The following is a 42730-nucleotide window of genomic DNA, read 5'->3' as shown; positions in this document are numbered from 1 at the left end:
CTTATACGTTAAGAAAGGAAAAGTTTCTTTGAAGCATACGAATTCTACTTGTTGACCAAAAAAATTAATCATCCACATGTGCACAAATTTTAATCAAACAGTATAATAATTGTTATCAACATGTGGATAAGTTAAAATGAATGAGATAAAACATAAATTGGATGATATATAAGAAATATTTTCGTTAATATAGTATAGAGATTGGTGCGACCGGGAGAGTATAATAAAATAGATTTAGTAAAAGGTGAGGAAAGCATGGATATAGATACAATTGCAGCGATATCGACTCCGCTTGGTGAGGGAGCGATTGGGATTGTTCGGATTTCGGGTCCGGAGGCAATAAATATTATTGATCAAATATTCCAAAGTCCATCAGAAAAAAAATTGCAAGAGGTAGCGTCTCATACGATCCATTATGGTCATATTTATGATCCTAAAGAACAAAAGACCATTGAGGAAGTAATGGTTTCGGTAATGCGAGCTCCGAAAACATTTACACGTGAGGATGTAGTTGAAATCAACTGCCATGGTGGTTTATTGTCCGTAAATCGCGTCCTGCAATTAGTATTAACCCACGGTGCCCGTATAGCTGAACCGGGTGAATTCACAAAAAGGGCATTTTTAAATGGGCGGATTGATTTATCACAAGCGGAAGCAATTATGGATTTAATCAGAGCAAAAACCGATAAAGCAATGACGAATGCGATTGGACAATTGGAAGGTCGGTTATCGAAAAAAATTAAGAGATTGCGGCAAGAGCTGTTGGAAGTTTTAGCCCAGGTTGAAGTAAATATTGATTATCCGGAATATGATGATGTAGAAGAAATGACACATAAACTTTTTAAAGAAAAGGCGTTATATGTCAAATCAGAAATTGAGAAGTTGCTTGAGACAGCGAAGCAGGGAAAAATTTTACGGGAGGGAATAAAAACCGTAATTATCGGGCGGCCAAATGTCGGCAAATCTTCGTTATTAAACAGCTTTGTCCATGAAAATAAAGCGATCGTTACAGATATACCGGGGACAACAAGAGATGTGATTGAAGAATATGTAAATATTCATGGCGTCCCATTAAAGTTAATTGACACAGCCGGAATTCGTGACACGGAGGATGTGGTTGAAAAAATCGGTGTCGAACGGTCCCGGCAAGTGTTGCGGGAAGCGGACTTAATTTTATTTTTGCTGAATAATAATGAACCGTTGACAGAGGAGGACATTCATTTATTTGACACAATCGAGGGAATGGATGCGATTATTGTTGTCAATAAAGTAGACTTGCCTCAAAAAATCGATTTTAATGAGATAAAGAGGATGGCTCGCGGTCGGAAAATTGTCAAAATCTCGGTCAAAGATGATAAAGGAATTGAAGAATTGGAAACAATGATTTCAAACATGTATATGGCCGGTAATCTGGAAGCGGATGACTTAACATATGTATCGAATGCACGCCACATTGGGTTACTGAATCAAGCGTTGCAATCAATAAATGATGCATTAGATGGAATTGGGATGGAAGTTCCAATTGATATTGTCCAAATTGATATGACAAAAACGTGGGAACTGTTGGGCGAAATTATTGGTGAAAGTGTCCACGATGAATTAATTAATAAATTATTTTCCCAATTTTGTTTAGGAAAGTAGGGGAATGGAGGTTAGAAAATGCAAACATATGAAGCGGGAGAATATGATGTCGTTGTTGTAGGAGCCGGACATGCCGGATGTGAAGCGGCTCTAGCAACAGCGAAAATGGGTGCAAAAACAGCTTTAATTACGATCAGCCTTGATATGATCGCTTTCATGTATTGTAATCCGTCCATCGGCGGTCCGGCAAAAGGTATTGTTGTTCGGGAAATTGATGCTTTAGGCGGAGCAATGGGAAAAGTCATTGATAAAACAGCCATTCAAATGCGCATGCTCAATACCGGGAAAGGTCCTGCAGTCCGGGCATTACGGGCTCAAGCAGATAAAGTATTGTATCAACAAGAAATGAAAAAAATGTTAGAAAATCAAGAGAATCTGGAATTAATCCAAGGAATGGTTGAACAATTAATTATTGAAGATGGTGAATGTCAAGGTGTTATAACAAAAACAGGAGCCATTTACCGTGCAAAAACGGTCGTTGTCACAACAGGAACGTTTTTACGCGGGGAAATAATTATTGGTGAATTAAAATATTCGAGCGGACCGAATAATCAACAACCTTCCATAAAACTTTCCGAGCATTTAGAACAACTCGGTTTTGATTTAGTTCGCTTTAAAACGGGTACACCGCCACGGGTAAATGGAAATACAATCGATTATTCAAAAACGGAAATCCAACCGGGTGATGAACATCCGCGAACATTCTCTTATGAAACAATGGAGGAGATTACCAATCAATTGCCTTGTTGGCTAACGTATACAACAGAAGAAAGTCATAAATTAATTGATGCTAATTTACACCGCAGCCCAATGTTTTCCGGGATGATTAAAGGCAGAGGACCAAGATATTGTCCATCCATTGAAGATAAAGTTGTTCGCTTCCACGATAAACCGCGTCATCAAATTTTTTTGGAACCTGAAGGGAGAAATACAGAAGAAGTCTATGTACAAGGCCTTTCTACAAGCCTTCCGGAAGAGGTGCAACACGAATTATTAAAAACAATACCGGGATTAGAAAATGCAAAAATGATGCGAACCGGTTATGCGATTGAATATGATGCAATCATTCCAACACAGTTATGGCCGACTTTGGAAACAAAAGCAGTTAAAAATCTGTATACAGCGGGACAAATTAATGGAACAAGCGGTTATGAAGAAGCGGCCGGACAAGGATTAATGGCAGGAATTAATGCAGGCTTACGTGCGCTCGGCAAAACAGAAGAAGTGATTTTAAAACGGTCGGAAGCCTATATCGGTGTATTAATCGATGACCTGGTGACAAAAGGTACGGTTGAGCCTTATCGTCTGTTAACGTCAAGAGCAGAATATCGATTATTACTACGTCACGATAACGCTGATTTACGTCTTACGGATCTTGGATATAAGCTTGGGTTAATTAGTGAAGAACGGTTCCAACGATTCCTTGAGAAAAAAGAAAAAATTGACCGGGAAATAAAAAGGTTACATGCAACCAGAATCAAACCAAATGCAAAAACGCAAGAATTAATCAAAAGTATCGGCGGAAGTGAATTGAAAGACGGGATTTTAGCCAGTGATTTATTAAAAAGACCGGAAATGAAGTATGATTATCTAAAAAAATTAATCCCGGCAGAAGAAGAATTATCACCTGAGATTGAAGAACAAGTCGAAATTCAAATCAAATATGAAGGTTATATTAGTAAAGCTTTACAACAAGTTGAGCGGCTCAAGAAAATGGAAGATAAAAAAATCCCACTCAATATTGATTACGATGCGATTCAAGGGTTGGCGAATGAAGCAAGAGAAAACTTAAAAAAAGTTCATCCATTAACGTTGGCTCAAGCATCAAGAATATCAGGAGTCAATCCGGCTGATATATCCATTTTACTCATATATTTGGAACAAGGAAAAATTGCCCGCGTCGCCAATGAGTAACAAAAATGTTGCTCATTGGCTAAAGTGAAAACAACTTCCTCGGAAAGAGTGAGCAAATTGAATAGAGAACAATTTCTATCACAATTAGAAAAGTTGCATATTCATTTAACGGATGAGCAGCTTCATCAATTTGAAATATATTATCAAACTTTAATTCATTGGAACGAAAAAATGAATTTAACAGCCATTACAGAAAAGGGAGAGGTTTTCTTAAAACATTTTTATGACTCTTTGACGATCGTCAGGGAATTTCCATGGTCATTGGCTGAAAATTTTACTGTTTGTGATGTAGGTGCAGGTGCCGGTTTTCCAAGTATTCCTTTGAAAATCGCCTTTCCTCATATTCAAGTTTCCATTGTAGACTCCTTAAATAAGCGAATTAATTTTTTAGAAGAATTAGTGACAACATTAAAATTAACAGATGTCCATTTATACCACGATCGAGCAGAAATATTCGGTCAAAATCCGCAACACCGGGAAAAGTATGACTTGGTAACCGCTCGGGCAGTGGCCAAAATGTCAATCCTAAGTGAATTTTGCTTACCTTTAGTAAAACCGGGCGGGTATTTCATTGCTTTAAAGGGAGCAAGTGGAGAAGAAGAATTGGAAGAGGGGAAAAAGGCAATTATGACGCTCGGAGGAAATATTTCCGGGGTACAATCTTTCATTTTGCCTTTTGAAAATAGTGAACGGACCATCATCCATATCCATAAAGCAAAATCAACACCAAAAAAATACCCGAGAAAACCGGGCGTTCCAACGAAAAATCCTTTATAATAAAAGAGACAAAACATGTTCTTTCATAAATTTACAAAATTTGATTCGAATAAGAAGGAACTTGGCGGGAAATAGAGAAATATGTATATAAGTATACTACGGTTATTTTATGGATGGAGATATCATTTTTTGATTGGATCAGTTCTGACTAATGATAAACACTCTAAAAAGGCTTTACACTAGGTACAAGATGAATAATCATTTGAATAGCACAAATGTTCGCTAGGGAGTAAGTTTTTGTAGAAACATGTCTTTTTGGGTGCTGACGATATATTAAACAAGTTTCTTCAAGGCCAGGGAGTTTTAAAAGGATGGTGAAGAATAATGAAACATCCATTATCACGTATATTTGGGGTTACTGAAAAGTTGGAGACAAATATGGATGAAGAAAAAGAAACTTTATTAGACGTTGACAGAGAGGAAATCGTTAAAGTTCCAGTCGAACAAATTATTCCTAATCGGTTTCAACCCCGAACGATTTTTGATGAAGAAAAAATTGATGAATTAGCACGGACGATTCATACACATGGGATGATCCAACCAATTGTCATTCGCCAACTGGACCATGATCAGTATGAAATTATTGCTGGAGAAAGACGCTATCGGGCCATAAAAAAATTAGGTTGGGAATATGTTCCTGCCATTATTAAAGATATGAACGATAAACAAACGGCTTCGATTGCTTTAATTGAGAACTTACAAAGAGAAGAACTGACACCGATTGAAGAAGCAATTGCCTACAATCAATTGATTGAAATTCATGAATTAACGCAAGAAGCTTTAGCCCAACGTCTTGGAAAAAGCCAATCGACGGTTGCGAATAAACTTCGGTTGCTCAAGCTCCCCCAACCAATTCAAGAAGCTTTATTGTCGAAAACGATTACTGAACGACATGCCCGGGCATTGATGCCACTAAAAGATGAAGAAAAACAGTTAAAGGTTTTTAACGAGGTAATCGAAAAAAATTTAAACGTAAAACAAACGGAAGAAAGAATTAATAAACTATTATCACAGGATGCGAAGCCGAAACCAAAGCGGATTTCTTTTAGTAAAGACGTCAGAATCGCGGTTAATACAATCAGACAATCTTTGCAAATGGTACATAAAAGTGGAATTAATGTTGACTCGGTTGAGGAAGAGCTCGATGATTTTTATCAAATCACCATTCGCATTCCTAAAAAGAAATCATAGATTAATAGAATTTGTTATGGAAGGAAAACGCGGGCGTCAGTGCAAAAAAAAAAGATACCATGTTTTCGGCTGCGATGCATTTATTGATAAAGTGATGGCTTTTTTTATAGGGAGTTTATGCTTTCGATGCTTTCCTTGTGTGCTAATCTGTAATTCTTAAAATTTCCAACTGGGCCGCATAGGGCATCTTTGTTGGAAATTTAAAACTTTCTTAACATATATGAAAAGACTGCTTGGTTCAGTCTTTTTTTTTATTGAAAATTTTTTTGTGAATCTTAAAAATATCAGTATTAGCCAATAAAACTACTAGAATGGTAAAATTTCATATGATTAAATGCCAATGATTATTTATAGAAATGAAAAGTTTTTTTCTCATTTTCATGGTAAAATAGAATAAGTTTTAAGTTTTAAGGTAGGTGAAACTGTGAGTAAGATTATTGCAATTGCTAACCAAAAAGGCGGAGTAGGAAAAACGACAACATCTGTTAATTTGTCTGCCTGTTTAGCTTATATTGGAAAAAAAGTATTGCTTGTCGATGTAGACCCACAAGGTAACGCAACAAGTGGGATAGGTATAGAAAAAGCTGATGTTTCAAAATGTATATATGATATTTTAATTGATGATGAAGATACGAAAAATGTTGTTCTTTCTACTCAAGTTGAAAATTTATTTGTCATCCCTGCAACGATTCAGTTAGCGGGAGCGGAAATTGAATTAGTACCAACGATTTCAAGGGAAATGAGATTGAAACATGCTCTATTACAAGTAAAGGATCAGTTTGATTATATTATTATCGACTGTCCTCCATCTTTAGGGCTATTAACCTTAAATGCATTGACGGCAGCAGATTCTGTCCTGATACCGGTGCAATGTGAATATTATGCCTTGGAAGGTCTGAGTCAGTTACTGAATACAGTTCGTCTCGTACAAAAACATTTAAACAGTGATTTAAAAATAGAGGGTGTTCTCTTAACGATGCTGGATGCCCGAACAAATTTAGGAATCCAAGTGATTGATGAAGTAAAGAAATACTTTCAAAATAAGGTTTTTAATACAATTATTCCAAGAAATGTCCGACTAAGTGAGGCACCGAGTTACGGTAAACCAATAATCATTTATGATCCAAGATCCAGGGGTGCAGAAGTGTACCTAGAATTAGCAAAGGAAGTGGTGGTGAATGGCTAAAGGTCTTGGCAAAGGGTTAGATTCTTTGTTTTCAAATGTAAAATTAGAAGAAGAAGAAACCGTTCAAGAAGTAAATATTAAAGAATTACGACCAAATCCGTATCAGCCACGAAAAATTTTCTCGGATGAAGCGATTGAAGAATTAAAGCAATCCATTCTTGAACATGGTATCCTTCAGCCTTTAATTGTTCGCAAAAGTATAAAAGGATATGAAATTGTTGTTGGTGAACGTCGCTACCGTGCTGCGAAAATGGCGGGGTTGGACATCGTTCCGGTTGTTGTAAGAGATTTAAATGACCAGCAAATGATGGAATTAGCTGTATTAGAAAATTTACAAAGAGAAGATTTAACCCCCATTGAAGAAGGGGCAGCTTACCAAATGCTGATGGATCAGCTGCACATCACTCAAGAACAATTGGCAAAAAGATTGGGAAAAAGTAGACCGCATATCGCAAATCATGTTCGCCTACTTTCTTTACCAAAGGAAATTCAGCAGTTGATTATTGATGGTAAATTGTCAATGGGCCATGGTCGTGCACTGCTCGGATTAAAGAAAAAGGATAAAATAAAACCTGTTGTAGACAAAGTAATAAAAGAACAATTAAATGTTCGGCAATTGGAACAACTTGTCAACAACTTGAATAAAAATGTTCCACGTGAAACAAAAAATCAAAAAGAAAAGAAAGATATCTTTTTAATCGAACAAGAAACATATTTACGTGAAAGATTTGGAACAACTGTTAATATTAAACAATCAAAAAACAAGGGGAAAATAGAAATCCAATTTTTTTCTAAAGACGATTTAAACCGTATTTTAGAAATTTTGAATTCGGACTCGTAGAATAAGTCATGTATAGTGACTTATTTTTTTACATTAGGAACGGAAGGATGCCGAGAAATACCCTGTCAACTTCGGTAATTCATACGTTTCTTCATTTGAGAATTTTTTTATTCTATTATGGAGCGGAAAAACTATTTTATTTTTACAGATGGTAGAGATACGAAAAGATATGATAGTATAAAAGATACATTTATTCTTTTAAAAAATTTGTGGGTGAAATTATGGCATTATGGGGATCAATTGTCAATGTACTATTTATAATAATTGGTTCACTGATCGGGCGGTTATTAGCAAATATCCCTGAATCGATGAAAAATACGATTATGAAAGGGATCGGTTTAACTGTTTCCGTTTTAGGAATTCAAATGGGAATTAAAAGCAGTAATTTTCTATATGTTATCATTAGTATTGTTTTAGGCGCTATTATTGGGGAATGGTTATGTTTAGAGGAAAAATTAAATCAGTTTGGAATCTGGATTGAAAAGAAAGTTGGAGGGAAATCAAAAGGAAATATCGCCCAAGGTTTTGTAACGGCCACACTCATTTTTGTGATCGGAGCAATGGCGGTTGTTGGTGCGTTGGACAGCGGTATTCGTGGTGATCATCAAGTGCTTTATACAAAGGCGGTTATTGATGGTTTTACAGCAATTATGTTGACAAGTACGCTTGGTTTAGGTGTCGTTTTTTCCAGTATACCGGTCTTTCTTTATCAAGGTTTCATCGCTTTATTCGCAAACCAAATTAATCGGTTGATTCCCGAACAGGTAATGGATATTTTCATTTTGGAGCTGACTGCAACAGGGGGAATTATGATTCTAGCCATAGGGTTAAATATTTTAGAAATAACGAAAATTAAAGTAGCAAATCTGTTACCCGGTTTGATCGTGATTGCTATATTGGTATCAATTGTAGGCTTTTTTAAATATTAGTCAGTGGGGAATCGGTATCCCCACTGATAGGTAGATGGATAATTTCATTCTCCCACCTAAGCTCCCCTTCTTACTAAATGCCGGAACTTCTCCATTCGCACATTTAAACAGTATCTTTGTTCAAAGATAGTGTTTGTGCTTTAGACATTTGTTCAAAATGGTAAAGTAAACCGGCTTTATAAATTCCTTCTGCCATCGTTTTTGCTAAATTCATAACAAGATGTAATCTAGTGTTTTGTAATACAAAATACTCCATGAATCCACTGATATTTACAATTCCGGTCATATGAATATCACCAACAGCCGGCAATGTTTTATTAACACCCGCACCCGGTTTTAATGAACCGTTTTTAATATGAATGGTTCCCACATTTTTACTATGGCCTAAACAGGCATCGATACCGATAATAAAAGGATTGTTAAAACGACTCTCAATCATATCCAGTTTTTCGGTCAAATTAATGGCATGAATAGGTTCATCCAAAGTTCCAAAAACATAAAAATTTCCTGGTAAATTTCTTTCCGTAACAAGACTGCCGACCAGTGGTCCCAGTGAATCTCCGGTTGATCGGTCCGTACCTATACAAATAAAAACAATTGGAACTGAAAAATCATTTGGTAAAAATGATAGTAATGCATTAGCGAGTTTGCCGGCTGCGAAACGATCCTGCCAATCTATTTTCAAATCATTTTTCCCTTTTATAAACCCGGTTCTAAACATATTTTCCCACCTTTACCGGTAATCATTTGTATTATAAGTTTAGTTAGATTTAAAGTTTTTTATACATGGAGGAACAAAATTGGGAAATTAATTTGTTTAAATTACTTATTGTAGAGAGGATTATGCTATAATTATTTAAATATGATGTAGCGTGTTTTTATGATTGAATATCCTTTCTTGGGGAAAGAGTAATAAAATGTGGAGGAGTTTGAAAATGGAAGAGAAGACATTTCAGTTGAATGATATTGTTGAAATGAAAAAACAACATCCTTGTGGTACAAACCGTTGGAAAATCATTCGGTTAGGCATGGATATTCGGATTAAATGTCTAGGCTGCTCTCACAGTGTCCTTTTACCAAGAAAAGAATTTGTAAGGAAAATGAAAAAAGTCATTGATCATGCTGATTAATTTTCATGATGTAAATGTTAATTACCACGGCAATTCTTGTCATTATGAAAAGGTAATTTTTGATTGTCACCCAAAAAGGTTTTACATGAAATCCAGTATTCATTATAATTTGTTCTGTTCGATACTTGATTTTTCTAACCATTAAGTTTTGATCAGATGAAATCATATATTAGGAGTGAAATAAATGGCTTTAACAGCAGGTATTGTCGGTTTACCGAATGTTGGGAAATCGACACTTTTTAATGCAATTACCCAAGCGGGTGCAGAGGCAGCAAACTATCCATTTGCAACAATCGATCCGAATGTAGGGGTCGTTGAAGTTCCGGATGCCCGTTTAGATAAGTTGACAGAAATGTATCAACCGAAAAAAACGATACCAACGACGTTCGAGTTCACCGATATTGCCGGTATTGTCAAAGGAGCAAGTAAAGGTGAAGGATTAGGGAATAAATTTTTGGCTAATATTCGCCAAGTGGATGCCATTTGTCATGTTGTTCGTTGTTTTGATGATGAAAACATTACCCATGTGTCAGGCCGGGTCGATCCGCTTGATGATATTCAAACCATCAATCTCGAATTAATTCTTGCTGATATGGAAACAGTGGAGAAAAGGATTGCCCGTGTTGAGAAATTGGCAAAGCAAAAAAATAAAGAGGCTCAAGCCGAATATGAAATTTTAACCATGTTAAAGGAAACGTTTGAAAATGAACTTCCCGCAAGAACGATTGAATTCAATGAAGAACAACAAAAAATAGTGAAAGGTTTTCAACTTCTAACGATGAAACCTGTTTTATATGTTGCAAATATCGGGGAAGATGATGTTGCAAATGCAAATAAAAATAAATATTTCCAAGTAGTACAGGACTTTGCCGAGAAAGACCATGCGGAAGTTGTTGTTATTTGTGCAAGAATTGAAGAAGAAATTGCCGAATTAGAACCGGAAGAAAAAGCAGCATTTCTTCAAGAATTAGGTATTCAAGAGTCCGGATTGGATCAAATGATTCGAAAAGCTTACCATCTTTTAGGATTAGCGACATTTTTTACTGCCGGGGTTCAAGAGGTTCGAGCCTGGACATTTAAAAAAGGAATGAAGGCGCCTCAATGTGCCGGAATCATTCATAGTGATTTTGAAAGAGGCTTTATTCGGGCGGAAACGGTATCCTACGATGATTTAGTCGCAAACGGATCATTTAATAAGGCAAAAGAAGCCGGCAAGGTTCGCTTAGAGGGAAAAGATTATATTGTCCAAGACGGAGACATTATGCATTTTCGGTTCAATGTATAAAATGGCAGGTTGAGAACGGTCTCGAAGCCAAATGAAGCAGTGAAAAAATGAAAAAAAGCAACGAGACCATCTCTCGGAGTTAAATAATGCATTGAAGAATGGAGAAAAGACCACGACACCCACTCTCAATGCCAAAAAAAGTATCGATTGACTTGAAAAAAGACCGGCTCTCGAGGACAAATGGAGTTGCGAAACAATGAAAAATGACATCGAGCCCCGGCCCTTTTTTTTGCCCAGTTCACTACCCGCATCCGTCGACCAAGACAGAAAAAGCAGAATAAAAGCAAGTTTGGAGAGAATATTCAAACTGGGATTTTTAATTACACTGGTGTGTTAATACACCAAGGAAAACTTATTACATCCCCAAATACCGTTTGGTTTAATTCAGGGATTTTTCTAGTGTATAATATAGTTAGGAATTAGGGGGGAGGTATATGAGTTGTATGGAAATGCAGCAAATTTGGGAGAAATATGTCCTTGAAAATTCACTTGATTCATTTATAATTGATAAAACAATTATCGATTCTTGGCAACTTAGTAAAAAATTCAAAGTCAATCCTAAAGATGGAATTGGCAAACGATTTCTTACGACGAGCGATTTTCAAAAAAGATTAAGAGATCATGAGACGATGGTTTCTTTAGCAAAGAAAAGTTTAAATCGATTCCAATTTCTTTTGAAAAATATTGATTTTATTCTTGTGTTGACAGATGCTGACGGCTATATTTTATGGCAGTCAGGCAATGAGCATTTGAAAGAACATGCACGTGAAATCCGGTTTTCACAAGGATATCAATGGACAGAATCGATGGTTGGAACGAATTCAATTGGAATCGCTTTACGAACAAAAGAGGCAAATTTTATTCACGGATACGAACATTTTGCCAGAGCCTCGCACAACTGGAGCTGTGTCGCATCTCCCGTTTTTGGAGAAAATCGAGAAGTTGTAGGGGTAGTCGATTTATCAATGCCTGCACATTATCCGAAGAAAGAGGATTTTTTATTTACCGTTCAATTGATTGCGGAATTTATTTCAGAAGCATTGCAAAGGAAAGTATTTGAAGAACAGAAGTATATGTTACAATATTTTTCTAGTAAAAAACAACCAGGAATACTTTGCAACTCCTCCATGACCATTTTACACATATCCCCTGAACTAGTAGATGAACCTGAAGCCTATATTGGAAAAAAGCTAAGTGCTCTTCCAAATGAAAAATGGGAGATTGTAAAACGTGATCCTATTCGAAAAGAAGATACTTGTATCGGCTATTTTGTTTACGTTAAACATAGAATATTTAATCATCCTTTTAAGTTTCATTATGTTTCAGGTCGAAGCAAAACTTTTCATCAATTATTGGAAGAAGTACAAATTGTTGCACCAACTTCAGCTCCCATTCATTTATACGGTGAAACAGGGAGCGGAAAAGAAGTGTTAGCCAAAACAATCCATGAAAACAGTCCTTTTGCAGAGGGAAAACTAGTTTCTGTCAATTGTGGCTCGATACCGGAAAACTTGATGGAAAGTGAATTATTTGGTTATGAAAAGGGTGCTTTTACAGGAGCAAACCCAAATGGATATATAGGAAAAATCGAGCAAGCGAATAATGGTACATTATTTTTAGATGAAATTGAAGATATGCCTGTATCAATGCAATCAGACTTATTACGTGTTCTTCAGGAAAAAAAGTTAACTCGAATTGGTGGGACTAAAGAAATTAATGTAAATTTTAGACTCATTACAGCGAGTAATCAGGATTTAAAGGCACTTGTTAAGGCAAAGAAATTTCGAACAGATCTCTTTTATCGAATATATGTATGTCCCCTTCAGATTCCACCGTTAAGAGATAGAAAGGAAGATATACGAGAGCTTATCAAGTATTTTGAAAGCGCTAATTCTTGGTATCCGTTTTGGGAAGAAATGTTGGTTGAAGTTGCGGAACAGTATCCGTGGAAGGGCAATGTTCGCGAACTGAATAATTTCTTGGAAAGATGTCTTATTTATTACAGAGATCGCATCCCAACGAAGGAGCAGTTGATTCAGTTGATTCAGAAAGGGGGGTTAATCGAGTTTCAAGAGACAAGTGATACATTAAGTTTTAAGGAACAAATAGAAAAAGAAAACATTTATAATGCTTTAGTAAATAATAACGGAAATATTCCGATGGCGGCAAAACAACTCTCGATATCGAAAAGTACCCTTTATCGTAAAATAAAAAAATACAAGTTGGATTAAAATGAGAAAAAATGCGACGATTTGATACGATTGTCGCATTTTTATTTTTTTTGAGAATAAGAAAGTATAAAAATACAAGGAAGTAACTTTGGATTAGTTTTAATGTCCGGCTCCGAGCGCCAGCGACTAGCGCTTTTCTTATTATACATAAAACCGTCTCTATCCGTAGTTTTTCATTTTGGCACGCTTTTTGCAATATTAAACAGTGAAAACATCAATAAAAGGAAAAATTTGATGTTTTCCCTTAAAAAAAGAAACGACCATCTTAATTGGATAGGAGGGTAGGGATCATGGAACAATTTGATCTAATTGTCATCGGAGCTGGTCCTGGTGGATATGTGGCAGCTATTCGGGCAGCACAAAAAGGAAAGCAAGTGGCCTTAATTGAAAAAGCATCATTAGGTGGCACTTGTTTAAATGTTGGCTGTATCCCGTCCAAAACCTTTTTACAACATAGTGAATGGATGGAAAAAATAAAAACAGCCAATCAGTTTGGAATTCTCTCTGAAGTAAAGCATATTGACTATGCGAGATTAGTAGAACGAAAAGATCAAGTAGTTGGAACATTAGTAAATGGCATTCAATATTTATTGAAAAAAAATAACATTACCTTGATTCAGGGGGAAGCGGTTGTAAAAGACAACTTGGTTGTTGTCGTAAATAATCAAGAGTTTAAGAGTAAAGATATTATCCTTGCTACTGGTAGTCGACCATTTGTTCCACCGATTAAAGGTTTAGACAAAGTGGCCTATTACACGACAGATAATTTCTTTGATTTAAAAAAACAGCCGACAGAACTTGTTATTATTGGCGGAGGTGTAATTGGAATTGAATTAGCCTTTGCCATGGCGCCATTAGGAACAAAAGTAACTGTTGTGGAAGTAGCGGATGACATTCTATTAACAGAAGACAATGAAGCTCGTAATGTAATAAAAAGAAAAATGGATCAACTAGGAATTCAATACTATACGAAAGTAACAATTCAAGAAGTAACAAATAATGAAGTAATTTTACAAAATCAAAAGATCCCTTATACAGAATTACTTGTAGCAACTGGAAGAAAACCTAATATTGAAATTGTAAGCGCCTTAAATTTAGAGCTGGATGAGAAGAAAAAATTTATTAAAGTAAATGGGAAATTTTTAACAAGTAGAAATCATGTGTACGCCATTGGAGATCTGATTGGAGGTTTTCAACTAGCACATGCAGCCAGCAAAGAAGGATTAACAGCTGTTTCGGCTATCCTTAATGAAAATCATTTACCATATAATCCGGATGAAATTCCTAGATGTGTATACACCCACCCGGAAATCGCCTCCTTTGGCCTAAGTGAAGAGCAGGCGAAATTAAAGGGTTATGAGGTTGTCACAAAGAAAATGTCCTTTCAAGGGAATGGGAGGGCAATCGCAATGGGTGAAACGGAAGGGTTTGTGAAAATCATTACCGAGAAAAAATATCACGAAATATTAGGAGCCGTTGTGGTTGGGGCAAATGCTACAGAATTAATTAACCAAATATTAGCCGTAAAACATTCAGAAGGTCGAATTGAAGAACTGGCTACACTCGTATATGGACATCCAAATTTATCTGAAGTTATCGGGGAAACGGCCGAAAGTATTTTATTTAAAGCTATACACGAATAAGGTTGAGGAGGAAATGCTATGGAAAAGAAGGATGCTTTATGGATTTATGAAAAGATGAACGATATTCGCTTATTTGAAGACAAAGTGCATGAGATTTTTTCTTCCGGGGAAATTCCGGGTTTTGTTCACCTATATGCTGGAGAGGAAGCAGTTGCAACTGGTGTTTGCGCACACCTAAATGATAACGATTACATTACAAGTACACATAGAGGTCATGGACATTGTATTGCCAAAGGTTGTGATTTAAATGGAATGATGGCCGAAATATTTGGCAAAGAAACCGGGCTTTGTAAAGGAAAAGGCGGCTCGATGCATATTGCTGATATCGACAAAGGGATGCTTGGTGCAAACGGCATGGTAGGTGGTGGATTTCCATTGGCTGTAGGCGCAGGGCTTCGTAATAAATATTTGAAAACAGATAATGTTGTTGTTTGTTTCTTCGGGGATGGTGCGGCTAATGAGGGGACATTCCACGAAGGATTAAATCTCGCTTCAATTTGGAAGTTGCCGGTCATTTTTGTCTGTGAAAATAATATGTTCGGTGAGGCGACCCCACAAGCGTATGCTTCGGCTTCGAAAACAATAGCTGAACGAAGCGTTGCCTATAATATGCCGGGTGTACGGGTAGACGGAAAAAATGTGTTGGAAGTGTATGAGGAGGCGGGAAATGCAATCGAGCGAGCAAGAAATGGTGAAGGACCTACTTTAATTGAATGTGTTACCTATCGTAATTATGGCCACTTTGAAGGAGACGAGCAAAAGTATAAAGCAAAGGATGGAACGGAAAAAGAGTTGGCAGATAAAGATTGTATTACGATTTTCCGTAAACAAGCCATTGAACTTAACCTCATGACAGAAAATGAAGCAGATGAAATTGAAAAAGCATCAGTGGAAAGAATTCAAGCAGCTATTCAATTTGCCAAAGAAAGTCCGCTACCAAGACCGGAAGCTTTATATGAAGATGTATATGCATAATAAATGAGAAAGGAAGTGTTGGAAAATGACAAGAAAAATAACGATGATGAAAGCAATTAATGAAGCATTGGATATTGCAATGGAACGAGATGAGAAAGTAATCCTTCTTGGTGAAGATATAGCTGGTGGTGCAACCGTTGAGCATTTAAACGGGAAAGGTGCCTGGGGAGGTGTATTTGGTTTAACAAAAGGTTTGGTTGAAAAATACGGAACAGAACGAGTAATTGATACGCCAATTTCTGAAATGGGATACATGGGGGCAGCTGTTGGAGCAGCGGCCACCGGATTAAGACCAGTTCCGGAATTAATGTTCAATGATTTTATTGGATTTTGTTTTGACACCATCCTTGCACAAGGCTCGAAAATGCGTTACATGTTTGGGGGAAAAGCAACAATACCGATGACGATACGTACAAATCATGGGGCAGGTGCATCTGCGGCAGCACAGCATTCCGGATCATATTACGGGATTCTTGGCTCGATTCCGGGAATTAAAGTTGTTGTTCCTTCTAATCCATATGATGCAAAAGGACTTCTTCTGTCCGCAATAGAAGATGATAACATTGTTGTATTCTCAGAAGACAAGACGCTTTATGGTCTAAAGGGGGAAGTTCCTGAAGGGTATTATACAGTTGAAATTGGAAAAGCAAAAGTAAAACGGGAAGGTACAGATTTAACAATTGTATCCATTGGAAAAATGTTGTATGTTGCCGAAGAAGTTGCCGATCGACTAGCAGAGGAGGGAGTTTCTGTTGAAGTAATCGATCTTTTGACAGTAGCTCCGTGGGACCAAGAGACGGTTATTCATTCTGTTAAAAAGACAAATCGCTTAATCGTAATTGATGAGTCTAATCCACATAATAATACCGCTACTGATATTGCAAGTGTCGTTTCTGATAAAGCTTTTGATTATTTGGATGCACCGGTTAAATGCGTTTGTGCACCAAATACACCTGTTCCATTTGCCAAAAACCTGGAAGAACTATATATTCCGAATGCAGATAAGGTGTTAAAAGTGGCGGATGACATTATTTTTGATTTAAAAAACCGAACTCTCGTTTAAGGTGGTGAACAAATTGTCTACAGAAATTTTAATGCCTAAGTTAGGGTTAACCATGACAAGTGGAGTAGTTGATGAATGGATAAAAAAGGAAGGGGAACCTGTTCAAAAGGGAGAACACGTTTGTACCATTAGCTCAGAAAAGTTAACGGCCGAAGTCGAAGCTCCTGCTGACGGGATCTTAGTAAAAATAATTGTAGCAGAGGGGGAGGAGGCAGACGTTAAGGAACCCATCGGTATTGTGGCTCAAGAAGGAGAAACAATTGATACACAACAACCTGAAGAAACTGTCTCAAAACCAAAACAAAATCAAAGGGTACAAGAACAACTTGTTCCGGTGTCTGCTAAAAAACCATTGGTATCTAATGGTGAACGTATTTTCGCAAGTCCGCTAGCAAGAATATTAGCCAAGGAAAAAAATATTGATCTCACTCTTATAAAAGGTACAGGTGGGAATAACCGAATTACAAAAAGGGATATAGAAGCATATGAGCATTCAGCTACAAGAGAGGTAGCATCTACCACCGATGTAGTTGCTTCATCAAAGAGTACAGCTAGCCAAAACATGGGTGCCGGGCTGACAGGTATGCGTAAAGTCATTGCTAAACGAATGAAAACTAGTCTTGACCAAACGGCACAGTTGACCATTCATCGAAAAGCGGACTTAACTGCATTTATAAAGTTTAAAGAGGAAATAAAGCGTCATCTTTCTGATACAGAAATTGCCGGAAGTCTGAGTCTCACTGTTTGCGTTTCAAAAGCTGTCATCCTTGCTTTAAAAGAGTATCCTGAAATGAATAGTTGGTATGAACCGGATACAAATGGATTCCAAACTTTTGATGAAGTTCATCTTGGCATAGCGACCGCTTTATCCGATGGGTTAATGGTACCCGTTATAAGAAATGCCCATCAAATGAGTTTAAAAGAATTAAGTGGTGCCATTACAAAAGTTACTCAGGCTGCTCGCGAAGGAAGCCTTGCAGGCGAACTCGTTACCGGTTCCACTTTTACAATAACAAATCTAGGGAAAAGTGGCATCGAGTATTTTACACCAATATTAAACACGCCTGAAACGGGTATTTTAGGTGTGGGAAGTCTTCAAGATAAACTTACTTTAAATAACGACGGTCAAGTCATAACAACAAAAGAATTGCCACTAAGCTTAACTTTCGATCACCAACTAATTGATGGAGCTCCGGCTGCAGAATTTTTAGGGAGAATCGTCTCATTTATAGAAAAACCTTATTCACTTCTTTTATAAAAACATACGAACATTAGTAGTACTGACCAAGGCCATGGTTTGGGCTGTTTAAAAAGTAGCTTTCAATGACTAAACAGATAAAAAGTAAAACCCAAGAATGCGGTTATTTCAACATTCTTGGGTTTTAAATTTATAAAAGTCAAAATGGACAGCCCCTTCCCTTCGATTAATGAAAATTTTCAACAGTTCATTGCAGAATTGTCTAGGCTGTGTTATAATTATGAATCGTGAGTAATGAAGATTGCTCCTTGCTCAAATTTTTGAGCCGTTTAAGTCCAAAAGGAGGTGAATAGTGATGAGAAAGTACGAAGTTATGTACATCATCCGTCCAAATATTGATGACGAATCAAAAAAAGCGGTTGTCGAACGTTTTAACAAAGTTTTGACAGATAATGGTGCTGAAATTACTGAAACAAAAGATTGGGGTAAACGTCGTCTTGCTTATGAAATTGAAGATTATCGTGACGGTTATTACCAAATTATTAATTTTACAGCTGAACCACCTGCCGTTCAAGAATTTGACCGTTTAGCAAAAATAAGTGAAGATATTATTCGTCATTTAATCGTTAAAGAAGACGAATAAGTTTTAATATATGTAATGGAGAATGTTTCACGTGAAACATTCTTGTCCAAGGGGAGTTGATTCTGATGTTAAATCGTGTGGTATTAGTTGGCCGCTTAACGAGAGATCCGGATTTAAGATATACACCAACTGGAGTTCCGGTTGCAACTTTTACACTGGCTTGTAATCGTCCTTTTACGAATCAAAAAGGTGAACGTGAAGCTGATTTTATTAATTGTGTTGTTTGGAGAAAACCGGCAGAAAATGTCGCTAATTACTTGAAAAAAGGAAGCTTGGCAGGGGTCGATGGACGTATCCAAACAAGAAGTTATGAAGCCCAAGACGGAAGAAAAGTTTATGTAACAGAAGTAGTTGCTGAGAGTGTTCAGTTTTTAGAACCAAAAAGTTCTTCCAATCGGGAATATCAAAGTTCTCCGGCGGGAGGATATTCGGGCTATGATAACCCATTTGGATCTAACAATCAGAATCAACCGAAGAACCCTAGCCCGGCAGGAAATGACGATCCGTTCTTTGATAACGGACAACCTATTGATATTTCTGATGATGATTTGCCGTTTTGATAAGGCAGTTAATTTGAGCGAAAAAATGATGAAAGGAGTGTTATAAATGGCTGCTGGTGGCAGAAAAGGTCGCGGTAAACGTCGGAAAGTATGTTATTTTACTGCGAACGGAATCACTCACATCGATTACAAAGATGTTGATTTGTTGAAAAAATTTATTTCTGAACGTGGAAAAATATTGCCTCGTCGTGTAACAGGAACGAGTGCAAAATATCAACGCATGCTTACAAAAGCAATTAAGCGGGCACGTCAAGTTGCATTACTTCCTTATGTTGCGGAAGATAAATAAAATAGAAGTAATGATACTTAAAGCGGCAAAGATGAACCTTTGCCGCTTTTCTTATACAAGTTTAGTTGAAGGAGAAGGTAATTATCGTTAAAATAAATATATATATTTTTATATAATATGTAAAAAAACACGAGTAATACAATTGTTGGTGCGAGAGTCAGCCGGGTTCTTTCTAAAATATTATTGTTTTTAATTTAAAAATTATATAGGTAATAAGCAAATCGCCACTTGCTTCAAGTCAGACTAGGGTATTAACCTATGTAGCTATAATGCTTTATAGGGAAATCAGATAAGCCCGCAACTAACTGAGTTACTATATCAGCGATTCGTAAAGAGGTGTTTAGGTGAAAGCAAAGGAGTTAACTGAAGGGGCAATAAGTTTAGCGATTTATATCATTATTTTACTTATGTTTTTATATTTACCTTTTTTTGGTGGACTATTCACTTTTGTATTGCCGTTCCCTTTCCTTTATTATACGGCAAAATATAATTGGAAAGCCGGTTTGCTGTTTTTTACAGCTTCGGTCATTTTAACATTTATAGTTGGAAGTTGGATTGCTTTACCGATCCCTTTTCTATTTGGTTTTGTTGGTTTCGTGTTAGGTTGGAATATTTATCATCAAAGAGAAGCACTGATCACTTTTTCAACATCCACTTTGGCTTTATTATGTAGCGTTGTCGTTGTTTATATTATATCCGCGACATTATTCGATATGAACTTCATAAAGAAAGCACAAACTATATTTAAAGAAGTGATGGATCAAACCATTTCTATGTTTAATTATATGGGGGAAAATACGGATCAAATCAAAGAACAATTGACCGAGGCTTATGATTTAATCATATCTTTACTTCCTTCATTATTAATTTTGTCATCGGCTTTAATTGTTTTGATTATCCAGTTCATTTCCTATCCGATTTTAAAAAGGTTTGGAATTCATGTAAAAGCTGCAAAACCATTCAGGGAAATCACATTACCGAAAAGTTTAATATGGTATTTTTTAATAACTACTTTTTTATCTTTTATAGTTGAGGCAGAGAAAGGTACTTTTTTGTATAATGTATTTATAAATTTATTGTATTTGATTGATATACTATTTGTCCTACAGGCAATTACATTTATTTTTGACTATTGTTATAAAAAACGGATACATAAAGCATGGGCTATTGTTGTATCAGTATTTATTATGCTGAATCCGGTCTTTAATCAATTAGCCAAAATATTAGGTATTATTGATTTAGGATTTGAATTACGTAAACGGATACAATAATAGAAGTTTCAAGCATTCAGTTTTAAAGTTCCACTTAGTTTTTAAAAATTTAGGAGTTGGAGCGTATGCCAATCTTTTTGCAAACAAACGGAATGAAAAAAATATTGATAGGATTTTTTTCTGTCATATTCCTGTTATTATTAATCCTTGCTATCTATAATTGGTGGTTAAGTGCAATATCAATAATAATCTTGCTTTATTTTTTTTATTTATTAATAAAACAAAGTGTAAAATTTCAAAAAGAAGTAGATCACTATATATCACTTCTTTCCCATCGCGTAGAAAAGGTTGGCGAAGAGGCTTTATTACAAATGCCAATTGGAATTTTGCTGGTTGATGAAGAATACACGATCGAATGGGCAAATCCTTACATGTTATCTGTTTTCCAAGAAGAATCTCTGATCGGTACGTCGGTTTATGATATTGCGGATGAACTTATACAAATGATGATCCAAGAAAATGAGAGAAAAATTATTACACTCCATGAGCGGAAGTATCGTGTTTTCTATAAAAGAGAAGAAAAACTACTTTATTTTTTTGATATTACGGAACAAGCATTAATTGAACAAAAGTATGAAGAGGAACAGCCAGTGATTGCCATCATATTTTTAGATAATTATGATGAAGTTACACAAGGAATGGATGATTTAGCAAGGGGGAGCTTAAACAGCCGGGTTACTTCTTTGTTGAACGAATGGGCAAGTCAGTATGGGATTTATTTAAAAAGAGTTTCCGGAGATCGATTTATCGCATTTTTTAATGAAAAAATATTAGCAGTGTTAGAAAAAGGAAAGTTTTCAATTCTAGATAATATCCGGGAAATGACGGCAAAAAATAATTTACCGCTAACATTAAGTATTGGTGTCGGTGCAGGGAGTTCCTCGCTTCCGGAACTTGGCAGCTATGCACAATCAAGTCTTGATTTGGCGTTGGGACGTGGTGGTGATCAGGCAGCCATAAAACTCCCAAACGGAAAAATAAAATTTTACGGTGGAAAAACAAATCCGATGGAGAAACGAACCCGGGTACGGGCGAGAGTTATTTCTCATGCATTAAGTGAACTGATTCAGGATAGCGACAGAATTTTTATTATGGGCCATAAATATCCGGATATGGATGCAGTTGGTGCAGCGATTGGTATATTAAAAATTGCCCAAATGAATCAAAGAGAATCTTATGTTATACTAAATGAGCAAGAAATTGATTCCGGAGTAAGGAAATTGCTCAGTGAGGTGAAGCAAAAGACGGATATCTACAGTCATTTTATTTCACCGCAAGAAGCATTAGAAATAAATATGACAAATGCCTTGCTAGTGATAGTTGACACTCATAAACCATCCTTAGTTATTGAAGAAAAATTAGTCAATCGTTGCGAGCGAATTGTTGTCATTGATCATCATCGCCGCAGTGAAGAATTTGTCCAAAATCCTTTGCTTGTCTATATGGAACCATATGCTTCATCAACATCTGAATTAGTAACAGAACTGCTTCAATATCAACCGAATCGGAAAATTGATATTCTTGAAGCGACTGCATTACTTGCAGGAATTATTGTCGATACAAAAAGCTTTACTCTACGTACCGGTTCAAGAACATTTGATGCAGCTTCATATTTAAGAGCAAAGGGCGCTGATACGGTTTTAGTCCAAAAGTTTTTACGTGAAGATTTAGATACTTTTATCAAGCGGGCAAAACTTGTTGAAAAAGTAGAATTTTATAAAGAAGGAATTGCGATTACAAAAGGAGAACCATCCGAATCTTACAACAATGTTCTTATCGCCCAAACGGCAGATTTATTATTAGCGATGGAAAATGTAGAGGCTTCCTTTGTTATCTCAAAAAGACCGGATGACATGGTTGGTATTAGTGCACGCTCCTTAGGAAAAATAAATGTACAAATTATTATGGAACAGCTGGAAGGAGGAGGCCACCTGACCAATGCCGCTACACAATTGAGGGATATAACAATAAATGAAGCCGAAATACAACTGAAAGCAGTGATTGATAGTTATTTAGAAGGAGGGAATCAATCATGAAAGTTATTTTTCTAAAAGATGTAAAAGGGAAAGGCAATAAAGGTGATATCAAAAACGTGGCTGACGGTTATGCACAAAATTTTTTAATCAAAAATGGTTACGCCATCGAAGCGACGCCGGCAAATATAAAATCTCTTGAAGCGAAAAAACGGAAGGAAGAAAAAGAAGCACAGAAAGAGTTGGAAGAAGCCAAGCAACTGAAGGAAAAATTAGGGAAATTAACTGTTGAAATTGGCGCAAAGTCTGGTGAAGGTGGTCGACTTTTTGGTTCGGTTACATCAAAACAAATTGCGGAACAACTACAAAAGCAACATGGTATAAAATTAGATAAACGGAAAATTGAATTGGAAGATGCCATTCGTGCTCTTGGATTTACCAAAGTCCCAGTTAAATTACATCCGGAGGTTCAAGGTACATTAACCGTCCATGTAAAAGATGAAAATTAATATAAGAATAAATTGATTTACGTCATACAGAATAAATTTTTCCATCGAAATCAAAAAACGGTCATGATAAAATGATATAAGAAAATATTACGGCTGTCTCAAGACTCAGACCTTTAAGTAGTAACCTATACAATGAGGTTGTATTGAGCAGCCTATTTCTATTTGAAACCAGGATCTTAATCATGAAAAAAGAATTTAACAGTAATTCGGTCATGAAAAAAGATTAGAGGTAAGCTTACTTCAAAATGACGAATGCCATAAGTTCGTATCCTTGTTGTTTTGTACGTATCAAAAGGAACATGGACAAGCTTCTTTGTGCACATATAATTTCAGTCTAAAATTTTCAACGTCGTCCATTGGCATCCTTGGTCGGAAGGAATTCGTTCTTTCCCAAAATTAAAAACAACAATATTTGGAGGTTTGAAAAAGCAAATGAATGATTTGTTAATCGATCGAACTCCTCCTCAAAATATTGAAGCAGAACAAGCTGTCTTAGGTGCTATTTTTATAGAACCTGAGAGTTTGATTTTTGCCTCTGAAAATTTAATACCGGAAGATTTTTACCGAAGTGCTCACCAACGAATATTTTCCGTTATGTTGAAATTAAATGATCTGGGCAAACCTGTAGATGTTGTAACGGTATCCGAGGAATTAGCAGCTTCCAATCAATTGGAAAATGTAGGTGGTATTTCTTATTTGATGGAATTGGCAAATTCGGTACCGACTGCTGCCAATATTGAATATTATGTTCACATTGTTGAGGAAAAATCTTTATTACGTCGTCTTATTCGAACCGCCAGTGAAATCGCGCAAGAAGGTTATACACGTGAAGATGAGGTAGAAATTCTTTTATCGGAAGCAGAAAAGCGGATACTTGAAGTAGCGAACCGCAAAAATACCGGAGCTTTCCAAAATATTAAAGATGTCTTGGTAAAGACCTATGATCATATTGAGCAACTCCACAGTAGAAAAGGGGAGATTACCGGGATCCCAACCGGTTTTAATGATCTTGACCGAATGACTGCAGGATTTCAACGCAATGACTTAATCATTGTCGCTGCACGTCCATCTGTAGGGAAAACCGCTTTCGCCTTGAATATTGCTCAAAATGTGGCGACTAAAACAGATGAAAATGTGGCGATCTTCTCCCTTGAGATGGGGGCAGAACAGCTTGTCATGCGGATGTTGTGTGCTGAAGGGAATATTAATGCACAAAATTTGCGTACAGGAGCATTAACCGATGAGGATTGGAAAAAACTAACGATGGCAATGGGAAGTTTATCAAATGCCGGTATTTATATTGATGATACGCCCGGAATTCGTGTTCAAGAAATTCGTGCCAAATGCCGTCGCCTAAAACAGGAACAAGGTTTAGGAATGATCGTTATTGACTATTTGCAATTAATTCAAGGAAGTGGCAGACGTTCGGATAACAGACAACAAGAAGTATCTGAAATATCCCGTTCATTGAAAGCTCTCGCCCGTGAATTGGAAGTACCGGTCATTGCCTTGTCACAGCTGTCCCGTAGCGTTGAACAACGCCAAGATAAACGACCGATGATGTCAGATATTCGGGAATCAGGAAGTATTGAGCAGGATGCTGATATCGTTGCCTTTTTATACCGTGAAGATTACTATGATAAAGAATCGGAGAACAAAAATATAATTGAGATTATTATTGCAAAGCAGCGGAATGGTCCGGTCGGTACGGTACAATTGGCGTTCGCAAAAGAATTTAATAAATTTGTTAATTTAGAAAGGCGATTTGATGAAACAGCCATTCCACCGGGAGCTTAAAAATTCAGGCTCCCTTTTTTATACAAAAAAATCCAGGAAATCATCTTTTAAACAAGTTTTATAATCCAGATCGGGTCAATCGGCGCTTTTTAAGGATTATCGCCTTTTTTACGAACATTAATAAGTTATATGTACTAATTTATTCGTATTTTACATTGACTTTTTACAGAAAAGTGATACACTAAATTGTTGTAAGGTACGTATAAAATTTTTGGAGGTGTCCAAATGGCATCAGTCGTTGTCGTTGGCTCTCAGTGGGGCGACGAAGGAAAAGGAAAGATAACTGATTATTTGTCGGAAAATGCGGAAGTTGTTGCACGCTATCAAGGTGGAAACAACGCAGGACATACAATAAAATTCAATGGTGAAACATTTAAATTGCATTTAATTCCATCCGGGATTTTTTATAAAGAAAAGATTTGTGTCATCGGGAATGGGATGGTTATTGATCCGAAAGCTTTAGTAGAGGAATTAAAATACCTCCATAATCGTAATATTTCAACGGACAATTTACATATAAGCAATCGAGCACATGTCATCTTACCTTATCATATTAAGCTGGATCAGGTGGAAGAAGAAGCAAAAGGGGAAAATAAAATCGGAACGACGAAAAAGGGAATTGGACCGGCTTATATGGATAAAGCAGCCAGAGTCGGAATCCGGATTGTTGATTTATTAGATAAAGATGTATTTAAAGAAAAATTATCTCGTAATCTCCAAGAGAAAAATCGACTATTTGAAAAAATATATGAAACAGAAGGATTTACATTAGAAGAGATTTTAGAAGAATACTATGAATATGGGCAACAGATTAAACAATATGTGTGCGATACCTCTGTTGTACTAAACAATGCAATAGATGAGGGAAGACGTGTATTGTTTGAAGGCGCACAAGGTGTGATGCTTGATATTGATCAAGGCACCTATCCTTTTGTTACCTCTTCTAATCCGGTCGCAGGCGGTGTGACTATCGGTTCCGGTGTTGGACCGACAAAAATTGACCATGTTGTTGGTGTAGCAAAAGCATACACAACAAGAGTCGGCGATGGGCCATTTCCGACTGAGCTTTTGGATGAGATAGGCGATCAAATTCGTGAAGTTGGCCGTGAGTATGGAACAACGACAGGACGACCACGCAGAGTCGGTTGGTTTGACAGCGTTGTTGTTCGTCATGCGAGAAGAGTCAGTGGCATAACCGACCTATCTTTAAACTCCATTGATGTCTTAACGGGAATTGAAACCGTGAAGATTTGCGTTGCCTATAAGTATAAAGATACCATCATTGAGGAATTTCCGGCGAGTTTGAAAGTTCTTTCCGAATGTGAACCTGTTTATGAAGAATTACCGGGTTGGACGGAAGATATAACCGGGTGCAGAACATTGGATGAACTGCCGGAAAATGCACGTCATTATGTGGAACGTGTTTCCCAATTAACCGGGATTCCGCTATCGATTTTTTCTGTTGGTCCTGACCGCACACAAACCAATTTAGTACGAGGCGTTTATCGATAGTATACCTGTCTCTTTGAACAGCCGGCGTCTATAAGGGATAAACATGCTTGACCAATGAATGGTCAAGCATGTTTTAAATAAGTGCACAAAGATGTTCAAGCAGTACATTGCAACCTCGCCATTCACTGTCCCCACAATAAATCAAAGATCTATCTTCTCGCTGAAGTAACTTTTTTGTAATAAAAATGTAATTTTGAACCCGATTAAATTCCAAACGATTCAAAAGAAAAAACATAATAGATAAAGGCAAAAAAAACATAAAAAATTTTTATGAAAGAAAAACGACTTCACAAACCATTTTCCATTATTTCCCACCATTTATACAGTTGCATTACAAAAATGGGCGTTCCGGCAAATTATTCAGCTTTTATGATAAATTAGTAAATAGAGAATTGAATTTTGATAATTTTCTTCAATATCTATTTGACATCCACAAATAGGTTATAGGAGGTACAGAATGCAACTGAAAGAAGGTTGGCAGAAAATATCTGTAAAGGCAGGGAGCTTGAAGGATCAACAAAGGCAGACGTTTAAACGAACGATTTTAGCAACCATTGTTATATCGACAATCTCCACAAGTACGTCAATCGCTACAGCAAAAGAAACAGCCAAATTACAAAAAGTATATCATGTTTATATAAATAACAATTATTTAGGCACTGTATCTGATAAAGAAAAAGTCGAACGTTTCGTTAATCAAAAAATGAGTGAAACACAAAAGCGATTTGAAGGATACCAATTAGCATATAAAAAGGATGACCTCGCTTTTGTCCCGGAACAAGTTTTTACAGCTTCTGTTGATAACGAGAAAGATGTTATTAGCAAAATACAGGAGAATTATGATGTAGCCGTAGAAGCCGTTGCTGTACAAATTGACGGTAAAACTGTTACATATTTAACAGATGAAGAAAAAGTGAATGAATTAATAGAAAAACTTAAACTCACTTATATACCACCAGAACAGCTAAAAGCATTAGAAACACAATCGAACGAAAATTTACCTGAATTAAAAGAAGGAGAAACGAGAATTACAGATATTTCATTGAGTACAAAATTAACCTATGTACATGAGGAAATTGATCCCGCCCAAGTAACATCAGTTGATGAAGCGGTAAATTTATTACAAAAAGGAATCGAGAAAGAGGAAAAATACATTGTAAAAGAGGGAGATGTTTTAGGGACAATCGCGGAAAGTCATGGATTGGATCTAAAACAGCTTCTTGATCTAAATCCGGGTTTAAATGAAGATTCCATCATTCAAATTGGCGATGAGCTGAATGTAACCGTATATGAGCCATATGTGAAAGTAAATGTGAAACAAGAAAACATGTCTTTACAAAAGATTCCATATGAAGTTCAAATTGTTGAAGATGAAACAATGTATAAAGGGGACGCAAAATTAGTTCAAGAGGGCGTCGAAGGAGAAAAGATGGTCCGTTCCATTATCACATTACAAAACGGGACAAAAATTGGAGAAGAAATTGCTGATGAAAAAGTCATTAAAGAACCGGTAAACAAAATTATTCATCAAGGTACGAAGGTCATTCCTTCAAGAGGAACCGGGCAATTTGCCTGGCCAACAAATGGAGGCTATATATCCAGTCATTTAGGTTACCGCTGGGGAAAACAGCATAAAGGAATTGATATCGCTCGTCCTGAAGACAGAATTATTAAATCAGCAGATAATGGCACAGTTGTCTCGGCCGGATGGGATGGAGGTTACGGAAACAAAATCGTCATTGATCATAATAATGGCATACAAACCGTTTATGCACATCTTTCATCGATCAATGTTTCTATTGGGCAAACGGTAGAAAAAGGAAGCCAAATCGGTATAATGGGGAGTACAGGTAATTCTACAGGCATCCATCTTCATTTTGAAGTGTATAAAAATGGCGTATTACAAAATCCATTAACGTATTTGCAATAAAGTGTAACATTAATCAATGGACGGAATCGATATCCCCGCCGATTGTCAGGTAAACAATCAGGGGACTATCCAATTCTAGGTGGGAGTCTTGACTTCCTGTTAAAAGTAGGATAAAAAATATAAAATAGCTATAATTCCCTGGTTATCCGGGGAATTTTCTTATGAAATAAATCTTCACTCGCCGTATAGATTGGGATTACTCCAATTGAAAAATAAAGGAAATTAATGAATATGTGGTGAACTTCACCTCTATTTCATGATAAAGTAAAGAGTAGGGCCTCCTTTTCTAAAGTTTGCGATAAAATATGTTTACGCAACTCTAAGTGTGAATTATTTGTAAAAATTTTGTATTATTCATAAGTAGAACCTAATTTCCTGAAAATCTCTAAAAACTAGAATAGATGAAAATAGATGATGTAATTACGTTAAGCAGAGAGGAGAGGTTTAAATGGCTAAAAAAATATTGGTCGTTGATGACGAGAAACCTATTGCAGATATTTTACAATTTAATTTAAAAAAGGACGGTTATGAGGTCTTTTGTGCATACGATGGGGATGAGGCACTGGAATTAGTTGAAGAAGTACAACCGGATCTTATCTTACTGGACATTATGCTTCCGGAAAAGGATGGGATGGAAGTTTGTAAAGAGATCCGAAAGAAATATGAGATGCCAATTATAATGTTAACCGCAAAGGATTCAGAAATTGATAAAGTTCTAGGACTTGAACTGGGTGCTGACGATTATGTTACAAAACCATTCAGTACAAGGGAGTTGCTGGCTCGTGTAAAAGCAAACTTACGCCGCCACCAACAAGTTAACACAGCAAACCAAGAAAATGAGAATAAAGAAATTGCCATCGGATCCCTCGTTATTCACCCGGATGCATATATCGTTTCAAAACGAGGCGAAATGATCGAGCTTACACACAGGGAGTTTGAGCTTTTATATTATTTGGCAAAACACCTCGGTCAAGTAATGACAAGAGAGCATTTACTTCAAACTGTTTGGGGTTATGACTATTATGGCGATGTACGGACAGTTGATGTGACAGTACGAAGATTACGGGAGAAAATTGAAGATAATCCAAGTCATCCTGGTTGGCTTGTCACGAGACGCGGTGTCGGATATTATTTACAAAACCCAGAACAGGAGTAATCGAGGCAAATGAAAAAATTTTCCATATTTTCTTCGATCCGGTTAAAATTTATTCTTTTCTTCGTTTTACTTATCTTACTTGCCATGGAAATTATTGGCGTTTATTTTGTCCGGGAGTTGGAAAAGGAACTCACGCAGAACTTTAAAGACTCGATTTTAAACCGAGTAAATTTATTAACTTATAATTTGGAAGAAGAGTTTTTAAAAGAGCGGGATAGTGAAGAATCCTTACAATTTGAAGATGACGTGAAAAAACTGTTAATTGATAATAAATCTTCAGATATAGAAGAAATGCGGGTGTATGATAAAGATTTACGGGTCATCGCTACTTCCGATCCGGGAAGTCAGGATAAAGTTGGTCAAAGGACGACAGATATCGTTGTAACAAGAACCTTTGTTACGGAAGAAATGATTGAAAAAATGTCTATTGACAAATCAACGAATGAACGGAAGTGGTTATTGTACGTCCCGATCAAAGTCGATAATGAAATTGAAGGGATCCTATTCATTGAAGGGAAAATTGAAAGGGTTTTTGAACAAATTCAAGTCATCAACCAAGTTCTCATAAATGGAACGATAATTGCGCTAGTCTTTACAGCCATTGTTGCAGTCATCATTGCTCAAACAATTACAAGACCGATCACAGATATGAAAAAGCAGGCTCAGGCAATGGCCAGAGGGAATTATTCCCGGAAAGTAAAAGTATACGGTCATGATGAAATTGGCCAATTAGCCATTACTTTTAATAATTTATCTAAAAAACTTCAAGATGAACAAGCGAAAACCGATAGTGAAAAACGGAAATTGTCCTCAATCTTAAAGTTTATGACAGACGGGGTTATTTCTACCGATCGTAAAGGACGAATTATTCTTATTAATGAAGCGGCTGAGCAAATGCTGAATGTTACACGTGAAACAGTCATATCTGAAAATATTATTGATGTCCTGGAGCTTGGGGATAAATATTCATTAAAGGATTTAACACAGGAACAAAACTCGGTTATTCTCGATTTAAGTACGAATGCGGTACCGCTAATTGTCCGTGTTAATTTTTCCATTATCCAAAAAGAAACAGGGATTATGAACGGTTTAATTGTTGTCCTTCATGATATAACCGAGCAAGAAAAAATTGAAAGGGAACGCCGTGAATTTGTTGCCAATGTATCTCATGAGTTAAGAACACCTTTAACAACGATGCGAAGTTACTTGGAAGCTTTGACGGACGGTGCCTGGATGGATAAAGACATTGCTCCTCAATTTTTAAAGGTAACGCAAAATGAAACGGAACGGATGATACGGTTAGTGAATGATCTCCTCGTGTTATCAAAAATGGATAGTAAAGATTATCAATTACGTAAAGAATGGATTAACTTTCCGAAGTTCCTTGACCATATTATCGACCGGTTCGAGATGGCAAAAGAAAAAAATGTTCATTTTTCACGTGACTATTTAAATGAACCAATACTCGTAGAAATTGATCAGGATAAAATTACCCAAGTATTAGATAATATTATCTCCAATGCTTTAAAATATTCGCCAAGCGGTGGAACAATCACCGTTAAAATGGTTGTCTTTCATGATTCTTTGGAAGTAAAAATTTCCGATCAAGGTGTAGGGATACCAAAACAAAATTTACATCGTATCTTTGACCGCTTTTATCGTGTTGATAAAGCGAGAGCAAGACACATTGGCGGCACGGGACTCGGACTTGCAATTGCAAAGGAAATGGTTGAAGCCCATAACGGTCATATTTGGGCTACGAGCATTGAAGGGAAAGGAACGACCATCCATTTCACTCTTCCATATGACCGTGATCAAGGGGATGATTTTTAATGAAAGTTGAACAAATCAAAACATTAATACTCACTACTTTGGTTTTGGTTAGCATCGTTCTGTTTTGGAATCTTGTTACTTTTCAACGAAACTATGACTTAGTGAATAATCAAGAATATGTAAAAGAAGTCACGATTAATGATATAAAAAAGCCAATAAAAGATCTGGTTGTTCCGAATAAGATCATTTATCGAAATGGGGAAAACAGTTTCCATGGCATCCAAAATATGGAACAGATCACACCATTTGTTAATGAAATTAGGAAATGGACTTTCTATGGTTTTCAAAGAAGTGTCAATGAATTTGTGGAAAAATTTGAAGGAATGCCCGGAAAGCAGGTTCTCATTGTCCAGTTTCCCGGTGATGTCCCGTTTGAATTGTTAAAATCGATGTATACGGTTGAGGTAAAAGAGATACCGAGCGGAAATTTCCGTTACATGTTCATTTTTCAGGAAGACCTAAACGATGACGAAGGAATTGTTTATTTTGCTACCAATGATTTAAGGTCGATCATTAAGGCAAATGTTCGGCAAAAATCTTCTGCACATTTTAGAAACTTAATTGAAATTATGAGTAATAATAGCAATCCTTATTACGCGTACAAGAAGAATTCCGGCTATTTATTTATTAACGACAAGGAAACGGTTATTCCGGATGATCAATACTATCCACGGTTATACGATGAAAAAATATTTGTTGATGCACTCTTTTCGAATCCGGACAGGGTAACGATAAATGATGAAGAGTATACGGACGGTTCAAGTTTGATGAAGCTTCAATCTGATCAGCAGATGTTAACTTTTGTAGATCCAACCATTACTGAGTCACCTGACACCGTTTATAATATGATAACAACGAGTGTTAATTATATAAATGCGCATGGAGGCTGGACGGATCAATATTATTATTCGGGAGCATTCGTAAACACGAAAAAAATTAATTTTCAACTTTATACAAATAATTATCCTGTATTCAATGAACTCGGATTAAATGAACTTTCATTAGTAGTCGGGAAAAATAGAATTCATGAGTATAGACGCCCGTACTTCAGATTAGACTTTATCCCATATAACCCAAACAAACAGGAGTATACCTTACCTAAGGGAACCGATGTGTTAGCGGAAATACAAGGGGATGGTGTAAATTTAGAATCGGTTGAAGATATTTTAATTGGGTATCATATGGAAAAAGATAATGAGAATGCTGTTATAAAATTTCAACCCTCTTGGTTCTATAAAATCGGTAATTCATGGATCCGGGTTAATGATGAAAAACTGGGAGTGGTCGAAAATGGACTGGAGTAGAGCCAAAAACGTCTTTATTATGATTTTTCTTATATTGGATATATTTTTGATCAGTCAATTTATTATTCAAAAATCCGAAAACACGTATGATTTAATTCAAGATACGCCAATTGATCAACAATTGAAGGCTGATAATATTCAAATTAAAACAGAACTACCATTAAAACCAACAAAGGCAAGCTATGTTGAGGCAGATGCCATGGTTTTTCAAGCCGATGATATTTCTTCTTTATCGGGACAGTCTATTGAGATCCTAAACGATAATATTTTAATAAAAAGCCAGTTAACAAGCCCGTATCCGTTAAAGAAAGATTGGAAAGTGGCGGATGTGGATCAATTTTTAAAGAACTATGTTTATTACGGTGACCAATACAAATATTATCAATATGATAAAGACAAGAATATGATCACCTATTATCAACTGTATAAAAATCAAATGTTTTACAAAAATGCAAGCGGACAAGTTCAATTAGTGTTAAATGATAAAAATGAGATTGTTTCCTATTCACAAACGATGCTTGATGATATAAAGGAAATTTCGAAACAAGAGATTCTTACTGCTCATGAAGCAATGGCTATTCTTTATAATAAAGGACTGCTGGATGTCGGTAGTAATATAACAAATATTAAGCTCGGCTATTATACATTGGTACCGATAAAATCTTCACAATTACTTGCGCCTACATGGTGTTTTACTATTGATGATAAACGGGATTATTTTGTAAATGCTGTTGAAGGTCATGTATTAAATGAAGAAGAAGAAATTTTAAAATAGGTAGATGTTTTGATAAACCGTTAAATATGATAAGATAATAAGTATAAAAATACTTGATAGGCTGGTAGAATTCATTCTACTAGCCTTTAAATATGGTAGAAGGAAAAACTTTTAAGTAGATAAATATACGGTTTATGGAGTGAAAGGAATGACATTAAAATTTAGTGTTTTGGCAAGCGGAAGCACCGGAAATGCAATCTACATAGAGACAGAGGAGCACGCCTTTTTAGTTGATGCAGGTTTAAGCGGAAAACATATGGAAGGATTGTTGCAACAAATTGAAAGAAAACCCGATCAGCTGGATGGCATTCTTGTCACTCATGAACATAGTGACCATATAAAAGGTGTTGGTGTTTTGGCAAGAAAATACAAGTTGCCGATTTACGCAAATGAAAAAACATGGCAAGCGATGTCTCCGTTAATCGGTGAAATACCAACGGATTTAAAATTTATATTTCCCACAGAATCCGTTCGTTCTTTCAAAGGGTTGGACATCGAATCTTTTGGCGTTTCCCATGATGCAGCAGAACCGATGTTTTATATTTTTCATCATAATGGAAAAAAGTTGGTAGTCATAACCGATACCGGATATGTTAGCAATCGGATGATCGGCACAATTGAAAATGCCGATTACTACATATTTGAAAGTAATCATGATGTCGAAATGCTGCGGATGGGAAAATATCCGTGGAATATTAAGCGGCGAATCTTAAGCGATATTGGCCATGTGTCTAATGAAGATGCGGCAATGGCAATGAGCGAATGCATAGGTGACAATACGAAAGGGATTTATTTGGCACACTTAAGTAAAGATAATAATATGAAAGAGTTGGCGAGAATGTCAGTTGGCCAAGTTTTAGAAAGTCGGGGATTTGTTGTGGGTGAGCAAGTTTCATTATATGATACCGATCCGAAAATTCCGACCGTATTAAAGGCAATTTAAAAATAAGCAAAAAGGTTGAAAGGAAAAAGCTTTTGTTCATATATTGAAACAAAGGCTTTTTTCATATATCTTGGGAATTTTTTCATAAAATATTGTTCATATTAATTGAGAGTAGAACTGTTTGTAGAAAATTTTTTAGCTGACTCATACATACATCCATAAAAATTGAATAAAAGGTGTGATTATAATGGGCTATTATGAAGATGACAACGGATTTGGAAGCCGAAAAAAACCGAAAGATAATAAGCGAGGTTATTTTTTCTCCGGTTTCATCGGGGCTGTCATTGGCGGCTTAGTTGTATCGCTGACTTCACCCTATCTAATGGATAACCAAACCAATGAGAATCAATCGGATGCCATTATTGAGAAGACAGGTAAAGAAAATAACAGTGATAGCATTGTCCAAAATGTATCCGTAAAAGTAGAAACAGACGTGACAAAAGCAGTAAATAAGGCAGGTGGCTCCGTTGTCGGAATTACGAATATCCAAGGAGGCAATGTTTGGACACAAGCACAAGAGGCAGGCACCGGTTCAGGGGTCATTTATAAAAAACAAGACAACTCAGCCTATATCGTTACCAATCACCATGTAGTCGAGGGGGCAAACCGGTTGGAAGTCACTTTAGCCAATGGAGAAAAAATAGAGGCGAAATTATTAGGAAGTGACTTATGGACCGATCTTGCCGTTTTACAAGTAGATGGAAATAAGATTCAAACGGTAGCTGAATTTGGTGACTCAGATGCATTAAAATTAGGTGAACCGGTGATTGCCATTGGAAATCCGCTTGGTTTGGAATTTGCCGGCTCGATTACTCAGGGGATTATTTCCGGATTGGAACGGACAGTGCCGCTTGACTTCGACGGTGACGGTATACCGGATTGGAACGCAGAGGTGTTACAAACGGATGCAGCGATTAATCCGGGGAATAGCGGAGGCGCCCTTGTGAATATAGCCGGGCAAGTCGTTGGTATCAACTCCATGAAAATTGCCCAAGAACAAGTGGAAGGAATAGGTTTTTCCATTCCAATTAATACAGCAATTCCCATCATTGAAGACTTGGAGAAAAATGGCGTGGTGAAGCGGCCATATATGGGTGTTTCCTTGGAGGATATTAATGAAGTGCCCATTTATCATCAACAACAAACCCTTCATTTACCGGATAATATTAAATCGGGATTGTTAATTGCAGAAATTGCCCCGGGTGGTCCGGCAGATCAAGGTGGATTAAAACAATTGGATGTTATTGTGAAATTGGATGGGCAAGAAGTGAACAACATTATTGATTTACGCAAGCATTTATACACAAAAAAAGAAATAGGCGATCAGTTGAAAGTTGGATTTTACCGAAATGGAAAATACCAAGAAAAGACGATTACACTAACCGGGGAAGGTAGGTAAGTCACAGAGGCACCTCGTGAATTTTTATATGGTAGGCTGGTGGGTTTCGACTCTATCTTACGGAGATTTAAGGGGATATGATTGATCAATGAAACCACTGAGGCAGTCACTGTGGCAGTCACTGTGGCAGTCTCTTCAAGTCAGGTGATGGAAATGAAAAATATTTATTGTTGCAAAGAGCATGTCGAATATGGACTAGAAGAAGTCATAAATGAAAGTGAAGTTCCGCCAAAACTCGAGGAGGTAAAAGAACAGTTGCCAACAGTAACCTGTGAATACTGTGGACAACTCGCAGAATATATTGTGTCGAACTAATATTCTCACACAAAATGTGGATAATAAATGTGGATATGTGGATAACTTTTGTTAATAAGCTGTCAGTAACCTGTTTATAGCCTGTTTATAAACTGGGGAAAACGATTGGGTATGATGAATTTATAGGAAACAGACAAGAAAAAATTTTTCCACAAGAAAAAGGGTCTTCTGAATGGAAGGCCCTTGTAATCGTGCGCCGTACACTGTGATTATCAGATTCTTTGGCCGTTCAATGCATTATTTAACTAACATTAACAATGAACAGCACTCCAAGTGCGTTGAGTGCTGAATATAGACAATGTTTAATACGAGTAGTGGAATTCACCTTAACTTTATAATATGAATCAAGTACACAATTTACAAAAACAGAAAAACGATCAGAACGGAAAAAGCGCAAAGCATTTCTTTGTAATATCTAATTGAACATAAGCTGCCCATTAGAGAACACTACATTTATTGAACAGCTCTCTCATCTCCCCCCTTTTATATTGCCATTTCCAATTAGTTCATTTATAATTTTATTTAAGGTCATAAAAAATCTGCCAGTGCCGAGGTTTCAGTATGAGTAAAAAAAGTTCTAAAAACTACATTCTTCATGCCCAGAGCAAACAGTTTTTCTGGGAAGGACAAGGACAACTTTCAATCAAAACATTTGCTAATGGAAAAGCGTTTTACAAAACTAATAGAGGATTTTACTCCGTTGAGGAAAATAGATACCTTCTACTTAATGAGGGCTCCTATACAATATCAATTGATGAAAAAACAGAAGTAGAATCGTTTTGTATCTTTTTTAGAGATGGGTTTGCCCAAGAAGTTTTACCTTCCATACTAAAGTCAACAAACTCTATTCTATCAGACCCATATTTTGATATGGATACTGTCGAATTCTATGAGAAGACCTACCAGATAACTCCAACCTTAATGTTACAATTAGAAAAGTTTCAAAGACACTACGACTTATTCCATAATGATTTTTTATGGTTCGATGAGCAGTTTCACAATCTTATGCAGATCATGTTATTTGCTCATTTTGATACCCTTAGTAAAATGGAATCACTAAACACAATTAAAAGTTCAACCCGTGATGAATTATTCAGACGTGTATCCGTTGCACATGATTTTATTAGGGCCTATTTTAATCACCAGATAAAATTACATGATATTTCAAGTGTCGCATGTTTATCGCAGAACCATCTGTTGAGGAGCTACAAAAAAATTTATGGTAAAACCCCACACCAGCATGTTTCTGAATTGAGAATACTTAAAGCAAAAAAACTTCTTGAGGATATGGAACTCAGTATGACTGATATTACTTATGAAATAGGATTCAATAACCCTGCATCTTTTAGCAAGATATTTAAGGCTTCTACAGGTTTATCTCCACTTCAATATAGAAAAAAAGTGATTTTGGATAAGAATTAATATATGTAATGTTTTATTATCATTAAGAAGACATCAATTAAAGGAGAGAGAGCAATGATGAACATCCAAAAGATTAACCAAATAGGAGTACCTGTTAAGGACATTAATAGAGCAGTAAGTTTTTATAAGGCTCTTAGCCTACCATTACTTTTTTCAACAGATACAATGGCATTTTTCGATTGTGACGGAATACGAATTCTATTAAGTTTACCAGAAAAAGATGAGTTTTCACATCCAAGCTCTGTTATTTACTTTCAAGTTGAAAACATATGGGAAACCTATAAAAAATTCACAAATGCTGGGGTATCCTTTATTGATGAACCCCATATTGTTGCAAAAATGGGCGGCACCGAAACTTGGATGACTTTCTTTAAAGACACAGAAGGCAATACACATGCATTCATAAGTGAATTAGAAGTTGAATAATCTATAATCAAAGGATACCTTTTCAAACAATGGTATCCAACTCGCTAAACTGAATGAGGAAAGATTAAATTAGAAAAGGGATTACTTCAATAAAAACAAATGATTGATTTTACAAAACTAATCCAACAAATTGAACGGTTTGTTCAAAACTCTGTTCTTGAAGAACAAATGCTTCACAAACTAATAGAAAGAATTGAGATAAAAGAAGATGGGAGTCCGAGAATCCATTACCGATTCTCGGACCCTTTATATATCTTCTATTTTTTTATTAACAATGCGCAGCACTCCACATGTACTGTATGTGGGAATAGATCGACCGGTTGAACCAGCTGTAATTGGTAACCGAATGGGCGTAATTCTTTCATGTCAGTGGCAAATGTGTCCGGATTACATGAAACATAGACAATGCGTTCAGGTTGCGCACGACCGATTTTCCGCATGACTTTCCCGCCGGCACCCGAGCGAGGAGGGTCTAATAATAATAGTTCGGGTGTTCCAAAGCTATCGATAACCTCGTCTATGCCATGACGTGCATCTCTCGCCAGAAAATGAGTGTTGGTTATTCCGTTATCTTTTGCATTTCGCTTTGCTGATTCTATGGATGTTTCCACGATTTCAATGCCGCTTAATTCTTTTACTTGTTTAGCAAAAGGAAGGGAAAATGTGCCTACACCGCAAAAGAGATCGATCATCTTTTCATTTTTTTTAGGCTGTCCCATTTCAATGGCAAGATCGACTAATTTTTGTGCTTGAGTCGGGTTTGTTTGAAAAAATGTATCATACCAAATACGGTATCGAAAACCGGATAATTCATCATAAATAAAATCTCTTCCGGATAAAACATGGGTTTTTTCTGATTGGGTCCGATCAGCCCAATCTCGATTTTCCAGCCATAATAAACTTTTTACTTCGGGAAATTTAGCTTCAATCCGATCAATTAAATCGGATGCAGCTTCACGAAGATTTCCGTCCGGCGCCTCGGTGGCAAATAAAGCAAGCATCATTTCCCCTGTGGCAAAAGATTCACGAACCATTAAGTGTCGCAGTAACCCTTCATGAGTATCTTTATTATACCCGGATAAATGATGATCACTAGCCCACTTTGCTATGTCCATTGCCGCTTCAACCATTTTCTTTCCGGCAATTAGGCAAGTTTCAAGTGAAATAATTTTTCTGAAATTCCCTTGCTCATGCAAACCAAGCGTGCCATCCGGGGAGAAGGTAAATTCCATCTTATTACGGTAATGCCACGGATCTTCCATACCCATTGTATCTTGGACAAGATATGGTTCAAAGCCTTGTGCTTCCAAGGCATGTTTTACGTGATTCGTTTTTTCTTGCAATTGTCCGGCATATTGCCAATGCTGCCAGACGCAACCGCCACATAAAGAGAAATGAGGGCAGGCTGGCCCAATTCGTTCCGGATGAGCTTCAATAATTTCTTCAAGAACGGCTTTTCTCCTTCTCCGTTCAGGTTTATCAACAGTAACGCGTACTTTTTCTCCGGGCAGTGTTTCCGGGACAGTCAATTTGAGTTTTTTTGAATTTCCCTTTTCATTCTCATGCCAAACGACAGCTTGTCCGGCTCCATTTTTATCCAATTGTCTGATTTCGGTTATGAAAGATGATCCTACAGTAGTAGACAATCATGTTCCTCCTTTCAATATAAAAACGCTTATGTCATTTTCCGTTATAGTCAAGGGAAATAAATATCATTCTTTTTATACTAACCTATTATAACGGAAACCCAATGATTTTAAAATTACCGGTATATATAGGAATTTATGACGTAATGGAAAGTTATGTCTTTTAAAAATTTTACAAAACAATTATATTTCGTTTTAGGTAAATATGGTATATTGGGTATAAGGGGAGGGAGTGAAAACATGGCGAAATACAGTAAAAAGGAAAAGAGCTGGATGATGTATGATTGGGCAACTTCGGCTTATTCGGTTGTCATAACGACGGCGATTTTTCCAATTTATTATAAATCGGTTGCAACGAATGCCGGCGTTGACCCAAGTCAATCTACAGCTTTCTTAGGGTATACGATTTCAATTTCCACTTTTATTTTGGCAATGTTGGCTCCGATACTTGGTACGATTGCAGATTATCGAGGTTTTAAGAAAAAGTTTTTTGTATTTTTCTTTCTTTTGGGGACACTTTCAACGGTGGGTCTCGTATTCGTACCAAGTGATCAATGGCTGCTTTTACTGGTAATGAATTTATTAACGGCCATTGGTGCCAGGGGGGCAAATATTTTTTATGACGCTTTTATCGTTGATGTCACAGCAAAGGATAAAATGGATGATGTTTCATCCCGGGGATTTGCTTTAGGGTACATCGGCAGTAGTATTCCTTTTGTGATCAGTATCGGGATTATTATTTTAGCGCAAACCGGCATTATTCCTTTGTCAATGACAGCAGCAAGCCGAATTGCCTTTTTCATAACAGCTGTATGGTGGATTGGATTTGCCATCCCGCTCATTAAAAATGTAAAACAGATTTATTATGTAGAGAGAGAGCCAAAAATTATTGTAAATAGTTTTAAAAGACTGGGTAAGACATTTAAAGATATAAAGCAATATCGGAATATTTTCTTATTTTTATTAGCATATTTCTTTTATATCGATGGGGTCGATACGATTATTTCCATGTCAACCGCTTATGGCACGGATGTAGGTTTGAGTGCTACTGATATGATTATTGCCCTGCTAGCCGTCCAAGTTGTTGCAGCACCGTTTGCCATTCTCTTTGGGACACTTGCAAAAAAATATGGAGCAAAAATAATGCTTTATGTCGGAATTTTTATTTATACTTTTATATGTGTTTATGCGATGTTTATGGACAGTGCTTTTGATTTTTGGGTATTGGCTATGCTGGTTGCTACATCACAGGGGGGAATTCAAGCATTGAGCCGTTCCTTTTTTGCCCAAATGGTGCCTGAGGAAAAATCAAACGAGTTTTTCGGTTTTTACAACATATTTGGCCGATTTGCAGCTGTCTCAGGGCCGTTTCTCATGGGTGTAACAACGCAAATAACGGGAAGTTCTTCGATGGGCATTTTTAGTCTCATCATTTTGTTTATCATCGGTTTTATATTATTGACCTTTGTACAAAAACCTGATCTTTCCTCGGTAAATCGTGAAGAAACAGACGTATCTGTATAAAAAGATGGGGATTTCTCCATCTATTTTTATCCACCAGAAAGAAGGAGTTGTCCGAAACTGCTAATTTTGAAGGAAGTGCGAAATGGACAGATTACTCGATACGGGACGGCAATCTTGTCACCGGGGAAAATCCGTAATCTTTAAAAATTACGGTGGAAAAATTAATCGAGGCCGTCGAAGCATCATACTTGTAAAGGAATCCTAGCCTTTAGGGTTTTTTGTTATTCGCAGCCCTTCGATTGAATTGTTATTTTGCCATTTGATAAAATACAAAAGAATAAATTGGAAAGGTCATTTAAAATGAAGATTTCGATTATAACTGTAGGAAAACTGAAAGAGAAATATTTAAAACAAGGTATTGATGAGTATTTAAAACGATTATCCGCCTATGCCAAAGTGGAAATCATTGAGGTAGCCGATGAAAAAGCACCGGAACATTTAAGTGAGGCAGAAATGGAAGAAGTGAAGCGGAAGGAAGGGGAACGAATTCTTTCCCATCTTAGTGAAGATACATACATTATTACCCTGGAAATAAGTAGCAGAATGTTAAACTCCGAACAACTTGCCGCAAAAATCGATGAACTCGGTACATATGGGAAAAGTAAATTAGCATTTATTATCGGTGGCTCGCTCGGACTAAGTAAAGAAGTGCAAAACCGAAGTGACCTGGCCCTTTCCTTCTCAAAAATGACATTTCCACATCAGTTAATGAGGCTGATTTTACTCGAACAAATATACCGGGCTTACCGGATTAATCGAGGGGAACCGTACCATAAATAGAGGCAAAAATTGTTGAAGATATGGAGGTAATTCTTTATCGGAAGCGGGTATTGAAAATGTATGTTCATTATCCGTTTCTCGATATAACAAGTGGATTAGAGTAAAGGTTTTCGAAATGTTCATTTCAGTAAAATCAAATTCAAGTTCTATATTTTTAATGCTTCTTGATTTGTCATCTTGTTTGATAGTAATATTATCAATTAACAACAGTAGCAATTGCTTTTGATTTTCCCTAGTTGTCTTCTTGTAAACAGATAGGAATTTCTTCAGTAATTTTTCAATCAAATCTGGTTGAATTACTTTTGAGTCGATAGAACCTAATTGCATTATAACCTCATTTTTTCTTTGTTCGAACCCCCTTTTATCATCGGAAACCTTTTGTAATCTTTCTTGCAGAATATCTATTGGGAGAGTGTTTTTCTCAAAGGCTTCCATATACTTTGCTTGTAATTGTTCTATTTCCTTTAGTTGTTTTTCAATCTCTTCTAGTTCTATATTAAGCCGTTTTATCGCATGGGCAGAAGTTGAACTTATTTCTGTTAGTGTCTTATAAAGTTTTTTCTTATTAGAACAAAATTGTTGGATCCTTTTAATAACTGTATCTTCTGCTTCATATGCTTTAATGGAATTAGCTTTACAAGCAGCAGATCCTTTATTATGAAAATCGCTACAGACATAATAACGATGTTTTCGTTTCGTCCCATCTTTTCGTGTATAAG

At 36.5% G+C, this 42730-nt stretch carries 38 protein-coding genes; 35 read left to right on the top strand and 3 right to left on the bottom strand.

Features of this window, described 5'->3' with window-relative positions; all coding sequences use genetic code 11:
• Positions 1–255: 255 nt before the first annotated feature.
• The 7 genes from mnmE (at position 256) to BT1A1_RS17240 (ending at position 8479) form a co-directional block, all read left to right on the top strand.
• Positions 256–1641: a tRNA uridine-5-carboxymethylaminomethyl(34) synthesis GTPase MnmE gene (mnmE, locus tag BT1A1_RS17270; RefSeq protein ID WP_034773669.1), complete on the top strand. Its 1386-nt coding sequence runs from the start codon at positions 256–258 to the stop codon at positions 1639–1641.
• 18 nt (positions 1642–1659) lie between these two features.
• Positions 1660–3555: a tRNA uridine-5-carboxymethylaminomethyl(34) synthesis enzyme MnmG gene (gene mnmG / locus BT1A1_RS17265; protein ID WP_034773662.1), complete on the top strand. Its 1896-nt coding sequence runs from the start codon at positions 1660–1662 to the stop codon at positions 3553–3555.
• A gap of 57 nt (positions 3556–3612) precedes the next feature.
• Entirely contained in the window at positions 3613–4332 is a 720-nt protein-coding gene (rsmG, locus tag BT1A1_RS17260; RefSeq protein ID WP_034773661.1) for a 16S rRNA (guanine(527)-N(7))-methyltransferase RsmG, read from the top strand.
• A gap of 324 nt (positions 4333–4656) precedes the next feature.
• Entirely contained in the window at positions 4657–5523 is an 867-nt protein-coding gene (noc, locus tag BT1A1_RS17255) for a nucleoid occlusion protein (RefSeq protein ID WP_034773659.1), read from the top strand.
• Between the two features lie 424 nt (positions 5524–5947).
• Entirely contained in the window at positions 5948–6709 is a 762-nt protein-coding gene (locus BT1A1_RS17250) for a ParA family protein (RefSeq protein WP_034773658.1), read from the top strand.
• The gene (locus tag BT1A1_RS17245) at positions 6702–7550 is read left to right on the top strand and encodes a ParB/RepB/Spo0J family partition protein (protein ID WP_034773656.1); all 849 of its coding nucleotides are present in this window, start codon (positions 6702–6704) and stop codon (positions 7548–7550) included. The genes BT1A1_RS17250 and BT1A1_RS17245 overlap by 8 nt, the downstream gene beginning before the upstream one ends.
• A gap of 221 nt (positions 7551–7771) precedes the next feature.
• Positions 7772–8479 carry a DUF554 domain-containing protein gene (locus BT1A1_RS17240; RefSeq protein WP_034773654.1) on the top strand — a complete coding sequence of 236 codons (708 nt, stop codon included), beginning with the start codon at positions 7772–7774 and terminating at the stop codon, positions 8477–8479.
• Positions 8480–8582: 103 nt separating this feature from the next.
• Here the strand turns inward: BT1A1_RS17240 and yyaC are convergent, their stop codons facing one another.
• Positions 8583–9200 carry a spore protease YyaC gene (yyaC, locus tag BT1A1_RS17235; RefSeq protein WP_051989218.1) on the bottom strand — a complete coding sequence of 206 codons (618 nt, stop codon included), beginning with the start codon at positions 9198–9200 and terminating at the stop codon, positions 8583–8585.
• Positions 9201–9414: 214 nt separating this feature from the next.
• On the opposite strand from yyaC, the gene BT1A1_RS17230 reads away from it, so the two are divergent.
• The 26 genes from BT1A1_RS17230 (at position 9415) to BT1A1_RS19600 (ending at position 38385) form a co-directional block, all read left to right on the top strand.
• Positions 9415–9609: a DUF951 domain-containing protein gene (locus BT1A1_RS17230; RefSeq protein WP_034773652.1), complete on the top strand. Its 195-nt coding sequence runs from the start codon at positions 9415–9417 to the stop codon at positions 9607–9609.
• Between the two features lie 184 nt (positions 9610–9793).
• Positions 9794–10894, top strand: a complete 1101-nt coding sequence (gene ychF / locus BT1A1_RS17225; protein ID WP_034773650.1) for a redox-regulated ATPase YchF — start codon at positions 9794–9796, stop codon at positions 10892–10894.
• A gap of 434 nt (positions 10895–11328) precedes the next feature.
• The gene (locus BT1A1_RS17220; RefSeq protein ID WP_051989217.1) at positions 11329–13125 is read left to right on the top strand and encodes a sigma-54-dependent Fis family transcriptional regulator; all 1797 of its coding nucleotides are present in this window, start codon (positions 11329–11331) and stop codon (positions 13123–13125) included.
• Positions 13126–13412: 287 nt separating this feature from the next.
• Positions 13413–14768: a dihydrolipoyl dehydrogenase gene (gene lpdA / locus BT1A1_RS17215; RefSeq protein ID WP_176458943.1), complete on the top strand. Its 1356-nt coding sequence runs from the start codon at positions 13413–13415 to the stop codon at positions 14766–14768.
• An 18-nt stretch (positions 14769–14786) separates the two neighbouring features.
• A complete protein-coding gene (locus BT1A1_RS17210; protein WP_034773646.1) occupies positions 14787–15743 on the top strand; it encodes a thiamine pyrophosphate-dependent dehydrogenase E1 component subunit alpha in 957 nt (318 codons plus the stop codon).
• A 25-nt stretch (positions 15744–15768) separates the two neighbouring features.
• The gene (locus BT1A1_RS17205) at positions 15769–16806 is read left to right on the top strand and encodes an alpha-ketoacid dehydrogenase subunit beta (RefSeq protein WP_034773644.1); all 1038 of its coding nucleotides are present in this window, start codon (positions 15769–15771) and stop codon (positions 16804–16806) included.
• A gap of 13 nt (positions 16807–16819) precedes the next feature.
• Positions 16820–18064, top strand: a complete 1245-nt coding sequence (locus tag BT1A1_RS17200) for a dihydrolipoamide acetyltransferase family protein (protein ID WP_034773641.1) — start codon at positions 16820–16822, stop codon at positions 18062–18064.
• A gap of 295 nt (positions 18065–18359) precedes the next feature.
• A complete protein-coding gene (gene rpsF, locus BT1A1_RS17195; RefSeq protein ID WP_034773639.1) occupies positions 18360–18647 on the top strand; it encodes a 30S ribosomal protein S6 in 288 nt (95 codons plus the stop codon).
• Between the two features lie 65 nt (positions 18648–18712).
• A complete protein-coding gene (ssb, locus tag BT1A1_RS17190) occupies positions 18713–19207 on the top strand; it encodes a single-stranded DNA-binding protein (RefSeq protein ID WP_034773638.1) in 495 nt (164 codons plus the stop codon).
• A 46-nt stretch (positions 19208–19253) separates the two neighbouring features.
• On the top strand, positions 19254–19496 hold the full coding sequence (rpsR, locus tag BT1A1_RS17185) for a 30S ribosomal protein S18 (RefSeq protein WP_034773636.1): 243 nt from the start codon (positions 19254–19256) through the stop codon (positions 19494–19496).
• Between the two features lie 344 nt (positions 19497–19840).
• Positions 19841–20767 (top strand): YybS family protein, encoded by a 927-nt coding sequence (locus tag BT1A1_RS17180; protein WP_034773633.1) that lies wholly within the window; start codon positions 19841–19843, stop codon positions 20765–20767.
• A 65-nt stretch (positions 20768–20832) separates the two neighbouring features.
• A complete protein-coding gene (locus tag BT1A1_RS17175; protein ID WP_034773631.1) occupies positions 20833–22803 on the top strand; it encodes a DHH family phosphoesterase in 1971 nt (656 codons plus the stop codon).
• Positions 22800–23249 (top strand): 50S ribosomal protein L9, encoded by a 450-nt coding sequence (rplI, locus tag BT1A1_RS17170; protein WP_034773628.1) that lies wholly within the window; start codon positions 22800–22802, stop codon positions 23247–23249. Before BT1A1_RS17175 ends, rplI begins: the two co-directional genes overlap by 4 nt.
• Positions 23250–23681: 432 nt before the next feature.
• Positions 23682–25046, top strand: coding sequence for a replicative DNA helicase (dnaB, locus tag BT1A1_RS17165; protein WP_034773626.1), 1365 nt, complete (start codon positions 23682–23684; stop codon positions 25044–25046).
• 225 nt (positions 25047–25271) lie between these two features.
• Positions 25272–26558 carry an adenylosuccinate synthase gene (locus BT1A1_RS17160; protein ID WP_034773623.1) on the top strand — a complete coding sequence of 429 codons (1287 nt, stop codon included), beginning with the start codon at positions 25272–25274 and terminating at the stop codon, positions 26556–26558.
• Between the two features lie 457 nt (positions 26559–27015).
• Positions 27016–28488, top strand: coding sequence for a peptidoglycan DD-metalloendopeptidase family protein (locus BT1A1_RS17155; protein WP_051989216.1), 1473 nt, complete (start codon positions 27016–27018; stop codon positions 28486–28488).
• Between the two features lie 448 nt (positions 28489–28936).
• The gene (gene yycF, locus BT1A1_RS17150) at positions 28937–29644 is read left to right on the top strand and encodes a response regulator YycF (protein ID WP_034773622.1); all 708 of its coding nucleotides are present in this window, start codon (positions 28937–28939) and stop codon (positions 29642–29644) included.
• 9 nt (positions 29645–29653) lie between these two features.
• Positions 29654–31477 (top strand): cell wall metabolism sensor histidine kinase WalK, encoded by a 1824-nt coding sequence (gene walK / locus BT1A1_RS17145; RefSeq protein WP_034773619.1) that lies wholly within the window; start codon positions 29654–29656, stop codon positions 31475–31477.
• Positions 31477–32781 (top strand): YycH family regulatory protein, encoded by a 1305-nt coding sequence (locus BT1A1_RS17140; RefSeq protein ID WP_034773617.1) that lies wholly within the window; start codon positions 31477–31479, stop codon positions 32779–32781. Before walK ends, BT1A1_RS17140 begins: the two co-directional genes overlap by 1 nt.
• Positions 32768–33556, top strand: a complete 789-nt coding sequence (locus BT1A1_RS17135) for a two-component system regulatory protein YycI (RefSeq protein WP_034773615.1) — start codon at positions 32768–32770, stop codon at positions 33554–33556. The genes BT1A1_RS17140 and BT1A1_RS17135 overlap by 14 nt, the downstream gene beginning before the upstream one ends.
• Before the next feature lie 148 nt (positions 33557–33704).
• Positions 33705–34499: an MBL fold metallo-hydrolase gene (locus BT1A1_RS17130; protein ID WP_034773613.1), complete on the top strand. Its 795-nt coding sequence runs from the start codon at positions 33705–33707 to the stop codon at positions 34497–34499.
• A 187-nt stretch (positions 34500–34686) separates the two neighbouring features.
• Entirely contained in the window at positions 34687–35898 is a 1212-nt protein-coding gene (locus BT1A1_RS17125) for a S1C family serine protease (RefSeq protein WP_034773609.1), read from the top strand.
• A 111-nt stretch (positions 35899–36009) separates the two neighbouring features.
• Positions 36010–36213, top strand: coding sequence for a CxxH/CxxC protein (locus tag BT1A1_RS17120; RefSeq protein ID WP_231553357.1), 204 nt, complete (start codon positions 36010–36012; stop codon positions 36211–36213).
• Positions 36214–36774: 561 nt separating this feature from the next.
• On the top strand, positions 36775–37635 hold the full coding sequence (locus BT1A1_RS17115) for a helix-turn-helix domain-containing protein (protein ID WP_034773603.1): 861 nt from the start codon (positions 36775–36777) through the stop codon (positions 37633–37635).
• A 54-nt stretch (positions 37636–37689) separates the two neighbouring features.
• Complete coding sequence (locus tag BT1A1_RS17110; protein ID WP_034773601.1) at positions 37690–38061, top strand: VOC family protein; 372 nt, start codon at positions 37690–37692, stop codon at positions 38059–38061.
• Between the two features lie 99 nt (positions 38062–38160).
• Positions 38161–38385, top strand: coding sequence for a DUF4368 domain-containing protein (locus BT1A1_RS19600; RefSeq protein ID WP_330939320.1), 225 nt, complete (start codon positions 38161–38163; stop codon positions 38383–38385).
• Here the strand turns inward: BT1A1_RS19600 and rlmD are convergent.
• On the bottom strand, positions 38319–39707 hold the full coding sequence (gene rlmD, locus BT1A1_RS17105) for a 23S rRNA (uracil(1939)-C(5))-methyltransferase RlmD (protein WP_034773599.1): 1389 nt from the start codon (positions 39705–39707) through the stop codon (positions 38319–38321). The genes BT1A1_RS19600 and rlmD overlap by 67 nt on opposite strands.
• A gap of 240 nt (positions 39708–39947) precedes the next feature.
• Between rlmD and BT1A1_RS17100 the strand changes: the two genes are divergently transcribed.
• Together BT1A1_RS17100 and rlmH are read left to right on the top strand one after the other, a co-directional pair.
• Positions 39948–41231, top strand: coding sequence for an MFS transporter (locus tag BT1A1_RS17100; protein ID WP_034773597.1), 1284 nt, complete (start codon positions 39948–39950; stop codon positions 41229–41231).
• A gap of 300 nt (positions 41232–41531) precedes the next feature.
• Positions 41532–42011 carry a 23S rRNA (pseudouridine(1915)-N(3))-methyltransferase RlmH gene (gene rlmH, locus BT1A1_RS17095; RefSeq protein WP_034773595.1) on the top strand — a complete coding sequence of 160 codons (480 nt, stop codon included), beginning with the start codon at positions 41532–41534 and terminating at the stop codon, positions 42009–42011.
• Here the strand turns inward: rlmH and BT1A1_RS19120 are convergent.
• A partial coding sequence (locus tag BT1A1_RS19120; RefSeq protein WP_034773593.1) for a recombinase zinc ribbon domain-containing protein occupies positions 41952–42730 on the bottom strand: 779 nt, incomplete at its 5' end. The genes rlmH and BT1A1_RS19120 overlap by 60 nt on opposite strands.

Source organism: Caldibacillus thermoamylovorans (assembly GCF_000751775.1).
GTDB classification, from domain to species: Bacteria; Bacillota; Bacilli; order Bacillales; family Caldibacillaceae; genus Caldifermentibacillus; species Caldifermentibacillus hisashii.
This window is presented reverse-complemented; position numbering and strand designations above follow the sequence as displayed.

What these genes read in the sequence shown, in the direction of transcription:
- BT1A1_RS17155 (WP_051989216.1), top strand. Translation starts at nt 27,016, where the DNA reads ATGCAACTGAAAGAAGGTTGGCAGAAAATATCTGTAAAGGCAGGGAGC.
- BT1A1_RS19600 (WP_330939320.1), top strand. Translation starts at nt 38,161, where the DNA reads ATGATTGATTTTACAAAACTAATCCAACAAATTGAACGGTTTGTTCAA.
- rlmH (WP_034773595.1), top strand. Translation starts at nt 41,532, where the DNA reads ATGAAGATTTCGATTATAACTGTAGGAAAACTGAAAGAGAAATATTTA.
- ychF (WP_034773650.1), top strand. Translation starts at nt 9,794, where the DNA reads ATGGCTTTAACAGCAGGTATTGTCGGTTTACCGAATGTTGGGAAATCG.
- BT1A1_RS17205 (WP_034773644.1), top strand. Translation starts at nt 15,769, where the DNA reads ATGACAAGAAAAATAACGATGATGAAAGCAATTAATGAAGCATTGGAT.
- rpsF (WP_034773639.1), top strand. Translation starts at nt 18,360, where the DNA reads ATGAGAAAGTACGAAGTTATGTACATCATCCGTCCAAATATTGATGAC.
- walK (WP_034773619.1), top strand. Translation starts at nt 29,654, where the DNA reads ATGAAAAAATTTTCCATATTTTCTTCGATCCGGTTAAAATTTATTCTT.
- mnmG (WP_034773662.1), top strand. Translation starts at nt 1,660, where the DNA reads ATGCAAACATATGAAGCGGGAGAATATGATGTCGTTGTTGTAGGAGCC.
- yycF (WP_034773622.1), top strand. Translation starts at nt 28,937, where the DNA reads ATGGCTAAAAAAATATTGGTCGTTGATGACGAGAAACCTATTGCAGAT.
- BT1A1_RS17230 (WP_034773652.1), top strand. Translation starts at nt 9,415, where the DNA reads ATGGAAGAGAAGACATTTCAGTTGAATGATATTGTTGAAATGAAAAAA.
- BT1A1_RS17175 (WP_034773631.1), top strand. Translation starts at nt 20,833, where the DNA reads ATGCCAATCTTTTTGCAAACAAACGGAATGAAAAAAATATTGATAGGA.
- dnaB (WP_034773626.1), top strand. Translation starts at nt 23,682, where the DNA reads ATGAATGATTTGTTAATCGATCGAACTCCTCCTCAAAATATTGAAGCA.
- BT1A1_RS17100 (WP_034773597.1), top strand. Translation starts at nt 39,948, where the DNA reads ATGGCGAAATACAGTAAAAAGGAAAAGAGCTGGATGATGTATGATTGG.
- noc (WP_034773659.1), top strand. Translation starts at nt 4,657, where the DNA reads ATGAAACATCCATTATCACGTATATTTGGGGTTACTGAAAAGTTGGAG.
- BT1A1_RS17160 (WP_034773623.1), top strand. Translation starts at nt 25,272, where the DNA reads ATGGCATCAGTCGTTGTCGTTGGCTCTCAGTGGGGCGACGAAGGAAAA.
- BT1A1_RS17220 (WP_051989217.1), top strand. Translation starts at nt 11,329, where the DNA reads ATGAGTTGTATGGAAATGCAGCAAATTTGGGAGAAATATGTCCTTGAA.
- BT1A1_RS17125 (WP_034773609.1), top strand. Translation starts at nt 34,687, where the DNA reads ATGGGCTATTATGAAGATGACAACGGATTTGGAAGCCGAAAAAAACCG.
- BT1A1_RS17110 (WP_034773601.1), top strand. Translation starts at nt 37,690, where the DNA reads ATGATGAACATCCAAAAGATTAACCAAATAGGAGTACCTGTTAAGGAC.
- BT1A1_RS17140 (WP_034773617.1), top strand. Translation starts at nt 31,477, where the DNA reads ATGAAAGTTGAACAAATCAAAACATTAATACTCACTACTTTGGTTTTG.
- BT1A1_RS17135 (WP_034773615.1), top strand. Translation starts at nt 32,768, where the DNA reads ATGGACTGGAGTAGAGCCAAAAACGTCTTTATTATGATTTTTCTTATA.
- yyaC (WP_051989218.1), bottom strand. Translation starts at nt 9,200, where the DNA reads ATGTTTAGAACCGGGTTTATAAAAGGGAAAAATGATTTGAAAATAGAT.
- BT1A1_RS17210 (WP_034773646.1), top strand. Translation starts at nt 14,787, where the DNA reads ATGGAAAAGAAGGATGCTTTATGGATTTATGAAAAGATGAACGATATT.
- BT1A1_RS17115 (WP_034773603.1), top strand. Translation starts at nt 36,775, where the DNA reads ATGAGTAAAAAAAGTTCTAAAAACTACATTCTTCATGCCCAGAGCAAA.
- BT1A1_RS17245 (WP_034773656.1), top strand. Translation starts at nt 6,702, where the DNA reads ATGGCTAAAGGTCTTGGCAAAGGGTTAGATTCTTTGTTTTCAAATGTA.
- BT1A1_RS17240 (WP_034773654.1), top strand. Translation starts at nt 7,772, where the DNA reads ATGGCATTATGGGGATCAATTGTCAATGTACTATTTATAATAATTGGT.
- rplI (WP_034773628.1), top strand. Translation starts at nt 22,800, where the DNA reads ATGAAAGTTATTTTTCTAAAAGATGTAAAAGGGAAAGGCAATAAAGGT.
- rpsR (WP_034773636.1), top strand. Translation starts at nt 19,254, where the DNA reads ATGGCTGCTGGTGGCAGAAAAGGTCGCGGTAAACGTCGGAAAGTATGT.
- mnmE (WP_034773669.1), top strand. Translation starts at nt 256, where the DNA reads ATGGATATAGATACAATTGCAGCGATATCGACTCCGCTTGGTGAGGGA.
- ssb (WP_034773638.1), top strand. Translation starts at nt 18,713, where the DNA reads ATGTTAAATCGTGTGGTATTAGTTGGCCGCTTAACGAGAGATCCGGAT.
- BT1A1_RS17130 (WP_034773613.1), top strand. Translation starts at nt 33,705, where the DNA reads ATGACATTAAAATTTAGTGTTTTGGCAAGCGGAAGCACCGGAAATGCA.